This window comes from Edaphosphingomonas haloaromaticamans (assembly GCF_001853345.1).
Taxonomy (GTDB): Bacteria; Pseudomonadota; Alphaproteobacteria; order Sphingomonadales; family Sphingomonadaceae; genus Sphingomonas_E; species Sphingomonas_E fennica.
The window spans coordinates 2,178,060-2,224,102 of record NZ_MIPT01000001.1 but is presented as its reverse complement, the minus strand read 5'-3'; the positions used below and the strand labels follow the sequence as shown (position 1 = coordinate 2,224,102).

Annotated in this window: 51 protein-coding genes; 37 read left to right on the top strand and 14 right to left on the bottom strand. The window is 63.4% G+C overall.

All coding sequences use genetic code 11. The features are described 5' to 3' along the window. Nucleotides 1-413 (top strand): hypothetical protein (locus BHE75_RS10320; RefSeq protein ID WP_191225181.1); only part of this gene is annotated, 413 nt, incomplete at its 5' end. Nucleotides 414-484: 71 nt separating this feature from the next. On the opposite strand, the gene BHE75_RS10315 is transcribed toward BHE75_RS10320, so the two are convergent. Continuing rightward, nucleotides 485-1,108: an exodeoxyribonuclease III gene (locus BHE75_RS10315; protein WP_081997458.1), complete on the bottom strand. Its 624-nt coding sequence runs from the start codon at nt 1,106-1,108 to the stop codon at nt 485-487. Nucleotides 1,109-1,241: 133 nt separating this feature from the next. Between BHE75_RS10315 and BHE75_RS10310 the strand changes: the two genes are divergently transcribed. The 4 genes from BHE75_RS10310 to BHE75_RS10295 all read left to right on the top strand — a co-directional run bounded on the left by BHE75_RS10310 (nt 1,242) and on the right by BHE75_RS10295 (nt 7,833). After that, the gene (locus BHE75_RS10310; protein WP_084653104.1) at nt 1,242-3,137 is read left to right on the top strand and encodes a metallophosphoesterase; all 1,896 of its coding nucleotides are present in this window, start codon (nt 1,242-1,244) and stop codon (nt 3,135-3,137) included. 135 nt (nt 3,138-3,272) lie between these two features. Continuing rightward, nucleotides 3,273-3,842 carry an HD domain-containing protein gene (locus tag BHE75_RS10305; RefSeq protein ID WP_070935734.1) on the top strand — a complete coding sequence of 190 codons (570 nt, stop codon included), beginning with the start codon at nt 3,273-3,275 and terminating at the stop codon, nt 3,840-3,842. Between the two features lie 316 nt (nt 3,843-4,158). Then, the gene (locus BHE75_RS10300; RefSeq protein WP_070933810.1) at nt 4,159-6,972 is read left to right on the top strand and encodes a TonB-dependent receptor; all 2,814 of its coding nucleotides are present in this window, start codon (nt 4,159-4,161) and stop codon (nt 6,970-6,972) included. A gap of 105 nt (nt 6,973-7,077) precedes the next feature. After that, the gene (locus BHE75_RS10295; RefSeq protein WP_254684417.1) at nt 7,078-7,833 is read left to right on the top strand and encodes a UTRA domain-containing protein; all 756 of its coding nucleotides are present in this window, start codon (nt 7,078-7,080) and stop codon (nt 7,831-7,833) included. On the opposite strand, the gene phnX is transcribed toward BHE75_RS10295, so the two are convergent. The 5 genes from phnX to BHE75_RS10270 all read right to left on the bottom strand — a co-directional run bounded on the left by phnX (nt 7,834) and on the right by BHE75_RS10270 (nt 12,520). Continuing rightward, nucleotides 7,834-8,664 carry a phosphonoacetaldehyde hydrolase gene (phnX, locus tag BHE75_RS10290; RefSeq protein ID WP_254684416.1) on the bottom strand — a complete coding sequence of 277 codons (831 nt, stop codon included), beginning with the start codon at nt 8,662-8,664 and terminating at the stop codon, nt 7,834-7,836. A 5-nt stretch (nt 8,665-8,669) separates the two neighbouring features. Continuing rightward, entirely contained in the window at nt 8,670-9,794 is a 1,125-nt protein-coding gene (locus tag BHE75_RS10285) for a TIGR03364 family FAD-dependent oxidoreductase (RefSeq protein WP_070933809.1), read from the bottom strand. Continuing rightward, on the bottom strand, nt 9,772-11,061 hold the full coding sequence (locus BHE75_RS10280) for a DUF5690 family protein (protein WP_254684415.1): 1,290 nt from the start codon (nt 11,059-11,061) through the stop codon (nt 9,772-9,774). Before BHE75_RS10280 ends, BHE75_RS10285 begins: the two co-directional genes overlap by 23 nt. A gap of 359 nt (nt 11,062-11,420) precedes the next feature. After that, nucleotides 11,421-11,879, bottom strand: coding sequence for a YbaK/EbsC family protein (locus tag BHE75_RS10275; RefSeq protein ID WP_070933808.1), 459 nt, complete (start codon nt 11,877-11,879; stop codon nt 11,421-11,423). Between the two features lie 83 nt (nt 11,880-11,962). Further along, nucleotides 11,963-12,520, bottom strand: a complete 558-nt coding sequence (locus BHE75_RS10270; protein WP_070933807.1) for an OB-fold nucleic acid binding domain-containing protein — start codon at nt 12,518-12,520, stop codon at nt 11,963-11,965. A gap of 323 nt (nt 12,521-12,843) precedes the next feature. Here BHE75_RS10270 and BHE75_RS10265 point away from each other — a divergent pair, with 323 nt between their 5' ends. Then, a complete protein-coding gene (locus BHE75_RS10265) occupies nt 12,844-13,284 on the top strand; it encodes a hypothetical protein (RefSeq protein ID WP_139181701.1) in 441 nt (146 codons plus the stop codon). Nucleotides 13,285-13,300: 16 nt separating this feature from the next. Here the strand turns inward: BHE75_RS10265 and BHE75_RS10260 are convergent, their stop codons facing one another. Beyond that, on the bottom strand, nt 13,301-14,104 hold the full coding sequence (locus BHE75_RS10260) for a hypothetical protein (protein WP_070933805.1): 804 nt from the start codon (nt 14,102-14,104) through the stop codon (nt 13,301-13,303). Further along, on the bottom strand, nt 14,101-14,778 hold the full coding sequence (locus BHE75_RS10255) for an SOS response-associated peptidase (RefSeq protein WP_254684414.1): 678 nt from the start codon (nt 14,776-14,778) through the stop codon (nt 14,101-14,103). The genes BHE75_RS10260 and BHE75_RS10255 overlap by 4 nt, the downstream gene beginning before the upstream one ends. A 233-nt stretch (nt 14,779-15,011) precedes the next feature. Between BHE75_RS10255 and BHE75_RS10250 the strand changes: the two genes are divergently transcribed. The 9 genes from BHE75_RS10250 (at nt 15,012) to BHE75_RS10210 (ending at nt 22,931) form a co-directional block, all read left to right on the top strand. Continuing rightward, on the top strand, nt 15,012-15,962 hold the full coding sequence (locus tag BHE75_RS10250) for an ArdC family protein (RefSeq protein WP_070933804.1): 951 nt from the start codon (nt 15,012-15,014) through the stop codon (nt 15,960-15,962). Further along, on the top strand, nt 15,959-16,324 hold the full coding sequence (locus tag BHE75_RS10245; protein ID WP_070933803.1) for a DUF2958 domain-containing protein: 366 nt from the start codon (nt 15,959-15,961) through the stop codon (nt 16,322-16,324). The genes BHE75_RS10250 and BHE75_RS10245 overlap by 4 nt, the downstream gene beginning before the upstream one ends. Before the next feature lie 3 nt (nt 16,325-16,327). Continuing rightward, on the top strand, nt 16,328-17,569 hold the full coding sequence (locus BHE75_RS10240; protein ID WP_070933802.1) for a hypothetical protein: 1,242 nt from the start codon (nt 16,328-16,330) through the stop codon (nt 17,567-17,569). Continuing rightward, complete coding sequence (locus BHE75_RS10235) at nt 17,566-17,952, top strand: hypothetical protein (RefSeq protein WP_070933801.1); 387 nt, start codon at nt 17,566-17,568, stop codon at nt 17,950-17,952. Before BHE75_RS10240 ends, BHE75_RS10235 begins: the two co-directional genes overlap by 4 nt. A 223-nt stretch (nt 17,953-18,175) precedes the next feature. Next, a complete protein-coding gene (locus BHE75_RS10230; protein ID WP_070933800.1) occupies nt 18,176-20,326 on the top strand; it encodes a ParB/RepB/Spo0J family partition protein in 2,151 nt (716 codons plus the stop codon). 114 nt (nt 20,327-20,440) lie between these two features. After that, entirely contained in the window at nt 20,441-21,196 is a 756-nt protein-coding gene (locus tag BHE75_RS10225) for a hypothetical protein (protein ID WP_070933799.1), read from the top strand. 87 nt (nt 21,197-21,283) lie between these two features. Then, nucleotides 21,284-21,478: a hypothetical protein gene (locus tag BHE75_RS10220; protein ID WP_070933798.1), complete on the top strand. Its 195-nt coding sequence runs from the start codon at nt 21,284-21,286 to the stop codon at nt 21,476-21,478. Between the two features lie 131 nt (nt 21,479-21,609). Continuing rightward, a complete protein-coding gene (locus BHE75_RS10215; protein WP_084653101.1) occupies nt 21,610-22,128 on the top strand; it encodes a hypothetical protein in 519 nt (172 codons plus the stop codon). A gap of 140 nt (nt 22,129-22,268) precedes the next feature. Then, nucleotides 22,269-22,931, top strand: coding sequence for a DUF7007 domain-containing protein (locus BHE75_RS10210; protein ID WP_254684413.1), 663 nt, complete (start codon nt 22,269-22,271; stop codon nt 22,929-22,931). A gap of 83 nt (nt 22,932-23,014) precedes the next feature. Here the strand turns inward: BHE75_RS10210 and arsH are convergent, their stop codons facing one another. The 4 genes from arsH to BHE75_RS10190 are packed head-to-tail and all read right to left on the bottom strand — an operon-like array spanning nt 23,015 to nt 25,599. Continuing rightward, on the bottom strand, nt 23,015-23,755 hold the full coding sequence (gene arsH, locus BHE75_RS10205; RefSeq protein WP_070933796.1) for an arsenical resistance protein ArsH: 741 nt from the start codon (nt 23,753-23,755) through the stop codon (nt 23,015-23,017). Then, the gene (arsB, locus tag BHE75_RS10200; protein ID WP_070933795.1) at nt 23,752-24,825 is read right to left on the bottom strand and encodes an ACR3 family arsenite efflux transporter; all 1,074 of its coding nucleotides are present in this window, start codon (nt 24,823-24,825) and stop codon (nt 23,752-23,754) included. The genes arsH and arsB overlap by 4 nt, the downstream gene beginning before the upstream one ends. A 1-nt stretch (nt 24,826) precedes the next feature. Then, entirely contained in the window at nt 24,827-25,243 is a 417-nt protein-coding gene (arsC, locus tag BHE75_RS10195) for an arsenate reductase (glutaredoxin) (protein WP_070935724.1), read from the bottom strand. 23 nt (nt 25,244-25,266) lie between these two features. Further along, on the bottom strand, nt 25,267-25,599 hold the full coding sequence (locus tag BHE75_RS10190) for an ArsR/SmtB family transcription factor (protein ID WP_070933794.1): 333 nt from the start codon (nt 25,597-25,599) through the stop codon (nt 25,267-25,269). A gap of 179 nt (nt 25,600-25,778) precedes the next feature. On the opposite strand from BHE75_RS10190, the gene BHE75_RS10185 reads away from it, so the two are divergent. The 20 genes from BHE75_RS10185 to BHE75_RS10105 all read left to right on the top strand — a co-directional run bounded on the left by BHE75_RS10185 (nt 25,779) and on the right by BHE75_RS10105 (nt 43,137). Then, the gene (locus tag BHE75_RS10185) at nt 25,779-30,113 is read left to right on the top strand and encodes a bifunctional class I SAM-dependent methyltransferase/DEAD/DEAH box helicase (protein WP_070933793.1); all 4,335 of its coding nucleotides are present in this window, start codon (nt 25,779-25,781) and stop codon (nt 30,111-30,113) included. A 12-nt stretch (nt 30,114-30,125) separates the two neighbouring features. Continuing rightward, nucleotides 30,126-31,175, top strand: a complete 1,050-nt coding sequence (locus BHE75_RS10180; protein WP_070933792.1) for a DUF7146 domain-containing protein — start codon at nt 30,126-30,128, stop codon at nt 31,173-31,175. A 361-nt stretch (nt 31,176-31,536) separates the two neighbouring features. Then, nucleotides 31,537-32,475, top strand: coding sequence for a DUF2493 domain-containing protein (locus BHE75_RS10175; protein ID WP_070933791.1), 939 nt, complete (start codon nt 31,537-31,539; stop codon nt 32,473-32,475). A gap of 84 nt (nt 32,476-32,559) precedes the next feature. After that, complete coding sequence (locus BHE75_RS24055; RefSeq protein ID WP_070933790.1) at nt 32,560-32,787, top strand: CopG family transcriptional regulator; 228 nt, start codon at nt 32,560-32,562, stop codon at nt 32,785-32,787. Then, on the top strand, nt 32,784-33,218 hold the full coding sequence (locus tag BHE75_RS24050) for a TA system VapC family ribonuclease toxin (RefSeq protein ID WP_070933789.1): 435 nt from the start codon (nt 32,784-32,786) through the stop codon (nt 33,216-33,218). Before BHE75_RS24055 ends, BHE75_RS24050 begins: the two co-directional genes overlap by 4 nt. Before the next feature lie 703 nt (nt 33,219-33,921). After that, nucleotides 33,922-34,335: a single-stranded DNA-binding protein gene (locus BHE75_RS10160; RefSeq protein ID WP_070933788.1), complete on the top strand. Its 414-nt coding sequence runs from the start codon at nt 33,922-33,924 to the stop codon at nt 34,333-34,335. A gap of 441 nt (nt 34,336-34,776) precedes the next feature. Then, nucleotides 34,777-34,950, top strand: a complete 174-nt coding sequence (locus BHE75_RS24450) for a hypothetical protein (RefSeq protein ID WP_191225180.1) — start codon at nt 34,777-34,779, stop codon at nt 34,948-34,950. Between the two features lie 139 nt (nt 34,951-35,089). Then, nucleotides 35,090-35,302 carry a helix-turn-helix domain-containing protein gene (locus BHE75_RS10155; RefSeq protein ID WP_070933787.1) on the top strand — a complete coding sequence of 71 codons (213 nt, stop codon included), beginning with the start codon at nt 35,090-35,092 and terminating at the stop codon, nt 35,300-35,302. A 186-nt stretch (nt 35,303-35,488) separates the two neighbouring features. After that, nucleotides 35,489-35,752, top strand: coding sequence for a DNA -binding domain-containing protein (locus BHE75_RS10150; protein ID WP_070933786.1), 264 nt, complete (start codon nt 35,489-35,491; stop codon nt 35,750-35,752). A gap of 131 nt (nt 35,753-35,883) precedes the next feature. Then, complete coding sequence (locus BHE75_RS24950) at nt 35,884-36,231, top strand: transcriptional regulator domain-containing protein (RefSeq protein ID WP_368073064.1); 348 nt, start codon at nt 35,884-35,886, stop codon at nt 36,229-36,231. Further along, nucleotides 36,128-36,694, top strand: coding sequence for a DNA -binding domain-containing protein (locus BHE75_RS10145; RefSeq protein WP_070933785.1), 567 nt, complete (start codon nt 36,128-36,130; stop codon nt 36,692-36,694). The genes BHE75_RS24950 and BHE75_RS10145 overlap by 104 nt, the downstream gene beginning before the upstream one ends. A 131-nt stretch (nt 36,695-36,825) precedes the next feature. Further along, nucleotides 36,826-37,089, top strand: a complete 264-nt coding sequence (locus BHE75_RS23255; RefSeq protein WP_084653099.1) for a helix-turn-helix transcriptional regulator — start codon at nt 36,826-36,828, stop codon at nt 37,087-37,089. Nucleotides 37,090-37,092: 3 nt separating this feature from the next. Then, entirely contained in the window at nt 37,093-37,965 is an 873-nt protein-coding gene (locus BHE75_RS10140) for a replication initiator protein A (protein WP_070933784.1), read from the top strand. Between the two features lie 178 nt (nt 37,966-38,143). Continuing rightward, the gene (parA, locus tag BHE75_RS10135) at nt 38,144-38,782 is read left to right on the top strand and encodes a ParA family partition ATPase (RefSeq protein WP_070933783.1); all 639 of its coding nucleotides are present in this window, start codon (nt 38,144-38,146) and stop codon (nt 38,780-38,782) included. Continuing rightward, on the top strand, nt 38,779-39,036 hold the full coding sequence (locus BHE75_RS10130) for a ribbon-helix-helix protein (protein ID WP_070933782.1): 258 nt from the start codon (nt 38,779-38,781) through the stop codon (nt 39,034-39,036). Before parA ends, BHE75_RS10130 begins: the two co-directional genes overlap by 4 nt. Continuing rightward, on the top strand, nt 39,033-39,512 hold the full coding sequence (locus BHE75_RS10125; protein WP_070933781.1) for a DUF2840 domain-containing protein: 480 nt from the start codon (nt 39,033-39,035) through the stop codon (nt 39,510-39,512). The genes BHE75_RS10130 and BHE75_RS10125 overlap by 4 nt, the downstream gene beginning before the upstream one ends. Then, nucleotides 39,509-40,006 carry a S26 family signal peptidase gene (locus tag BHE75_RS10120; protein ID WP_070933780.1) on the top strand — a complete coding sequence of 166 codons (498 nt, stop codon included), beginning with the start codon at nt 39,509-39,511 and terminating at the stop codon, nt 40,004-40,006. Before BHE75_RS10125 ends, BHE75_RS10120 begins: the two co-directional genes overlap by 4 nt. A gap of 55 nt (nt 40,007-40,061) precedes the next feature. Further along, nucleotides 40,062-40,397 (top strand): DUF736 domain-containing protein, encoded by a 336-nt coding sequence (locus tag BHE75_RS10115; RefSeq protein WP_070933779.1) that lies wholly within the window; start codon nt 40,062-40,064, stop codon nt 40,395-40,397. A 4-nt stretch (nt 40,398-40,401) separates the two neighbouring features. After that, nucleotides 40,402-41,130, top strand: coding sequence for a lytic transglycosylase domain-containing protein (locus BHE75_RS10110; protein WP_070933778.1), 729 nt, complete (start codon nt 40,402-40,404; stop codon nt 41,128-41,130). A 252-nt stretch (nt 41,131-41,382) separates the two neighbouring features. Then, nucleotides 41,383-43,137: a relaxase/mobilization nuclease domain-containing protein gene (locus tag BHE75_RS10105; RefSeq protein WP_070933777.1), complete on the top strand. Its 1,755-nt coding sequence runs from the start codon at nt 41,383-41,385 to the stop codon at nt 43,135-43,137. Between the two features lie 213 nt (nt 43,138-43,350). On the opposite strand, the gene BHE75_RS24040 is transcribed toward BHE75_RS10105, so the two are convergent. Next, complete coding sequence (locus BHE75_RS24040) at nt 43,351-43,941, bottom strand: hypothetical protein (RefSeq protein ID WP_139181699.1); 591 nt, start codon at nt 43,939-43,941, stop codon at nt 43,351-43,353. Nucleotides 43,942-44,145: 204 nt separating this feature from the next. Beyond that, entirely contained in the window at nt 44,146-44,292 is a 147-nt protein-coding gene (locus BHE75_RS24445) for a hypothetical protein (RefSeq protein WP_191225179.1), read from the bottom strand. A 115-nt stretch (nt 44,293-44,407) separates the two neighbouring features. On the opposite strand from BHE75_RS24445, the gene BHE75_RS23250 reads away from it, so the two are divergent. Together BHE75_RS23250 and BHE75_RS23245 are read left to right on the top strand one after the other, a co-directional pair. Next, nucleotides 44,408-44,812 (top strand): DUF5710 domain-containing protein, encoded by a 405-nt coding sequence (locus tag BHE75_RS23250; RefSeq protein WP_139181698.1) that lies wholly within the window; start codon nt 44,408-44,410, stop codon nt 44,810-44,812. Between the two features lie 286 nt (nt 44,813-45,098). Further along, entirely contained in the window at nt 45,099-45,953 is an 855-nt protein-coding gene (locus BHE75_RS23245; RefSeq protein WP_084653094.1) for a hypothetical protein, read from the top strand. The last annotated feature ends 90 nt before the right edge of the window (nt 45,954-46,043 follow it).

The window sequence follows — 46,043 nt, the reverse complement described above, 5'->3', positions numbered from 1 at the left end:
GGCGCCACGCCCGCGATAATCGCCAGTCGGTCCAACCGGCTCTCTATCGCGTTCTCGACACCTGTCATTGCGGCATCCTCGCGCCTGTCATCGACAGCGTGCTGGGGCTCTACGAAGCCTGTTCGGGACGCCGCTTCCGTGTCCGTGATGGCAGTTCGGCGCGTAACGGCCTGTCGGTCGACGAGCACCGCCTGCTCAATCTTCTGCACGAATCGAACAGCTGCGACGCGGCGCTGCTCGACGTCAGCCGTAATCCCGGACTTGCGTCCGCCATGCGCGTCGCGCTCCGCTCCACCCGGATCATGCTGCGCCTCACGTTCGGCCCCGCCGCGCCGTCGCAGCATCGCGGTGCAATGGCGCCGGCGCGGGTCGCCACCAACGACAGCGCGACGCTTGGATGTTGCGTGGGTTGAGGGGCCGATGGCGCCTGACGCTCCCGACCGTCCGGGCGATCCCGCAGCAATCTCCATCCTTCACAAAACTCTCAATCGCCGAACTCAATCCACACCGGTGCATGGTCGCTGGTCTTATCCCAACCGCGCGGGCGGGTGTCGACCTCCCCCGCGAGAAGCCGATCCAGCGCTGGAGGGTTGAACAGGAAATGGCCGATCCGGAGGCCAGCGTTGCGCTCGAATGAGCGGCGCCAATATTTCCAGAAGGTGTAGATTGTTTCGGTCGGATGCAGGAGGCGGATCGCATCTGTCCAGCCCTGATCCAGCAGCCGCTGCCAGGCTTTCCTGACCTCGGATGCGAAGAGCGCATCCTCTCGCCATCGTTCCGGGGCATAGACATCGATATCCGTGGGCATCACGTTGAAGTCTCCCGCCACGATCACCGGGGCTTCGAGATCGATCAGCGACGCCAGATGCGCCTGCAGCCGGTCAAACCAGCGCAGCTTGTAGTCGAACTTCGGGCCGGGACGCGGGTTGCCGTTCGGCAGATAGAGGCCGGCGATGAGGACGCCGTTCACCGCAGCCTCGATGTACCGGCTCTGCATGTCACCCGGATCGCCAGGAAGGCCACGCTCAGGCCTGTTACTGGCAAACATCGACCCATTGCGCGCCGGTGATCTCCACCATCCGACCGGGCTCTGTACGCAAGGCTGCATTTTTTGCGCCGGCTGCCAGTAAGCACAGGAAAGGCCGCAGGCTCTCGTCGCAATAGATGGGCAGCGCACGATGTCATGAAATTGTCCCCGATCCCGGATACTGGTCTAGTCCAGAATTGATTGGAGATTGACTATGGCGGATGCTGCCACATTCGGAACGGATCGGGAGAGCAGAAGCAAAGCCCGGTTTTCCAGAACGATCGCCGCAACTGTGGCGCTCCTCGGGTCAGTGCTGCCCGCCAGCCATGCCGAAGCCAGTGACCAGCCTGCGCCAGTTGCTGCCGCGCTTCAACCTTTGGCCGAATGGACCTTCGAACTGGATAACGCCTTGCCGCGGCGGGCTGACCCGGCGCCGAAGCGAGAAACACCGCCCTTACCCTTGATCTCGACGGAACTCGCAAGGCCAACTCTTTCAGGCATGAGGGCGACCGAGCGCAGAATGCTGGACGCCGAACAGCACGGAGAAGCCTTCACGGTGGAACTCTGGCTGCTCGACCACGTCAATCAGCGCATCGGCGCGCTGATTGACAGCGGCCAGCCGCGTCCCGACTGGGCCCTTGGCTATATCTCGGGCGAGGCGTTGTTTGGCCCGGTACGTGCGGATGGTATGCCGCTGCTGAAGGCGGAGACCGGCGAGGGATACAAGCGCCGCTGGCATCACGTCGTGGGCGTGCGAGACGGCGCGCGCTGGACGCTCTATGTGGACGGAGTCGTCAAGGGGCAGGCGGAGCTTCCCGCCAACGCTGTTTCCGACGCCTCGTTGCAACTGAGCGGCTTCTTCGAGGCGGAGCGCTTCATGCGCCTGGACGATCTGGTCAGGGCTGCGGCCATTTACGGTCGCGCGCTTAGTGCGGCGGAGGTCAAGGACGCGTTCGATCGCCGCACACGGCTCGTCGAGGAAGGCTGGCTGACCGACAAGGGGCTCCATTTCACTCAGCCCCCTTATCTCAATACGCCGACGACCACGTCTATCGAGCTTTCCTGGGAAACCAACCGTCCGGTCGCAACCACCGTTGAGTGGGGGGAGACGGCCGATGCACTGCAATCGCGCCAGATCCCGCGCGATGGCAAGCGGATCGGCGGACTACGCCTTGACGGGTTAAAGGTCGATACGCCGTATTTCTACCGTGTGACAGGGGTGGACACGCAAGGCAACGAAGTGCGATCCGGTCTTCTGTCATTCCGGACCGCGCCGCCGCCGGGAGTCCCCTTCACCATGGCGATCAGCGCCGACACCGAAGCACGCACCCATATCAACCGACGGATGAGCGCGCTCATCTGGGAAGAGCGCCCCAATGTCCTGCTACTTGCCGGCGATCTCACCGATGGCGGTTCGCTCGAGCGCCGCTTTGAATGGACGCATGAGTATTTCGCCGGCATGGGGCCGCTGTTCGGCCGGGTTCCGGTGATAGCGGCACCCGGAAACGGTGAGAGCGAACTGCACTGGTTCCGCCACTATCACCGCCAGCCCGGCGACGAGGCGTTCTTCAATATCCGCTACGGTGACGCCGAAATTTTCGTCATCGACAGCAATCTCGAAGATCGCGAAAAGCGCGAGCCTGGCTTCCGCGCGCGGCAGAGGGCCTGGCTGGATCAGGCGCTCGCTTCGTCGACCGCGAAATGGAAGATCGCCATGCATCATCATGCGCTGAGGTCCACCGACGAGGACGATTACGGCGATAGCTGGACAGGCGTGTCGCACGGCGGCGATCCGGTGGTGACGGCGGAACTGGAGCCGATCTACGAGAAGCACTCAGTCAACCTCGTCATTGTCGGTCACCTCCATACCTACGAGCGCAGCTGGCCAATCAGGGGCGGCAAGATCGATATGGCGAACGGCATCACTTATGTGCAGGTCGGAGGCATGGGCGGAAATCTGGAGGATTTCCAGCCGACCAAGCCGGGCTTCAACCGCAAGACCTTTCGTGACCATCATTATCTGATGCTGCGCGGCGCGGGGGACCGGCTTGAGGCCGAAGCCATCGATGCCGATGGCCATCTGCGCGACGCGTTCACCATTACCAAGTAGCGCATCTGTTCCGAAGTTCGCGCGTGGCTTCCGGTTGATATAATTGGTATAGTCCAGTAAATCATCCGCTTGCGCCAGGGCAATCCCCCTTGCGTCGGCCAGCGCTTCCACATCTTCCAGATTGGGCTCGACCAAATGATCGACAAACTATTCCATATAATCAATAAATTCGGACGTCTTACCTATGGCGAGGATATCACGCAGATCGAGCACGCGCTGCAATGCGCCCAACTCGCGCGTGAGGACCGGGCGGCCGATACGCTGATCGCTGCGGCATTGTTACACGATATTGGGCAGTTCATCGACGATGCCGGAAATGCCGCAGAGCAGCGCGGCATCGATGCCCGACACGAGGTCATCGGCGCGGCCTTTCTCGCCACCGCTTTCCCGGACAGCGTGACCGAACCTGTCAGGATGCATGTCGAGGCGAAGCGCTATCTCTGTGCGTCGGAGCCCGGCTACCGTTCAGCGCTGAGCCGCGCATCGGAACTCAGCCTCCAGCTTCAGGGTGGCCCGATGACTACAGCGGAGGCGAGCGCTTTTGCGCAAGCACGTTTCTTTGAAGAAGCAATCAGGTTGCGGCGCTACGATGACACCGGAAAACGCAAGAACTGGGCGGTTTCCGAACTCGAATCCTACCGCCCCCTTCTTGAGCGGCTGATCGGCGATCGCGCCGCGCGCGAAACATCGGACGGGCGCAACTAGCGCGTTCGGACGCGCCGCATACTCCTCCATCCCGCATAGTGAACGGAGCGCTCCAGCCAGGGAACGCCAGGCTGCCGATTCACGAGGCGCCCGCCGAGACCAGCAACCTGTCAGATGCTGGTCGCGCAGCTGTGCGAACTAAGGCCGGCATCCTGTCTGACACCCTTCAGCATTTCTCTCGCAAGCGCAGTATATGTAATCACCGTGTCATGACATTCTGGCCTATACCAGTTGACCGCTTGAAGGTGATTCGGATTTTAGCCGGCGATCCTGAACCGATCGGTCAGTTCGAGGGATTTATTCAAGGGAACCGATCATGCAATCGACCAGGCCGTCGGCCGTGCGCTCAGCCTTTCACCTATCCGCGTCCTGCGCCGCGCTTGCGGCAGCCTGCGTCCCTGCAATCGGCCATGCCGAAGATGCAGCGCCGGGCGAGACAATCGTCGTTACCGGTCAGCGGCTCAGTACCGAAACCGCGATCGGCGCCAAACGAACCGCGGATAATGTCGTGGACGTCATATCGGCGGACGATCTGGGCAAGTTGCCCGATGCCAATGTGGCAGACTCGCTCGCACGCGTCCCAGGGCTCTCGGTGATCGTCAACCAGGACACCGGTGAGGGCGAATATGTCACGGTACGCGGGCTCGCGGGCACCTATAATGCGGTGTCGATCAATGGCGTGCGCGTCGCGCAAACCAACCCCGACAGCCGTGACGTATCCCTGACCGTTCTCCCCCCCAACGGCCTTGCCGAGGTCCGCGTGACCAAGACGCTCACACCCGACCTGGATGGCGATGCGATTGGCGGCACCATCAATTTCCGGACGCCGACCGCCTTCGATTTCAAGGATTCCACGATCATCCGCCTCTACGGTGCCGCAGGCATCAACCAGCAGGCGGACAAGGCCGGTGAGAAGGCCGGTAGCTACCAGATCCAGGGCGACTTTGGCACCCGTTTTGCCGACGACCGCTTCGGCATTTTTGTTTCCGCCAATTATGGCGTGTCGCATGGCAATGGCCAGGAGACCGAGAATGATGGGGAGTGGGAGCCTTATAACTGGCGCAAGGACGCCGAAGAGATCATCGACGAAAGCAATATGCACCTTCCCGGCATCGACCTTGACTATCGGCGCCTCAAGCAGACCCGTTATGGCGGGAACATCTCCCTCGACTATCGCGGCGACGCGACCCAGCTTTACCTGCGGGGCCAGTATTCACGGCAGGAGCAACGCGGGACGAACGACCTCACCGATTATCGCAACCGTCCGACAGCGCGGCTGACCCAGGTCGACATCGAGGATCGCAACCTTGCGCAGCCCGATGCGATGATCGTCGGCGAAGATCCAGTTAAGGGCAAGATCTACGGCTATACCACCGCGCAGATCGTCGATCGCGACGGCGATGGGAGGATCACCGATGCCGACACAGGGACCAATGGATACTGGTCGCTGAACGGCCGCTCGGGCGTATGGAATCCGAAACAGTTCCAGTTCGCCCGCAATTTCGAAACGATCAATCTCGACCAGACCCTGTATACGGTCAACGCCGGTGGCAGCAGCCAGTTGGGCAAGCTGTCACTGGAGTATGATCTCAGCTATTCGGGCGGAGAACGCAGCAATCCCGACAGCTATTCGGTCAGCTATGGCTGCGACCAATGCGCCTGGCCGCTTAATGCGACGGGCATTGACTGGGTGTCGAGCAATCCCCGCTTTCCCAAGGCCGGGCTGCCCGCTTTCGCCCGCTTCGTCGAAACGGATTCTTCGCTTCTCCTCTTCGACGGCGCCTCGCACGAGCGCAGCAAGCAGACCGATAACCGCATCGCCTTCCGGCTGGACGGACGATATGATGTCGGCGGTGTGCTCGACCATGTGAAGGTGGGCGCCAAGTTCATGCGGTCGAAACGGAAATATGACAGCACCCGGCTATATGACGGCGACTTCGCCGGAACCCCGCTCGACGGGCTCAACCTCGATCAGTCGGGGCTGGTCGAGAAGGAAGTCACCAGTATGCTGGGCGGGCAATATTATTATGGCGACGTCTTCAGCCGGGAGGCCGTGATCGCGGCGATCAGGGCGGCCGAACAGGTCAATCCTTTCGCTCCCGACGACACGGATCAACTGGCGGACGACAAGCGGTCGACCGAGAAGGTCTACGCTGCCTATGCGCTGGCCAATTTCGATTTCGATACGCTAAGAGTGATCGCCGGCACCCGCATGGAACGCCGCGAGACACATAATGTGTTCTGGTCGGACGATGGCGCCAACAGCGGTTTCGACACGACCGATCGCGGGTATACTGTCCTGCTTCCCAGCGTGAACGCCATCTGGCGCCCCTCGCCGAAAGCCACTGTGCGTGCCGCGATCTGGACGGGCTATTCCCCGCCTGAATATGGATATATTTCCGCCGGCCAAAGCGTCACCCGCGAACCTGGCACTGGCGAGATCATCGCGATCAGCCGCGGCAATCCTGACCTCAAGGCGGCAAGGGCGCTGAACCTCGATTTGTCGGCGGAATATTATCCCGATTCCTCAAGCATCATCTCAGCAACCGCCTACTACAAGCGCATCCGCAATTTCATCTTCACCAACGGCAGCGAGGTTCCGGCAACAACGCCGAACGGCTCGATCGAGATCACCCAGCCACAGAATGGCGAGACGGCCAAGGTCTATGGCATGGAGTTCAATTTCATAAAGTCGCTGCAAGGACTACCCGAGCCGTTCGACGGTTTCGGGATCGAGGCCAATCTGACTGTGCAGCACAGCGAGGCCGAAACCGGTCTGCCCTATCGAAAGGGGCGCCCGATCCGCCTCATCAACACACCGCACCTGATGTACAATGCGGCGCTGACGTTCCAGAAATATGGAATCGAGGCGAAGCTGTCCTACAATTATCGCGGCAAGTTCATCGAGGATATGCGCGATAATGCGGTCGACAAATGGGTCCGTCCCAACAAGAGCCTCGATTTCCACTCGCGCTTCCATCTGACCGATCAGTTTGCGGTCGATTTCGATGTCGCCAATATCCTTGGCGGCTGGAAATACTGGACCACCAAGGGCGACAATCCTTCCTATATGAAGGACTATATGGAGCCGGGCCGCACCTTCCTGATGCGCGCCAGCTACGTGTTCTGACATGAGCCGGCCGCCATCCGCTATCTGGCGGGTGGCGGCCCGGCATTGCGCCTTGACCGCCCCGGACCCGGACGGCAAAGCTTCGCCATGCGACAAAGCGCTGACATGATCCCCATGGAGGGCAAGCCGGGCGAAGCGGCCGGGCCGCAATATCTGGCGCTGCGGGATCAGATCGCGTTCAATATCGAGATAGGCAAGCTGCCGGCGGGTTCCCGGCTTCCGTCGGAGCGGCAGTTCCAAACCAGTGCCGGCTTCGCGCGGGGCACCATCCGGCAGGCGCTGGCGCAGCTCGAAGCCGAAGGGCTGATCTACCGTCGCGACAGATCAGGCTGGTATGTCTCCCCGCCCGCCATCACTTATGATCCCACGCGCTGGGCGGGCTTCATGGCCTATGTCACCGAACAGGGCCGCACGCCGGCCACGATAACGCTGGCCAAATCAAGCATCAACGCGAACGCCGCGCTGGCCGACATATTCCGCGTCGCGCCCGGTTCGCCGCTCCACGTGATCGAGCGGATGCGGACGATCGACGGAAGGCCCGTGCTCGTTGAACGGATCACCGTCGATCCCGCGCTCGCTCCCGGCCTGCTCGATCACGATCTCGATGGCTCGCTGACGCAGATCCTCAAGCACAAATATGGCGTCGTCGTCGCGCGCAATCGTGTCGACATGCGGCCCTGCGCGCTGGCAAAGGAGGCCGCTGAAACGCTGGGCACTAAGCCGGGCGCGCCCAGCCTGACGGTGGTGCGGACGAGTTTCGACGAAAAGGGGCGCGTGGTCGAGTATGATCAGGAATATTGGCGCCACGACGCCATCCGTATCCACGTCGACCTGTCGGTACGTGGCGAACCGGACGCCTGATCACGGAACCCGCACATCCGGCGGAGAACCTATCGGCAAATGGCCCAGCGCCTCGGGCAGGTCGGCCACGGTGGCGATGACCAGATGGGCCCCCGCCGTCATCAGCCGATCGGTCGCGCGTGCGATCAGCCTTTGCCGTTCGTCTGGCGGCAGCATGGCGAGCGCCTGAGCGGTCAGGCCGATCTCGTTGCCGCTGGCGGCCACCCCGACCGTCCACATGCCCGCCGCCCGGCCTTCGGCGATGCCAACCTCGGTGTCATCGACCTTGACACAGGCGTAGGCGGGCCAGGCACCCAGTTCGACAAGGTTCTTCCAGGCCATGAGCGGAGAAGGACGCCCCTCAGGCGTTTCCCCGGCGCATACGACATGGTCGGGCCGGTAGCCCTGCTCCGCCGCGTAAGGCAGGATCGCCTCCATCATTGCGCGTGTATAACCGGTGCAGGAGCCGACCTTCACGCCGGCACGTTGCAGGCCGCACGCCACTTCCGCCGCGCCGGGGACCAGGATGGCGCATTCGCGTGCGGCCTCGATCATAGCGGGACCGATCGCTTCGAACAGCATTCGGGCGTCCTGGGGTGTCGCCTCGCTCCTCTTAGTCTCCGACCAGGCCTGGGCGATGCGCGGCTTGGCGAGCAGGCGGGCGATATGATCCCACTTCGCCCGGCCCATGTCCTCGTGCGCTTCCGCCTCGGTGATCGGCACGCCATGTTCGGCGAAGGTCTGGCATAGTGCGATCACCGGCGCCCGGCTGCCGAAATCGATCATCGTGCCGGCCCAGTCAAAGATCACCGCCCGGAGGGCGTCGGGAAAGGGAAAACGGGATTCCATCATATCGGTCAGTCCTCGAAGATTGAAGAAACCACATCCTCCGCCAGCGCGAACCCGGTCGAAGCGCCCGTGCCACTCGTCACCACCACCAGCCGCACGCCGGGCAACGGCTCGTGTATGATGCTGTGGTCGGGACCGCTGGCATAAGTGCCCGTCCACCGCTCGACGACGGGCGGCGCGCCGCCGAACAGGGCGGCGAACTGGCGCAGGATCATCGTTTCGGTAGCGGCGGACGAGAAGGGTTCCGGGGTCGGCGCATAGATGTGGCTGTCCCCGACGACGAGCGATCCATCCGCGCCTTGCACCACGATCAGATGGATGCCGTGATCCAGTTCATCGCGCGCCTCGCGCCGGAGGCGTTCTCTAAGCGGAGCGGCTTCCGGCAGATCGGCGTAACCCAGATAGCGCGCCATCGAGAGGTCGCTCATCACCGGGTTGGGCAACTGCCATCCAGGCGGGGCCAGGCGGAGCATCTGCAACTGGCAGCGTGTAATGCCCGCCTCCGCAAAGGAAGCAGGGAAGAGGCTAGACCAGTCGTCGCCGGGGCAGGCGATGATGCGAGGCGCGGCGATGCGCTCGCCGTTGCTCAAAATAATCGCGCCCGGCTCGATCCGGCTGGCGGCAACGCCCCGGACGAAGCGCACATTCCAAGCGTTTTGCAGCCATTTTGCCAACAGGGGGATGGCGCTGCGCGATTCTACCCGCAGGTCCGCGCTGGACAGCAGCGCCGCGGTGATTTCGCCGCTCAGTTCAGGACAGTGGCGGCGTGCCTGTGCGGCTGTCAGGCGTTCGCAGCTCTCGCCCATCTCGGTGGCGGCAAAGGCGTCGATCACGATGGCGGCCTCGGCGCGCTGTGCAACCATCAGCAATCCCTGCTGCTCGATCGAGATTCCGGCGCGCGGGGCGATGTCGCGCCAGATCGCTGCGCTGCGGCGCGCGAGATCCCATACCCGACCCCGCTGCTGTCCGGTCACGGTGACAAAGCCGAAATTGCGGATCGAAGCCCCGTTTGCCTGCGCGTCGCGATCGACGACAAGGACCCGCTTTCCCTTCTTTACTGCCGCAAGCGCATGAGCTAGGCCGACGATCCCGGCCCCGACAATGGCAAGGTCAGGCGACGGATGGGCGAACATGGTGTTTCCCGACATGGAAATGGAACCAGGCAGCCGAACAGACGGTCAGCACTGCTACCGCGATGGCCGCGAAATAGGCGCAAGAGATATAGAAGGAGAGCCAGTCCATCGATGGGGCTGCCATGCTTCGATACAGAAGCAACGCAACGCTGCCGACATAGCCCGAACTGTCCGCGATATAGATCAGAAAACCAGCATTGCCCACATGGCCGAGTGCGGCGATCATGCGGTCAAACAGCATCGCGTTGAACGGCGTATAAGCGAGGTAGAGTCCGGCGCCAGTCAGGATCATATAGGGGAATGGCGCAAGCCATCCGTACTGGAACGCCAGCGTTGAGAGGCCCAGCAGTAGCGCGCCGATCAGGATGATTCCGTGCATGGCCAACAGAGCCCGCATATTGTCGCGGATGAGCGTCAGCGCACCCAACGCGGTCAGAGCGACGATCATAACTGGCAGTTCGGAGGCGGAGAATACTGAAGCGATGCCACCCTGGCCCATGGCCATCCAGAGCTCGGCCGCGAAGTTGTCGCGGAAGTCCCGGATCGCGGTCAACAGGACATAGCCCGATACGAGCAGGAGCATGGCGACGCCATGATTGCGGAGGAAACTTGCACGCTCCCGCGCACGCATCGGGACGCGTGCTGTGCGCTCGGCGATGTCGCGGTCATCGGGGGGCGGCATCCGCTCGAGCAACCACAGCGACAACAGGAGAAGCGGAAAGAAGAGAGCCCCCGTAACCGCCGGCATCCAGAATTCTCCCACGCCCCAGTCCATGACCAGGATCGCAACCGATTTGACGACACCCGACGAGAGGATGAAGCTCGCGCAGAGCAGCGCGCCCATCGCCTCGGATGCGCGGCGCCCTTCGACATAGCTGAACACCAGGCCCCAGATCATGCCGAGTGGCAGTCCGTTCAGGAACAGAAAGCCGATGTTCCATGGCGCGGGCACGGCCCCGAACAGGATGAGCGCGAGCCAGGAGATGCCAATCAGCGTCAGAATAGCGCCCGCCCGCCCGGTCCGCCCGAACTCGGCGATCATACGGATGCCGATCAGCTTCGATAGTGCGTAGCCCAGAACCTGGGCGATCAGCAGTGTCGTCTTGTAATCGAGATCGAAGAACAGAGCGGGCTGGTCAGCGAATGTCGCCGCCGCGAATGGCTTGCGAAAGGCATACATCGAAAAATAGGCGCAGAATGCCGCCGCGGCTCCCGCGCCGAGCGAAACGATTGTCGTTCGCGTAGCTTTTTCGATTCGTTCAAACACGTCATATCCAGATTATCGAAGTCAATCTGGTATGGACCAGTTTTGGGTCAGAATGGTGACATGGTCATCGTCATCTGATCGGCGCGCAGATCTCGCCTATATAGCCTCACATCCGGTCGCCACTCGGGACGGCCACACCATAATGCCTCGTTCGGGAAGGCTCGGATGGAGCGGGACCATTTGTGTTTCGGCTGTTCAGGCAATGGGCATCCTCGGTCCGTTCGCCTGAACCCGTCGGGGCCGATCAGGCCTCGGGGTTTGATTGCGGTGTATAGGGGTCAGGCTTTGGCCATGACGGCTCCCTCGGTCACGACACCGCTGGTGGCATATTCTAATAGATCGGTCCGCGTTCAGGCCGGTCACCGGCAAACATTGACCCATTGGGCTTCGGTGATCTCGGCCATCCGATCAGGCTCGATCCGCAATGCTGCATTCGTGGCGCCCGCCGCCGGAATGACGACGGCAAACGGGCGCAGGCTTTCATCGCAATAGATCGGCAGGGCCGATGCAAGGCCAAACGGGCAGACGCCGCCGACGGGGTGGCCGGTGATCGTCTCGACCTCTTCCCGGCCCAGCATTTTGACCTTGCCGCCGAACACCGCCTTTGCCTTGCCGTTGTCGAGGCGCGCGTCTCCCGCGGTGACCAACAGGACAACGCGCTCGCCGATCCGCAAGGAGAGCGTCTTGGCAATCTGCGCGGGTTCCACCCCATGGGCGGCGGCCGCTTCAGCGACCGTCGCGGTGCTGGCCTGCGTTTCCAGGATTTCGATATCCGGGGCATGGACCGCCATAAACGCCTTCACCGTCTCCAAACTCATTCTCTTTGCGGCCCTTCTTCACTGGAATTCTGTCTCCGATTGGCATTGACCGAGCATCGCTCCAGCCGCAACCAGCATGACGCTCAATGGAAGTTACGCGACTTCACTCTGAGCGCACCCCCATACCGGTCCGCCCCGCGCAGCCCGGCCATCGGAGGCGGCCGATCGCGGGGGTCATCCGTCGCGCCGAAGCGAGCACCGTCACCCCGACCGCCGGATTTCGGGAACGCATCCCCCAGTTCGCTCAAGGAGGAGAGCAAGGGCGTGAGATCGAACAACTTCGCGCAGATCAGATGGATCACATCGCCTTCGCGCTGGATGCGGCCCTGTATGCCGAGCATCGCGGAGGTCAGCACAATGCGCCGCTGTTTTTCATAGAGGTCGGGCCAGACCACGAGATTGGCGATGCCGGTTTCGTCCTCGATGGTGATGAAGGTGACGTTCTTCGCGCTGCCGGGGCGCTGGCGGACCAGCACCAGCCCGGCGGTGCGGACCGGGCGGCCGTCCTTCAGCGCATGGGCATCGGCGCAGGGCAGAAAACGCTGCCGTTCCAGCTCGCCGCGCAGGAACGCGAGCGGGTGCCGGCGCAGCGTCAGGCCGGTATGGCGATAATCCTCCACCACCTCGCGGCCGGCGGTCATGGCCTTCAGCCGGACGGTTTCTTCAGAGATTTCCGGCGGCGGTCGACCATCTTCGCCAGCGGTCGCCGCGAACAGCGGCAGCGGCTCATGGCAGCTACGCCACGACAGAGGCGATGATGGCCGTCACCTCTACTCCCTGCATTTCAATCGCGGACTGTTTCCGCAGCTGAAGCCGATTGCCTGCGAAGCCGCGAACGCTATGTTCCAGTCGCTCGACAACGTCATCGCCACGGCCGCCCGGCAGGCTGGCGTGCCACGTTCCCCCCCACATCGCCTGGCCCTGGGCGCTTCAAGCCGATACCGATTCCAACTTGGCGGGCGCCGTGAAACCCGCGATCACTGGCCGCCTGCAGGACATGCGCAAACGCGGGATGCCCGAAGCCTGGCTGGATCTGGTCGCCGCAACCTTCGCCGAGCACGCAGGGGGCCTTGTCCACATTGACGTGGTCAAGGAAGTCTCTCTCAGCGGCAAGCATTGGGAACTGGTGCCAACGAAGGCGAACGCGGTCGCAATCGGTTGGCATCTACCGGGAAGCGCCGCCCAGAACTTCGCGGACATCCCCGCAGGCCATTTCGAGACCGAAGATATTTTCGTCTTCCACGAGGGTGAGCCGATCGAGGTGAGCCATTTTCAGATCGTTGCCGGTACGAAGCTCATCGCGCCGGGCAAGGCGCACCAGCCGGAGCCGATTTCTGCCTTCGGGCACACGTCGCGCTTTGTTGAAACGGCGCTCGGTAATGCAAGGGCGCTTCTTGCGACGTGACCTTCGCTCCCATGGTTCACGCCGATGCTCGCTCATCCGGCGTAATCAGAAAACTGGCCATCCATAGCCGTTCTTCCGGCGACGGATCGAATGCCACGCCTTCCCCCATCGGCTTCCAGTAGCGGCAATTCCCGATTTCATCGTGAAACACCAACTCGGCCGTCAGGAACAGCATCCACACATTTCCGCGCATCGAACTCACAATGAAGCTGAGGGCTTCATCATCCGGCGTGTAGCGCCGGATCGGTTCGAACGCGGCATGGACCGGCCCGATATGAACGAACTGATTGCTCAACATGCCATAATACATGCCGAGCGGCTCCAGCACCTCTTTTGCCCATCCGACGCATTTTGTGGATTGCAGCGTGCCGGCGTGGAACTGTTCCAGAGCCGTGGGCCGGATCGCGATCGCGATCACCGTGGCGATCGTCTCGATCAATGACCGGGCAAGCATCCCGTATTGTCGCCGATAGCCATGCCGAGCGACCTCGATGCTCGCCAGATAGGTGCTCATCGCACTCGACAGCAGCCGGGACACCGTCGCCTTGTATCCATTGTCGTCCAAGCGTGGCAGATGCCGAACGCACAGCCCGGCTGCCAGTCCGAATACCGCGCTGCTCGCCGCGATATCGTCCTTAGCCACTAGATCGAACGATCGCCGGATCTTGGGGCCGTCCCGCCTCAATTGATTCTGGATCATGTCTTTGGTGGTGAACACGAACCGCTCGTTATCGGTGTCGATGTGGAGCGTAGCCAGCTTATCGGGACGCGGGAATTTCGATCTTGCGCCTTGGGTGTCGCGCTTGGATCGCTTGCTCATAGAAGCTCACCGCCTCCGTCTGACTTGTCGCCCCTCCCTGTGATAGTCAGCGCGTGATCGGGCAATGAGCGCTGGAGCGCAGCAATTTCATCCCAGGGCGCGTTGAGCCAGCGATCCCATTCGTCCTTCTGGGTCAGGATCACAGGCATGGCCTTGGGGTGATAGCGCCCCACCTCGGCATTCGCCTCCGTGGTCAGGAAACCGAACAGGTCGCAGCTTATCTCGCCTTCGGCCTTTTTCCGTACACAGGTCCAACGGGTCCAGATGCCCGCGAAGAATGCGAGCGGCCGATCCTCGTTCAGCGCGAACCAGACCGGCTTTCGATCGCCGCCGGGTGACTGATCCGGCTCGCTGAAGGAGGTGAACGGCACCAGACAGCGTGATTGAGGTCCGAGCCAGCGGCGCCAATGCGGACTTTTCGTATTACGGATATTGGTCACGCCCTTGTCGACCGATTTGCCTTCGAGTGCGAAGGCCGGAGATGGCATACCCCAACGCGCAATCGCCATTTCCCGGCCACCTTCCTGGTTGCGGACTATGGGCGCCGGGTAATCAGGATAGATCCCGGCCATCTCTGGCAGGTTGCCCGTGTGGTCGGCCATGACCTCGGCGAGTTCGCGAATCGCCGCCTGACCTTTGATCAGAGAGTAGAGGTTGCACATCTCCGGCATCATGCCGCCGTTTCCGTACAGGGCAATCGATACTCTTGGCGTGGTTTGACCGGAAAGGATTTGGGGGGAAAGGCTTCCCCTGACCGCAAGCCCGACAGGCGGTCTTGCGCTACCCCTTCGAGCGGGGGCCAGCCGCCCCCGCAACGCCCCCGCGAGAGTGAGAGGAGAGCCGGATTTTCATGACGGGTTGAGCGTCCCGAGAGAGGCTTGGGGCCAATCCGTCGCGGAGATACGCGATGGCACGCAAGTTCAAAGCCCGGCGCGCAAGCAGCGACCGGCCGAACCTTTATCAGGACATCACAGAGAAGATCATTGCCGAGCTGGAAGCCGGCCGCGTCCCCTGGGTGCAGCCCTGGGCATCGGCCAAGGCCCCGCTCCAGATGCCGCACAACGCGTCGAGCAACCGCGGCTATTCCGGGATCAATATTCTCATCCTGTGGCACGCGGTGGTCTCGCGGGGCTTTTCGAGCAACGCCTTCCTGACCTTCCGCCAGGCGCTCGAACTCGGCGGCAATGTCTGCAAGGGCGCGACCGGCACCACCGTCGTTTACGCCCATCGCTTCACCCCCGGCGACGAACGGCGCCAGGCTGCCGAGGAAGGCCGTACTCCAGGCACAATACCGTTCCTGAAACGCTTCACGTTGTTTAATCTGGACCAGTGTGAAGGTCTGCCTGATGCCTATACCGCCGAGATCCCGCGACCCGATCCCGGTCGGATCCTTCCCGAAGCGGAAGCCCTGATCACAGCGACAGGTGCGGATTTCCGTATTGGCGGAGATCAGGCATATTATGACGTGGCGAACGACCGGGTCTGTGTCCCGCCTCCCTCGCGCTATTTCGATCCAATCAATTGGAATCGAACGGCTTTTCACGAACTCAGTCACTGGACGGGCAGCCAGGGTCGCCTCGGCCGGGATCAGAGCGGCCGCTTCGGTTCGGAGACATATGGACGCGAGGAACTGGTCGCGGAGATGGCTGGCGCCTTCGTCTGCGCAGCCCTCGGCATCGAGCCGACGGTCCGCCATTCCGACTATATCGGCGCGTGGCTCGACATCATGCGCGCAGATGATCGCGCGATCGTTCGCGCCGCCAGCGCCGCGTCAAAGGCGGCCGACTATCTGCTCGCCTTCCGCGATGCCACCGGAGCGGAAGCCCCGGGCGCGCTGATCGAACGGAGGGCGGCATGATGCTCCTGACTCCCGCGCTGCGCGCGCAGCTCATCGCCAATGCGGCCGACCCGAGCGGTGACCATCTTCCGGTCGCGAAATTCTTCAACCCCGTGGGCGCGGGCGTGTGGCTCGCCACCATGCTCGATCCCGATGGCGATACGCTGCACGGCATCGCCGATCTCGACATGGATTGCGTCGACTATGGTGTGTTCAGCCTGGCTGAACTGCAAGGCCTCGACGTCGGGCTCAAGCTCGGCGTCGAGCGCGACATCCTGTTCGCGACGACCGCGCCGATCTCGGTGTGGATCGATATCGCCGACATCGCCGGTGGCATCCGGGCAGCCGAGCGCATCATCGCGCGGCTAGAGCGGGAGGGCTGACCCATGCGTTTTCGCAAATGGCCTAGGCCCACGCAATATGAACAAACGTCGCGCAAACGCGCGGCGTTTCTCACCAGGCAGCGACGCGAGCGCGAGTCGCTGCCGCTGTTCGCCGACATGGTCGCGGCGGGACAGCACAGCATCGATGAGGAAATGGCCCGCCGCGCCGAATGGTGGCCGCGCCAGCAGCAGGAGGGCCGCGATGAGCGGGCCGCCGTCTGGCGAAAGGCGCGCGCGCGCCTGTTCGCCCTTCCGGCCGATCGCCGCCGCACGATCCGTGCGCTCTGGCGGGAATGCCCCTATCCGGCCGATCCATACAGCTTCGCCGACTTCCTGCACCAGATCGAGCTGGGCAAGCTCGATATCGCGCGGCCGGGCTGGCGCTTCCACGCCCGTGTCCAGCCCCGGGCCACGATGACCCCCACCACCTTCGCCGAAGCGTTCCGCCAGATCGGACGAAGAAAGATCAATCCGAACGGCGTGCCCGGCGATACCGATACGCTGCTGTTCTGCGGCAACCTCGGCAAGGGCATCCTGTTCGTCGATCGCATGGTCGAACCGGACGGCCAGCCCGGCATCGCCTTCGACGTGCGCGGGGTCTGCTCCGGCGACGATCTCGCGCTGATCGAGCGGCTCGCTGAGGCCGCCGAGGAAGGGCCGGTCACGGTTCGCTCGGTCGAGCGGACCATTCCCCGGACCGAGGACGGGGCGCCGCTCGAACCGCATCGGCTGCTGATCCTGTCGTGCTCGGCGACCAAACGCCGGGATGCGGGCTGGATCGATGCGATTGATCGCTATGCCGGGCCGCTCTGGCAGACCGTGCGCGCGGTCAATCCCGACCGGATGCGGGTCAAGGTCGCGGTGCTCTCGGCACGCTACGGCTTTCTCGATTCCCGCTCGCCCATCGAGGATTATGACGCCCGGCTAACCCCAGACCTTGCCCAGCGCATGATCGCGGGCGGAATGAACCGGCGTTGGCCGCGTCCGCCATCGGCCCGCAAGCCTGACATCTATGGCGACTCGCCCGGTTGTCAGATCGCCTCGCTTTCCAACCACGGCACGCGGCCATTCACCGACGTCGCGCTCGCGGGCGGGCATCTCTACATCGGGGTGATGCGGGCCTTCCTGGACGGCTTCCGCGATCTGCGCTGCGTCGCGCCCGACGCGCGGATCACCGAGATCAATGGCCCGATCGGCATCATGCGCCAGCAGGTCCGGGGCTGGCTCGAAGAGAGCTGGCCGTGAGCGGACGGTCGCCCGGCGCCGGGCATAACAACGGGCCGCCGCTCGATGACGACGATCCCGCAGCTACCATTCGGACCTGCCGCTGGTGCCGCCATTGGTCCCCGCCGACCGAGCGGGAGGAGCGCGAATATGAGCATTTCCGGCTCGGCCTCTCGCGCCGCCGCGTGAAGCGGCCGAGCGGCGCCTGCGACCGGGTGCTCATGGCGCCGGGCAAGCCGCTCGCCTTTTCGGCCACGGTCGCGGAGTTCTCCTGCCTCAACTTCGCGGCGAGGCCGTTGCTGCCCGTGGAGAAACCCCGGCGCAGCGGCTTCGTGACGATCTACGAGGGCGATAAGATCGTCTGGCGCGGCAATGCGGAAGATCTGCCCGAGGAATATCGCTGACTAATCTCGACGGCATTCCGGTCGGAGGGTTCACCGACCTCTCCATAGTTCCGTAAATACGGCGATACACATCTCAGTGGATCATCAAATCCGTATGGGCATTTACGGGCGCGCGCGTCATCTCCCCATGGGCCGAACCATAGAGTGAGAGGGAGGCTCTGATTTTCGTGACGGGTTGGAGGCTGGGAGAGAGTCTTCCGGCCGCCCGTCATGGAGACGTGTCATGGCGAAAGCCCAACCGAAGATCACCCTCAACCAGTCCCGGAACATTCCGTTCGATAAGCTGGTCCTGTCACAATCGAACATCCGCCGCGTGAAGCATGGCGTGACCATCGAGCATCTGGCCAATGATATCGAACGCCGCGGCCTGCTCACCGGCCTCAACGTCAGGCCCGTACTCGACGAGGCTGGCGAAGAAACCGGCATGTTCGAGATTCCCGCCGGCGGCCGTCGCTACAGCGCGCTGGCCATCTTGGTGAAGCGCAAGCGGCTCGCCAAGGACGCGCCGGTTCCGTGCGTGGTCAAGGCCGCGAACGATCCCGTCCTGGCCGAAGAGGATTCGCTCGCCGAGAACAGCGAGCGCGAACCGCTTCACCCGCTCGACGAGTTCCGGGCGATGAAGACCCTGTTCGATAAGGGTGAACAGGAAGAAGCGATCGCCGCCCACTTCCGGGTCACGCCCGCCGTCGTTCGTCAGCGCCTCAAGCTCGCGTCGGTCTCGCCCAAACTCCATGATGTTTATGCCGAAGGGGAAATGACCCTCGACCAGCTCATGGCCTTCACCGTGAGCGATGATCATCAACGCCAGGAGGATCTCTGGGAGCAGCTCGCGCATAGCAGCAACAAGTCGTCCTGGTTCATCAAGTCCAGGCTGCTTGAGGACAAGGTCGAAGTTTCGGACAAGCGCGTCCGCTTCGTCGGGCTGGATGCCTATATCGCCGCTGGCGGGGCCTGCCCGATCCGCGACCTGTTCGAACCCGACGATGGTGGCTGGCTCTCCGATCCCGCACTGCTCGATCGACTGGTCGACGAGAAGCTGCGCGCGGAAGGTGACGCTGTCATGGCCGAAGGCTGGAAATGGGTCGAGGCGCTGGTCGATCTGCCCTACGGCTATGACGAGGACTGCCGCGCCATCGCCAGCCAGGTGCAGCCGCTGACCGAGGATCAGGAGGCGCGCATCGTCGCCCTGCGCGCCGAGGCTGATGCGCTGGAGGCGGAATGGGACGGCAAGCCCGATATTCCCGCTGACGTGGAGCTGCGTATCTCCGCCATCGACGCCGAACTGGGTATTCTCGCCCAGGGCAACCGGGTGTTCGATCCTGCCGAGATGGACAATGCCGGCGTGTTCATCGGCCTCGAGGACGACGGCACGCTCTATATCGACCGCGGCTATGTCCGCGCCGAGGATGAGCCGGAGGCCGACGATGCGGGCGAAGGCGACGATACGGCGCCCGATGCCGGATCGTATGAAGCGCCTGATGAGATCGGCGGGGAAGCAGCCGATACCGAGTCCCGCACGCCCCCGTCCGCGCCGACGCTGAATGATGACGATGAGGACGGCGAGGTCATCAAGCCGCTGCCGGACAGGCTCGTTGCGGAATTGACCGCGGCGCGCACGCTGGCGCTTCAGGATGCGTTCGCGCAGTCGCCCTCGGTGGCCTTCGCTGCCGTGTTGCATGCGATGGTGCTTTCGGTCTTCTACATGGGCCGTACCGAAAGCTGCATGGAGCTGGCTGTCCACCGCGTCACCATGCCGTTCCAGGGCGCGGACCTGCGCAGCAGCCCGTCGGCTGCGTCCATCCAGGAGCGTCACGCCCGCTGGAAGGAGCGCCTTCCCCAATCCGACAAGGATGTCTGGGACGCGCTCCAGCAGCTCGACGGCACCGAGCAGGCCAGCCTGTTCGCCCATTGCGCGGCCTATTCGGTGAACGCACAGTGGGAGCCGGTCGCCAAACATGGCGGCGGCCGCGTGTCGGCGCATGGCGTCGCGCGCCGCATCGACCATGCCAATGTGCTGGCGCGTGCCGTCGGTCTCGACATGATCGGCGCGGGCTGGCGTCCGACCTTCGACAACTATCTCAACCGGGTCGCGAAGCCGCGTATCCTTGAGGCTGTTGCCGAAGCGAAGGGGCCGCAGACCGCCGGCCTGATCGACCATCTGAAGAAGGGCGACATGGCGCGCGAGGCCGAGCGCCTGCTGGCCGACGCGGACTGGCTCCCCGAACCGCTGCGGACCCCGGTCATCGAGGAACCGCTGCCGCTGACGGATGAGGCTGATGTGCTGCCGGCCTTCCTCGACGAAGATGACACCTCCGCCGAGCAGGAAGCGGCCAACGACCAGAAGGGCGACGTCGAATACGATATCGCCGCCTGAATGCTGGTGCGGGACGGGTCGGCAGTCGCTGCCTCATTCCGCACCGACTTCTTCAACTCAACCCCATTCTCAGCCCGGCCACGCGCCGGGCTTTCGCGTTTTCGGAGATCCGATATGGCTGATTATTTCTGTTCCATGGTGGTCCAGCCCACCATTCCGCTGAGCGCCATGACCGCGCTCGAGCGGTTGATCCTCTCGCGCATCTTCAGCAGCGATGTTGATGGAGATGGCCTCTATTTCTATGCCGAACAGGGCGCCAATGACATGCCCGCATATCCCGTCGATGAGGTCCGCGCCGCGCTCGCCTTGTCCGGCGATGTTGAGAGCACGGCAGCAGACACGGTCCGGGCGCGCCTTGCCGAACTCGATGATGATGACGCCTACCTGCAACTGGACCTGTCGGTTTCCGGTTGGGAGGTGTTTTTCAAGAGCATCGTCCGGCGGTCCTCCACGCTCGCGTATGTCTCGGTCATGTCCGCCTGGACCTGCACGAAGATGCGGCCAGACGGTTTCGGCGGCATGGCCGTGCTGATCACAGCCGACGACATCATGGCGCGCAGCACCGAGTCCATGCTCGATGAAATGCTCGGCATCGCCGAATATGGGCCGCTCGGCGTTGAGCCAGGTCTCGGCTCGCATGTCCTGCTCCGCCTCTGCGAGGAGCATGTCCGCGCTACCGTGGAGGTGGTCTTCGAGGCGGAAGCGCCGGATGGTCTCCAGATCATAGATGTAAGCAACGCCGATATTCGTCAGGCATCCCTCGACGTGAAGGCGGCCAGCGATCTCTCCCATGAAGAGGGAGAAGCCGCCTTCAAGGCCGCAACGCGAGCGATTTCTCTCGCCGCCGATCGCAAACTCGCTGCCCACTGAACGGCGCAGGCCGGCGGATTACTGCCGGCGATCAACTCCCGGGCACTCTGCGCTCGGGCCTTTTCCCCAAATAATGGAGACTGATCCATGAAGATTTCCGAGTTCGAAAACGCCACTCCGGAGGCGCTTGCGCCCGTGTTGCTCGCTACTCTTCAGCGCCTCGGCCAATTGGGCCGAAACGGCGCTGTCGCGCTTGCGCGTCTTGTCGAAGAGGATGACGCAGACCTGGAAGAAGCTGTGGAGTGGCTGGCTGACATAGCCGCCGGGTCGCTTCGGGAGTGATCGGTCTGCTGTCGCCTCCGTCTCCGGGTCGGCCGCCAGAGTGAGAGGGTGGCGGGGAAGCGGGTGAGCCGGCCGGCTTGAGAGAGAGCGGTCGGCGGCTCGCTTCCTCACTGCTCTCCCGGAGATCTCACATGATCGAAAGAACTGGCAACGCCCCTGTTACGGGCGCGACGTCCATCATTCTCGATGGCGATGCGGTTCACGCCGTGGCGCCACTCGGGGCCGTTCTGCGTTACTTCGATGGCGCCCCGCAGCCGCCGGCCCGGCACACCCGCAAGCTACGGGACTGGCAGACGCGCAACAGCACTGGCCGGCTCGTAGAGAAGTCGCCTGCGGCGGCAATCGGCGGCAGGACCTACTCGGCAAGCTTCGTGCTCCATGAGGGCACCTTCATGTCCGGTTTCACGCCGGTCCTTGTCGTACGTCGTCACTATATGGTCACGACTGACCTTCGCTTCGAAGTCCTCGAATTGCCGCAGCCGGGCATGGTGCGGGTTCTCACCCGTTGGAACGGCAAGGACGAGCTACGGCATCTTGCTGTCAATATGGCGGATGCCGAAAGCTGGGCGGCCCAGAACCGCTACTCCAACCTCGTCCTTCAGCTTGTCGAGGATGAGCCCGTCGTCTCGACCATCAGGAGGGCGGCATGAACCCGGCGCCTTCTGTCGCGGCCACCTACGGCCGCACCGCCGATGGCGATCTCGCCGCGCTAGTCGACGATACCGCCTATGCGGCCATTCCCGGCCCGCGCGGACTGCGGATCGCGAACGCCTGGCGGCTCAGCAAGCCGATGAGCGAATGGCGGCGCGATGATTTCCATGGCGCAATCGCCATGGTCGCAGATGCTGTGGGGTTCCACGATCACATCGCCGAGTTGGTGCAGCATCGAGAGGAATTGCTCCGGCTCGATCGCAAACGCTGCGGCGGCCGGCGATCGACACCCTGGGGCCAATCCCAGTCGAACGAGATCTACGCCGACGGCGTGGTCTTCCACTCCACGGCCAGCCATGGCGGTTTCAAGCTGGACCGCGCGCGAAACGCAAAAATGCCCGCCGCCCTTCGCGTTGCCGGAGGCTGGTACGAGGAAGATGCGGAATGGTCGAAGGTCGCGGCAGGCTTTCCCCATCTCTTCACGGCCTATGAACGCCGTCATGCCGAGAAGACGCTGCGCGACTATTATCCAAACTGCTGGGAAGCGATCCACGGCCGGTTCCTCAAGCCCGGTGAATCCGTCGAGAATGATCGGCGGCTGTTTCATCAGAAGCATCGGCAGGATTGGGTCGTCGTGTCCGCCATCCACTCGAAAGACCATCCGGACATGACGGATTGCATCGCCCGGCTCGGAGGACGCCGCGATCATGGTCATGAACGGCGCTTCCTCGTGCCATCCCGAGAATATGTCGTCGGGCGCTTCGGCTTTGTGATCGACGAGGTCCGGCACAAGGAAGTCTGAACATCGGGGCGACCTCGGCATGGGGTCGCCCTTTTTTTGATCGCAGGGCAGAGTTTCCCTGGGTGATACTGCCGCGGAACGGGCTATCGGATCGCAATGGCGGACAAATCTTTTGCCGCATCGACGATAAGATTCGCGGATTTTCGTTCCGAATAGCGATCGACAAGCTGCGACACGTGCGGGCGCAGCAGCACCGTGAACCGGACCAGTTCCTCCATCACATCGACAATGCGGTCATAATAGCTCGACGGCTTCATCCGCCCGTCCTCGCCGAACTCCTTATAGGCCATAGCTACCGACGACTGGTTGGGGATCGTCACCATGCGCATCCAGCGCCCGAGCAGGCGCAGGGTGTTGACCGCGTTGAACGATTGCGAGCCGCCCGACACCTGCATGACCGCCAGCGTGCGGCCCTGCGTCGGGCGCATTCCACCGAATTCCAGCGGCAAATGGTCGATCTGCGTCTTCATGATGCCGCTGATCTGGCCGTGGCGTTCCGGGCTGCACCAGACATGCCCCTCCGACCACATCGACAGGTGGCGCAGTTCGTGGACGGCGGGATGATTGTCGCCGGCGTGCTGGTCAGGCAGCGGCAGATCCGATGGATCGAATATCCGCGTCTCGGCGCCGAACAGGCGCAGCAGCCGTGCCGCTTCCTCCACCGCGAGCCGGGAGAATGAGCGCTCGCGCAATGACCCGTAGAGCAGAAGGATACGCGGTGGCGGTTCATCGGCGCCAAGCGCCAGCGCGGGCCGTTCATGGATATAGCGGCGATCGAGCGCGGGCAGATGGTCCGGGTCGGATAGCGCGCGGATACGGGTCAAGCGATGCTTCCTTGTTCATACCAGCCGCGGGTACGCTTCACGATCGCCACGACCGACAGCATCACCGGCACCTCGACCAGCACGCCGACAACGGTGGCGAGCGCCGCGCCGGACTTGAGGCCGAACAGGCTGATGGCGGCGGCAACGGCCAGTTCGAAGAAATTGGATGCGCCGATCAGCGCCGAAGGCGCCGCCACGCACCACGCCACGCCGAACCGGCGGCTCAGCCAATAGGCCAGCCCCGCATTGAAATAGACCTGGATCAGGATCGGCACGGCGATGAGTGCGATCACCAGCGGCTGGGCGATGATCGCTTCCCCCTGGAAGCCGAACAGCAGCACCAGCGTCGCCAGCAGCGCTGTGAGCGAGATCGGTCCGAGCCTGACCAGCAACCGGTCTAACGCGGCTTGCCCGCCCGAGGCCAGCACCGCTCGGCGCAGAAGCTGCGCGGCAACTACCGGCACAACGATATAGAGGCCGACCGAGAGCAGCAGCGTGTCCCACGGCACCGTGACCGAGGCGACGCCGAGCAGCAGTCCGACCAGCGGCGCGAAAGCGAACACCATGATGAGGTCGTTGAGCGCCACCTGGCTCAGCGTGAAATTGGGTTCGCCGTCGCACAGGTTCGACCAGACGAATACCATCGCCGTGCAGGGCGCGGCGGCGAGCAGGATCAGTCCTGCGATGTAGGCGGAGGCCTCTCCCTTGGGCAGCAGCGGCGCGAACAGGTATCCCAGGAAGAAGGTGCCGAGCAGAGCCATAGAGAACGGCTTGACCGCCCAATTGATGAACAGGGTGACGCCGACGCCTTTCCAGTGCCGGCGCACGCTGCCCAGCGCGGCGAAGTCGATCTTCAGCAGCATCGGCACGATCATCAGCCAGATCAGTACCGCGACGACGAGGTTGACGTTGGCGACCTCTGCCGAGGCAATCGAACCAAACAGGCTGGGCAGCACATGGCCGAGGCCGAGGCCTACGACGATGCACAACGCGACCCACAGGCTCAGATAACGCTCGAAGAAGGAGATGCCGGGACGGGCCGACGCCGCATCGGCAGTGACGCTCGCCATGTCAGACCACACGCGCGCCGGTCGCATCGATGACCTGTTCGCCATCTTCCTTGGCGAAGGCGCCCTGCTGCGGTGCGGGGAGAATAGCCAGCACCGCCTCGGATGGACGGCACAGCTTCACGCCGAGCGGCGAGACGACCAGCGGCCGATTGATGAGGATGGGTTGTTCCATCATCGCGTCAATTAGCGCATCGTCGGTGAGTGCAAGATCGTCCAGGCCGAGTTCGGCATAGGGCGTGCCTTTCTCGCGCAGCAGACCGCGCGGGCTGATCCCGGCGCGCTTGATGAGCTGGACGAGCAAATCGCGAGACGGCGGCGTCTTCAGATATTCGATCACATGTGGCTCGATGCCGCTGTTGCGGATCAGACCCAGCGTGTTGCGCGAGGTGCCGCAATCGGGATTGTGGTAGATGATCATGTCGGTCACGCAGGGCAAATCCTTCAGCAGCAAGGAGCGAGTTCGGCGACGAGTGGCGCGCAAAGTTCGGGTTTCCCCGCACAGCAATCCTTCACCAGGAACAGGGTGAGTTCGCGCAATGCATCGAGGTCGGCGCGGTAGATGATTGAGCGGCTTTGCCGTTCGGATGTCACCAGCCCCGCGCGCGACAGGATGCCGAGATGCGTGGACAAAGTGTTCTGAGGCACGTCGAGCAGGCGCGCGATCTCGCCTGCGGGCAGGCCGCATGGCTCATGCCGCACCAACAGTCGGAAGGTATCCAGGCGCGTCGTCTGCGCGAGTGCGCCCAGGGCAAGAATGGTCGAATCATTATCCATATATCGAGAATAGCAGATATATTACGAGGGGCCAGCTCAAAAACGCAGCCCCGCCCGCGTCTGTGATCGGGGCATCGTGCCATGGAGAGCGAGAGGAAGGCCGGTACGGGGTGAGCCTGGCGGGTCGAGAGAGAGGGTCTGCCGACTCGCGACCCCTTGCCTCTCCCGGAGATTTCCCGATGAGTTTTCACCGATCCACGGCGCTCGCCGCCGTGCCGCCTGCCGCTGCGCGCCATTTCGCCGACACCGCTGGGAAGCTGCTCGCCGCTGCGCAGCTCATTCTGCCGCACCTGGAATCCGGTCGCGCCGTCGCTGCGCCAGCGCTGCGCGGCGCGATGGAAAGCGCGTTCGGCGGGTCCGACGCTGAAGGGCTGTGGGACTGGAAGGAGGCCTATGACGCCTGCGAGGCCGCGCAGATCCTGTTTCTGCGCAAATACGCCAATATGATCTTCCGCAAACACGCCGATCCGCAAGCACGCCTCGCGCTGATCGAGAAGATCGCGGGGCTGATGCCGACCCATACGCGCCGATCGGAAACCTCCCAGGCGCTGCAGCAATTCTCGACACCCGCCGGTCTCGCCTATGTTGCAGGCGTCGCCGCGAGCTTCCAGTCGGGCGAGCGGGTTCTCGAACCCTCGGCGGGCACCGGCCTGCTCGCTATCCAGGCCGAGATTGCAGGCAGCCGCCTCATACTCAACGAGCTTGCCGAAACCCGCGCCGCACTGCTCGACCTGCTGTTTCCGGGCGCCGGCGTCACGACACATGACGCCGCGACCATCCATGACCGGCTCGATCCGGCGATGGCGCCCGATGTGGTGGTGATGAACCCGCCATTCTCGGCCATTGCCCATGTCGACAAGCGCATGAAGGATGCTGCGCTGCGCCATGTCGGCTCGGCGCTCGATCGGCTCCGCCCTGGTGGCCGCCTTGTCGTCATCACCGGCGCGTCCTGCACGCCCGACAATCCCGCCTTCGCGCAAGCCTTCATCGCGCTTCAGGAACGTGGGCGCGTGCTGTTCTCGGCTGCAATCGACGGCTGCGTCTATCGCAAGCACGGCACCACGATCGACACACGCCTGACCGTGATCGACCGGGTGCCCGCCGACAATCCGCACCGCTTCCCCGATGCGCCGGGCGTTGCGCCCGATACGGGGACCCTGCTTGGCTGGGTGCTCGACCAGGTGCCGCCTCGCACGCCCACGCCCGATGCTCCGCCGCCGGTCACGCCGATCGCCATGCCCGCGATGACCGTCCGGCCAGCCCGCGGGACCGTCAAATCCCGGCCCGCTGTCGTTGCCGCGCCGGTCGAAGCGGTGGAGCTGGCCTATGAGCCGTGCAGTGAGGCGGTGCCCGACGCCGGGCGGCTGACCGACGCGATCTATGAACCCTATGCGCTCCAGACGATCACCATTCCCGGCGCGCAGCCGCATCCGACCCCGCTGGTGCAGTCGGCGTCGATGGCTTCGGTGCCGCCGCCGGTCCCGAGCTACCGTCCGTCGCTTCCGTCCCATCTCGTGCGCGATGGCATCCTCTCCGACGCCCAGCTTGAATCCATCATCCTCGCCGGCGAAGCGCATGGCGACCATCTCGCGGGCGGCTGGACCGTCGATGCGACCTGGGACATCGTTACCGCCGCGCCCGACGATGCGGAAAATGCCGTGCGTTTCCGGCGCGGCTGGATGCTCGGCGACGGCACTGGCGCGGGCAAGGGCCGTCAGGTCGCGGGGATCATTCTCGACAACTGGCTGAAGGGCCGCCGCCGCGCGGTCTGGGTGAGCCGCTCCGAAACGCTGCATCAGGACGCGATGCGGGACTGGGAAGCATTGAGTCAGGAACGCCTGCTGGTGACGCCGCTCTCGCGTTTCCGCCAGGGCACGCCGATCACGCTCGACGAGGGCGTGCTGTTCACGACCTATGCGACGCTGCGCTCGCAGGATCGCGGCGAGAAGGTGAGCCGCGTCAAGCAGATCGTCGACTGGCTCGGTGCCGATTTCGATGGCGTCATTGTGTTCGACGAGTCCCATGCGATGGCCAATGCCGCCGGCGGCAAATCCGATCGCGGCGATCAGGCGCCCTCGCAGCAGGGCCGCGCGGGCCTCAGGCTCCAGCACGCGCTCCCCGAGGCCCGCATCGTCTATGTCTCGGCGACCGGTGCGACCACGGTGCAGAACCTCGCTTATGCCCAGCGGCTTGGCCTGTGGGGCGGCGAGGATTTTCCGTTCGCCACGCGCGGCGAGTTCATCACGGCGGTCGAGAATGGCGGGGTCGCGGCAATGGAAGTGCTGGCCCGCGACTTGAAGGCGCTCGGCCTCTATTCGGCGCGCTCGCTGTCTTTCGACGGCGTCGAATATGAGATGCTCGAACATGCGCTGACGCCCGCGCAGATCGATATCTACGACGCCTATGCCGGGGCGTTCCAGGTGATCCATAATAATCTCGACGCCGCGATGCGGGCGGCGGGCAGCAATCTCAATGCCCAGGCAAAATCGGCCGCGCGCAGCGCCTTTGAGTCAGCAAAACAGAGGTTCTTCAATCACCTGATCACAGCGATGCAGACGCCGAGCATGATCGCCAGTATCGAGCGCGACCTCGACGCCGGGCACGCGGCGATCATTCAGATCGTCTCGACCGGCGAAGCCCTTCAGGAACGCCGCCTCGCCGAGATTCCCACGGAGGAATGGGATGATGTTCGGGTGGACGTCACGCCCCGCGAGTATGTCCTCTCCTATCTCGAACACAGCTTCCCGGTGCAGCTCTACGAAATGTTCACCGACAGCGAGGGCAATCTCTCCTCGCGGCCCGTCACCGACGAGGACGGCAATCCGGTCATCTCGCGAGCAGCACTTGAACGCCGCGATGCGATGATCGAGCGCCTTGCCTCGCTGACGCCGGTGCCGGCCGCCCTTGACCAGATCATCCATCACTTCGGCACTGACATGGTCGCTGAGGTGACCGGCCGCTCGCGGCGCATCGTCAAGCGGCGTGGATCGGACGGGATCGACCGTTTCGTTGTCGAAAACCGGCCGGGATCGGCCAATATCGCCGAGACAGACGCCTTTCAGGCCGATGCAAAGCGCGTGCTGATCTTCTCGGACGCGGGCGGCACGGGTCGCAGCTATCATGCCGATCTCGGTGCGCGGAACCAGCGTCTGCGCGTCCATTATCTGCTCGAAGCGGGCTGGAAGGCCGACAACGCCATCCAGGGCTTCGGCCGATCGAACCGCACCAACCAGAAGCAGCCGCCGCTGTTCCGGCCGGTGACCACAGATGTCAAAGCGCAGAAGCGCTTCGTCTCGACCATCGCCCGGCGGCTGGACTCGCTGGGCGCAATCACGCGCGGCCAGCGCCAGACCGGCGGTCAGGGACTGTTCCGGCCCGAGGACAATCTGGAAAGCTGGTATGCGACCGACGCGCTGCGCCAGCTCTACCGCCTGATCTTCGCGGGCAAGATCGATGGCTGTTCGCTCGAGCAGTTCGAGAGCGCGACGGGCCTGCGGCTCGGCGATGAAACCGGGCTGCGCGACGATCTCCCGCCGATCACCACCTTCCTTAACCGGATGCTGGCGCTCACTATCGCACTCCAGAACATCCTGTTCACCGCTTTCGAGGATCTGCTGTCCGCCCGCATCGAGGGGGCCATCGCGTCCGGAACCTATGAACTGGGGTTGGAGACGCTTCAGGCCGAGAGCTTCACGATCGTCGAGCGCGCCACCATCTATACCCATCCGGGCACGAGAGCGGAGACACGATTGCTGACGATCGAGCGCAAGGACCGCAACCGGCCGCTGACGCTGGACGAAGCGTTCGATCATCTGCGCGACCGACGCGCGAAGCTGCTGGTCAACGCCCAGTCAGGCCGCGCCGCCGTGCAGATCCCGACGCGAGGGGTCCAGCTTGATGACGGGAGCATCGAACCGCGCGTGCGCCTCGTGCGGCCTATGGAATCGACGCCGATGCCGCTCGCCGCGATGGCCGAGACCCAATGGCGCGAGGCGGAGCGCGACGCCTTCGCCCGCGCCTGGGAGAAGGAGCTCGCCGATGTGCCGGAGTTCGCCGTCAGCAGGATGCACGTCGTCACCGGGCTGCTGCTGCCGATCTGGAAGCGGCTGCCGCAGGAATCGACCCGCGTCTATCGCCTCCAGACCGATGACGGCGAGCGCATCGTCGGCCGCCGGGTAACGCCGGCCTGGGCCGCGACCGCCACGGCCAATGACAATGGCCCGGTCCTGGCGCCCGACGCCGCGTTCACCGCGCTGATGGAAGGCCAGACCATCCTCGATCTCGCCGACGGGCTTCAGCTTCGCCGCGCGCGCGTCATGGGTGCGGACCGCATCGAACTGTCCGGGTTCACCGACACGATGCGCGACCGGCTGAAGGCGATCGGCCTGATGTCCGAGATCATCTCATGGAAGCTGCGCCTGTTCGTGCCTGTATCGGCCGAAGGCATTTCCGTGCTTGCCCGCTTGCTTGATCGTCACCCGCTGCGGCGGGTCGGCGAGCGCCATGCTGCGTGACGGGAGGCGCATATGAAAAGCTCCGCTACCGAAATCGCGCGGCGTCTTGCCGACAACGCCGAGACGGTCTGCCGCCGCTATCTGTCGAAAGGACATCGGGAAGGCCGATACTGGCTGGTCGGCGACGCCCGAAACACGCCCGGTCGTAGTCTTTATGTCCGCCTGGCCGCCTCTCCTGACGGAGGGGCGGCCGGCAAATGGACCGATGCCGCGACCGGCGATCATGGCGATCTGCTCGACATTATCGCAATTGCGGGCGGTCATGCGCGGCTCAGCGAGACGCTGGAGGAGGCCCGACGTTTCCTCAGCCTGCCGCAACCGCCACGCCGGCGAGACGAACCCGGACCACGGCGGGAACCCAGGACACCGTCCGGCACGCCCGAAGCCGCCCGGCGGCTGGCCGCAGCGTCGCAATCGGTTCACGGCACCCTTGTCGCGGACTATCTCGCAGGGCGGAGCATCGGGCCGCTGCAAGCCGGCGACCCGCTGCGTTTCCATCCGCGCTGCTATTATCGCCCATCCCGGAAGGATTCCCCCGGCACACGCCGGGCCTGGCCGGCGATGATCGCGCTCGTCACTGATCTGTCCGGCGCGATTACGGGTGTCCATCGCACCTGGCTCGATCCGGCGACGATCGGCAAAGCGCCAGTCGCCTGTCCACGCCGCGCGATGGGTCATCTTCTCGGTCACGGTGTCCGCTTCGGGCGCGCCGGTTCGGTGATGGTGGCCGGCGAAGGCATCGAGACGATCCTGTCCCTCCGCACGATCATGCCGGATTTGCCCGCGATCGCGGGTCTTTCGGGCGCCCACCTGGCAGCCATCCGGTTCCCGCCCGATCTTCGGCGCCTCTATATCGCCCGCGACGAGGATTCCACCGGAGCCGCAGCCGAAAGCATGTTGACCCGCAGGGCTGTCGAGGCCGGGATCGAAACGCTCCCGCTTGCGCCGATGCTGGATGATTTCAATTCGGACCTGCATGGCCTGGGGGCTGATCGGTTGCGGTCCCATCTGGCGTCCCAACTGAGGGACGAAGACGCCGAGCGCCATCTCCTTTCCGGGTGAAGGCCGGGAAGCGGAATTTCGGCTTTCCGGTCAGCGGCGAAGCTGCGTCGTAGCATAGGGCGCCATTTCCGCTGAAAAGGCCGCGCCCACGCCTTCATAGAGGGCGACAGGAGCAACAGGCGTCCGGCGAGCACAACGGACAGGCGAGGCTATTTTCCGCCGCGGCCGCGAGCGGCCGCTTTGCATCGCGAAGCAAAATAGCCCCGTCTGTCCGTCCTCCGCTTTGCTTCGGCCGCCAGCGCGCGCCCGAAAAGGGCGCGCGCACGCTTGGCGCTTGGCGGTGTGCGCGCCGTCCGGCCCGCTGCCTTCCGTCGCCATGAAGGCCGCGAGGGTCGCGGCTCCCAGACGAAGGCGACACCCCATGAACGACAGCAACGACATTCCCGCTGACGAACCCGAACACGCCGAATCCCAGACGGCCTATCTGCTCCAGGAGATGCAGCTCTATGGCTACCGCCCCTTTGAGGATGAGCCGGATCAGCGGCCGCTACCCGAATCCCGCCTCGTCGACGGCGCAGTGGCCGATATGTTCGATGGCATGGTATCGGCCCTGATCGACACGCGGATCGAACCCGATCTCGAAGACATCCTGTGGGGACTGGTCAACGTCTTTCACAACGGCATCCAGCGGGTCGAGCGTGAACTGGACGATAATGAAGTCGCGCAGAAACGGATGCAGCGCGAACAGGATGGCTCCGAGGTCAAGTCGGTCGAGCTCGAACGCACGATCGCCGAGGGCGTGACCATGATCGAGCGCCGCGACACATTCGAATATCTGCGCGATGCCGCCGCCGACCAGTACCGCGCCTTCATCAGGAAGCCCTGGCTTCCCCGGTCCGGCTCGAAGGTCAACCGCAAGGCGCTGACCTCGGCGGTCATTGCCAGCAAGGATTTCATCAACGACCGCAAATGGTCCGACAAGCAGGTGCTTATGCCGAAAGGCGTCCGTATCGCGGTGTCATCGGGCCCGGCGTTCAACGACACCCGCCTCATCTGGTCGACCCTCGACAAGATCCGGGCCAGGTTCCCAGACATGGTGCTGATCCATGGTGCGACCGAAAGCGGCGGCGAGCATATCGCGGTCCTCTGGGCCGACAATCGCGGCGTCCCCAGCGTGCCCATCAGGCCCGACTGGAAACTCGGCAAGGCCGCGCCGTTCAAGCGCAATGACGAGATGCTCGCCACCATGCCCAAGGGGCTGGTGGTGTTCCCGGGCACCGGCATCCAGTCGAACATCCGCGACAAGGCCAGGACGCTCGGCATCAAGGTCTGGGATTTCCGTCATCTGGGCGGCGCGTAAGCGCCGCCTTTCCCTCGATTGAGATTCGAAGCCAGTTCGCCTATATGATGCGTGATGTTTGATGCTTACTGAGGACTATGTGCGATGCGTACGACACTTGCCATTGATGACGACGTGCTCATGGCTGCGAAGGCGATCGCCCATCAGCAGCGTAAGAGCATCGGCGAGGTCGTATCGGATCTCGCCCGCCGCTCTTTGCGACGTCCCCGTGCGTCGGGTTCTCGCAACGGCGTTCCGCTCCTGCCGGTGAGCGACCCACAAGCGATCGTCACCCTGGAGCAGGTCAACGCCCTGCGTGACGAATTGCCGTGACATATCTGCTGGACGTCAATGTCCTGATCGCCCTTATCGACCCGGCGCATGTCGGCCACGATGCCGCACATCGCTGGTTCGACGCTGAAGGACGCGCATCCTGGGCGACCTGTCCGCTGACCGAGAACGGGGTAATCCGCATCGTCGGTCATCCCAAATATCCGAATACGCCTGGATCGACGGCAAGTGTCGCCACGATCGTGTCCCAGCTCCGCGCGCTTTCCGGCCACAGCTTCTGGGCGGACAACATCAGTCTGGTCGATGCCGACCACGTCGATCCCGATCAGGTGCTCACCTCGGCACAGGTGACCGACACCTACCTGCTCGCTCTCGCCGTGGCCCATGGCGGCAAGCTCGCGACATTTGACCGTCGACTTTCGACCAAGGCCGTTAAAGGCGGCAAGAACGCTCTGCATGTGATCCGCGATTAATTCAGGTGCAGGCCGTCTCATCGGCTGAGATTTCCTGAATGATGCGCGGCCAAATTGTTGCGAGGTGGGTCGTTGGCTCCGCCGGGCCGCTCCGGCGCACCAGAGTGCGGCGTCATCAGTGGCGATCGTTCCCGGACCTCATTCTTACCGAGCGATTTGACCGCGAGGGCGTCAATGACGGGCGAAGATATCCTAGCCGCGTTTGTCATCCTGCTGACCGGTATCCTGGGTTCCGGGACGACTTCGTTCAGGTCGCTACCACCGGCGATCCTGTAGATTTCCGTCAGCCCGTCGTTGAATTCGGAGACGTGGCCTGCCGCCTGGCACAGCCCCCCGGTTCGGCCGCTGTTCGCCACCATCTTCATTCTGGGGCGGCGGGAGCAGCGCAGGTTACTGTTTGGCCGGTGCAGTGAGTTTCCAGGTTTGCGCTGACGCAGGCGAGCATGTTGATGGCAGATAGCTCCGCCATGCCTGTCCAAGGGAAGCGTCCCTCCCGACTTGCGAATCCCTAAGTCCGTTCCGTTTCCGCCAGCAACCCCGGCGGCGCCGGACCGTGTTGCCGCTGCGCGGCTGCCCGCACCACTCCCGCGCCTATGGGGTCAAGCCGCCGCCAGAAGGCGGCGATGCGGACGGCACCGGACGGCCTTTGACCGGGCTTCGTCGGAGGGACGGTCCCTCGGACTTGAAGCAACGGAGCAATATCATGCAGAACATCGTCATTCTCGCCGGCAACCTCGGCGCAGACCCGGAAAGCCGCACCACCCAGGGCGGCACCAACATCACCAGCATTCGCCTCGCCACCTCGCGTCCCCGCTACAAAGACGGAAAGATCGTCCGCGATGAACAGGGTCGCCGGGTCCAGGACACTGAGTGGCACCGCATCACCTGCTTCAACGGCCTCGGCAAGACGGTACAGGAGCATTGCACGTCGGGGATGAAGCTTCTGGTCCGGGGCCGCATCCACTACACCAAGTGGACCGACCAGCAGGGCAACGACCGCTATGGCTGCGAGATCATCGCCGAAACGGTTGACTTCCTCAGCCGCGGCAAGCCCGCGCAGAAGGACGAAGGTTACACCGGGAACTACAACGACCTCGATGACGACATTCCGTTCTGATCGGGACGGAGCGGCCCGGCGGAGCAATCCGCCGGGCCTCTTTTTTTGCCGACGCCCGGAACCAACTGCCCCGGACTACCCCCACACAAAACCGGCCTTGCGTTCTGATTTGCCTCCAGACGCACGGCACACGTCCGCCATGCCCTGACCATTGCTGCTTGAACGGCAAACGGGACCGGGAAGGATGAGGAAGTGTCCACACAGCCGGACCCGGTCTGAACGAACCTCCATCGGTTCCGCTTCCTTGCAGGCGCCACCGCCGCTCTCATTGGCTCTGATCCTTGGTCAGACCCATGGCTTCGCCATCAACCCATAAAGGGTCCGCTACGCGCAGCGTGCGGCCTTCGGGCTGCGCCCGTGCGGTGATTGCAGCCATGCGCCCGACACTTCGGGAGCCTGTCGAGCGGGGATGGTCCCCGCGACGAAAGACAGGAGCCCGCAATGTCTAAGTCGCTCAACACCGTATCCGCCTATGCCTGGAGCCTCGCGCGCAGCCTCATGGTCAACATCATCGTATTCCGAACCGAAGGCGGCCTGTTCAGCGCGATGCCGGCCAGCGAATGGGACGGCGATTCGGCAAGCATCGTTCGCGAGTTTGATCCCTTTGCCCGGTGAGACGGACGCGGGGCCGCTCGCCGGCCCCGCGTTCCTTGGATGCGTATTGGCTGATTTCCGCAGATACGCCGTTACGTAGATACGATTCCCTAGTATATTAGGTGGCCATGGGTTAGGCAGAGCGGCGACGTCCCCCCGCATGAGCTTGCGGGAGATCGTCGCCACCAACTTGCGTCACATGCGTCATGCCAAAGGCTTGTCGCAGGAGGAACTTGCGGACCGTGCCGGGATCAACCGCAATTATGTTGGAATGCTGGAGCGCGAAGAGCACGCCGCGACGGTCGACATGCTCGAACGGATCGCTGCGATCCTCGACATTGACCCGATGGAATTCTTCCGCAAGTCGAGCTGATCTTCACCCGTTGTTGCCGGGGCGTCCGACGCGCAGCATGTTTTACGACTCGAAACCCCATTTCGGAAGGATCTGGCAGAGGGTGGAGTTCGCGCGCTGCGTGCGTGGGCCTTATCCCATCGATCGCATAACCGGGCCTCGATTTCGGGACAATCGCAACGCCTCCTGGGCGCCAGGTGTCGCGCAATGACCATTCCTGCATTTGACGACGTGCCTCCGCAGACAAGACGGGTGAACCCCTATGACGAACGCCATTTCGTTACCTATCTGCGCCTGCTCGAAGCGGATGCCGAGGGCGCGCACTGGCATGAGATTGTCCGCGTGATATTTGGCCTTGATCCGGCAACAGATCCCCAGCGCGCCTGGAGCATTTACGAAAGCCATCTCGCTCGCGCCAGGTGGATGACCGAAGTCGGATATCGCCATTTGCTCGAAGGACGCCCCCAGTAGAACCGTCGCCGCCGCCCACAGGGGATCACTGCGCCGTGCGCGCAGGTTCGCCCGCAAGGCGTTGAATTCATGCGCTCGGGCGGTTCTTCTGGCCTGGCTGAGAGCAGGCAAGCTCACTCTCCTGACCCCGAATGCGGGATACAGGGAGAGGTGCGATGCCAACTGCCAGCGATTGGCGGTCGCAAGCGATCGCCGGGGCAACCGCCAATTTCGATTATGCGGACTTTGCGCAGGAGTTCCTGCGGCACAACAAGAATTACCGCCGTGACTATGATCGGCTGACATCGACGATCGCGGACGGTTCACATCGGGAGAAGACCCTCAGCGCGGACTTCGTCCGGCGCTGGGGGTTGGTGTTTCCCCATCGACCCTTATGTGTCGGCCGCCGCCGCGCCCGCGCTATGGCGCCCCGACGTCGCGCCAGGCACAGTCGTGCTGGCGCCTCCGCCCCAAGGTTATGCCGCCGCGCCTGCGTTTGATCCGGCTGATCTCGGCCCGATCGTCGCCGATCACACCGACCAGAGCGGTCGCCACCTCGTTATCGACGATCCCGGTGGACGCCTGCGCCTGTGGCTGTCTGATCCAGCGATGCGCGCTGGCACGATCATCGCACTCTCACCCGACGGGGACTATCCCTTGCGCCGGGCCGCCGCCGACCGCTTCCTGCGCCGACTTCAGGGAGCGCCGCGCGGCAGACAATCCGCCGCTTTCCGGCCAACGGAATTTCAGCGCCTGCGCCTGAGTCTCCTGCTGCACCTGTTGAGTCTCCTCGCGGCGGGTCTGAGCACGCGCGAGCTGGCCGACACCGCTGTCTATCCCGGCCTGGAGCTTCACGGTTCCGACTGGCGCGCGGCAAATGAACGCCGGCAGGTTCAACGTCTGCGCGATGAGGCCATTCGGCTCAGCGAGACCGGATATCTCGATCTGCTCCGGAGCCGGTGACGCTCTACGCCGGTGCGACATTTCCCGCAGGCTGATTTTGCCCTCTCTCCCGGCATGGGCGGCATACGCCAGCCTTGTCTCCAGCACCACGCGCCTTGCCCTTATGGCCCGCGCTTCGACGGAGACCGATCATGCAGCCTGATGTCCCAGACACTGCGCCCCGCTTTCTGCGAACACCCGATGCTGCGAAGCGTCTCGGGCTTTCGCCGCGCACCCTGGAGAAGCATCGCTGCTTCGGAACCGGCCCCATCTACCACAAACTCGGCGGACGCATCGTCTACACGGTTGCTGACATAGACGATTGGGCGGCGGCCGGGATGCGGCGCTCGACATCCGATCCGGGGCCCGGCCTGGCCACGACGAGGCGGCGCGCTGCCAGCGATCGCGGGCGGTAATCCATGTCGCTACGCAAAGCTTCCACCCGGCAGCTCGACCTGTTCCGCCCGACCGGTGGGGATGTCGCTCCGCGCGATGCTCAGGATCTGATGAGCTGGCCCTTCTTCTCGCTGGCCAAGAGCAAGCGGGTCGCACCGATCGAATTCCGCATGGGCGAGGTCTCGATTCAGGTCGAAGCGACCCCGGAACATGGCATGGCGACCATCTGGGATGCTGATATTCTGATCTGGGCCGCGAGCCAGATCGTCGAGGCGCATGACGCCGGCCTGCCGACCTCGCGCCTGATCGCCGCCACGCCCTACGACATCCTGACCTTCACACGGCGCGGCACCGGTAAGGCCAGCTACGAGCGGCTGCGTGCAGGACTGGACCGGCTCCAGTCGACGACCGTCGCCACGAGTATCCGTCAACCCGCGCAGCGCCGCCGCCATCGTTTTTCCTGGATCAACGAATGGCGCGAACGCCTCGATGGCGATGGCCGGGCGCTCGGTATCGAGATGATCGTGCCGGACTGGTTCTATGCCGGTGTTCTCGATCATGCGCTCGTGCTTACCATCGACCGGGCCTATTTCGCCCTGACCGGCGGCCTTGAGCGGTGGCTCTACCGAATCTGCCGCAAGCATGGTGGGCGCCAGCAATATGGCTGGAGCTTCGATGTCGCCCATCTGCATCTGAAGTCCGGCGTTCTGTCTCCGCTCAAGCGCTTCAGCTTCGAGTTGCGCGATATCGTCCGCCGACAGCCGCTCCCCGGATACCGGCTGACGCTCACCCTCGAGCTTGGCCGACAGCGGCTCACCTTCGTCCCGATTCCCCTCGACCCGCTCGACGCCGCCATGCGGCGAATGGGCTACCCGCCTGTGGATAAGTTGCCATGAGACACGGACTATCAGGAACCGCGACTATCGGACGATCGGGAACCCGATCCTCGGACTATCAGGAACCGAAATCGTATATAACACAATGGAATCATTGGGCGATTTCACCCCTTAACATTGCTAACCTAGAATCCTTCGGATTCTTGCTAACGGGCCGCGCGCCTGTGGACGACGCGCGATGATAGTCGCGCTTCTGAACCAAAAAGGCGGCGTCGGGAAAACCACGCTCGCGCTCCACCTTGCCGGCCAATGGGCGCAGTCGGGTAGACGCGTCATGCTGATCGACGCAGACCCCCAGGGCTCTGCGCTCGACTGGGCGGAGCAACGCGCGGCCGAGGGCCTGCCGAGGCAGTTCAGCGTCATCGGCCTGGCTCGCGACACGCTGCATCAGGAAGCGCCTGCGCTGGCCCGTGACGTCGATCATGTCATCATCGACGGTCCCCCAAGGGTCGCAGGGCTGCTGCGTTCGGCGCTGCTCGCCGCGGATCTCATCCTCATACCGGTTCAGCCATCCCCGCTCGACGGCTGGGCCTCCGCTGAAATGCTGGCGTTGCTCGACCAGGCGCGGATTTTCAAACCCGCCATCACCGCGCGCTTCCTGCTCAATCGCTACCCGGCGCGCACGATCATCGCCCGCGCCACCGCCGAGAGCCTCGAAGCCCATGATCCGCCTTTGCTGCCAGAGCATGTCGGCCAGCGCGTCATTTTCGCGGAGGCCATGCGGACCGGCCGTCTGGCAAGCGAACTGGACGAGGATGGCATCGCCGCGCGCGAGGTCGCTGCGCTCGCCGATGCGATCGAAAGGCTTGCGCCATGAGCGGCGGCGGACGGTCGCGGCGCGGTTTTGCGGCGCGCCCTCGCTCCGCCGACGCCTGGATCGCCGCGCCAGAGGCCAGCGAACCATCGCCTCGCCGCAACGCCAATAGCGCCCGGCTGACGATCGACGTGACGCCGGACCTGCGCCGGCGCCTCAAGCTGGCGGCGCTGCAACGCGGCATCACGCTCGCCGATCTCGTGCGCGCCATGCTCGCCGAAGCCTTCCCTGAAGATGATCAGGGGAGAGCGCCATGAGCTTCGCCGCCCGTGATGATCGCACGCGCGTTGACCTGCTCTGGATCGAGAAGAAGATCGAGCGCNGGATACGCTTTGGCCGTGCAATCGAAGACCAGATTCTGGATCGCCGCCGGCGTCGCCTCGGATTCGCGCCGGACAGCGTGTTCGCGTTCGTGCGCTGGGCATCCAACGACTTCGGCACCGTGGTGTCCCGCATCGACATCGTGCGCGCCGTCATTCCAGGCGAGCCCTACCAGACGGTTCCCGGCATCGACCCCGGCGGCGAGATACTGCTGCGCGTCTCCGGTTGGCCCAAGGTCCAGCGGGTGTTCGAAGCAATCGACGTGGTCGACGCGCTCGGCGTCGATCCTGCCGACGCCGCGCCGGATTACTGGCGCCATGTCCATAACCGTCTGGCCGCGCGCGAGACGCCGCTTCCCTATACGCTGGAGCGCCATCGCGCCTGGCTCAACCGCAAAGGCGCCCTGCAATGAATGTCCGCTCGATACCCCTCGCGGTGATGACCGTGTCCATCATTCTCATCGGCATTTCGGTGGTCATCGACCCGCAGCCCCGGCTGATCTGGAACGCCAGCCCGAGCGTCCCCATCGGCTTCTATCGGGTGCATACCGGCGAGATGCCGGGGCGCGGCGATCTCGCCGTCGTGGCGCCCCCGCATCGCATCGCCCGCTATCTCGACGACGGCGGCTATCTGCCGTTCGGCCTGCCCCTCATCAAACCTGTCGCGGCGCTTGCCGGACAGCGTGTTTGCCGGGTCGGCGACACGATCAGCATCGACGGGACTGTCACGGGTGCTGCGAAGGCAAGCGATCGTTTCGGGCGGCCGCTGCCCGTTTGGCACGGCTGCCGCACGATCAGCGACAACCAGCTCTTCTTCATGAATCCGAACCGCGAGGACAGCCTCGACGGTCGCTACTTCGGCCCGCTTCCCGTCTCGACCGTGATCGGCGTCGCGACGCCGCTGTGAGCGTGGCGCCAGCAGTTTTTTTCCCTTCCACCCCGCAAAGCAAAGGAGACTGGCAATGCAACCCAACATCTTCAAACCCACGGCCGACGGCTATTCAGGCCGCATCAGGCTGCTCGGCATCGATGAGGCGCTTGTCCTCGTCCCGGCCGACCAGAGTGACGCGGAAAATGCCCCCGACTATCGTGTCCTGCTCGACGACGCGAACGGTCCAAGGATCGGCGCGGGCTGGAAGGAGGTCGGCGAGAAGGCGGGCGAATATGTCTCGATGGAGATCGAGAGTCCGCTGTTCGCGCAGCAATCGTTGCGCGCCCATCTGTTCCGTGTCGACGATGAAGGGACTGCGTTCCGGCTGTCGATCAGCCGCCCGCGATCCCGCGACGAACGGAACTGATACGATGCGTCCGCGCTGCCGGAAAACGCATCGTCGGGCGCTGTCGCTGGCGCTGCTCGCATGTCTCGCGAGCGCGCCGGCGACGGTTTGCGCGCGTGCCGATCACGAACAGCCTGCCGCCCGGACCGATGTCTCGCCTATCGCAGCACATGTCGCGGAGGCGTCGCGCCGGTTCCGTATTCCAGAGCGCTGGATATGGGCGGTCATGCGCGTCGAAAGCGCAGGTGATGTATCCGCCATCTCGCACGCAGGCGCCATGGGGCTGATGCAAATCATGCCCGGCACCTGGGCGGAACTGCGCGCGCGCTACCGCCTTGGCCGCAATCCCTATCAACCGCGCGATAACATTATCGCAGGCACGGCGTACTTGCGCGAACTGCACGATCGCTACGGCAATCCCGCCGCCATGCTCGCTGCCTATAATGCCGGTCCCGGACGCTATGATGAGCATCTGGCGACGGGCCGGCCGCTCCCACGAGAGACGCGCGCTTACCTCGCAATGCTCGCCCCGATGGTCGGCGGCGCGCAACAAGGCGGTCTGGCGAGCGCGCCCGCCGATGCGCTTGCCTGGACGCAGGCGCCGCTGTTTCCGCGTCACACTGCCGGTCCATCGGGGGCTGTCACGGTGCATGAAGATGACGTGGCCGACGACGCGCCGGCCGCGAGTAATGCGCCTCAGCCCGAGCCCCGCGATCGCCTGTTCATTCCCCTTTCCGGTCAGCAGCCGTCATGAACAGCGGGGTCGCAAACAAGCGTAGCGCGGGAGCCATTTGCGTGGGTTTTGTGGGAAGCTGCGGGGTGCCAGGAAGGGAAAGGGAGCACCGCAAGATAAAAGGACCGCCAGCAGGCTCGGTCCAGATGGTTGGTTGGATTGGGCTTTTTCGTATGGCTTCTCGAACGTCCTGCCAGCAGGTTTTCGTGAAACTGCCGAAATTCTCGTCAATCCGCGTCTGGCAGGCTTTTGCGCCGATGGTTCCAGCCTCCGATGAGCGGCCCCGACGACGAGTTCCAGGTCAGGCCTGGACGGCCCCGCGACGGAGGGACAAAAGGCCGGCAAGCGAAGTCCTTCGTCGGCCAGGTGCTGCGGGCTGCGAACAAAGGCGGCCGCGGCGGTCGCACATACAGTCCTCGCCGGAAAGGGGGCGGCGCTTCCCGCTTCGGGCGCGGCCGGGTGACAGCCCCTCGTCGCGCGCGCAGGTCATCGGATCGGCGCGTCGTCGTCAAGATGCGGATTGTCCGGCACCAAGGGGTCAAATATCGTGCAGCGCCGCTTGCCCGGCACGCCAGCTATCTCGAACGCGAAGGCGTCACGCGCGACGATGCGCCAGGCCGACTGTTCGACGCGACTGGCGATCAGGCGGACGGAAACGCCTTCGCTGATCGCTGCGAGGACGATCGCCACCATTTTCGGATCATCATCTCACCGGAGGACGCCAGGGAGATGGAGGACCTGCGGCCCTTTACCCGCGAGCTGATGGCGGACGCACAGCGCGATCTCGGCACCTCGCTCGACTGGGTGGCGGTCGATCACTGGAATACCGATGACCCGCATATCCATGTGCTGGTTCGTGGCCGCGGCGACGATGGCCGCGACCTCGTCATAAGTCGGGACTATATCCGCGAGGGCTTCCGTCATCGCGCCGAAGATCGCGTGACCCTCGAGATGGGGCCGCGCACCCAGCGCGAGATCCAGGCCGCACTCGGCCGCGAGGTTCAGGCCGATCGCTGGACGAGCCTTGATCGCGCCCTGAGGGATATCTCCGATCGCCATGGCGGCATTGTTGATCTGCGCCCGGATGCCAATGGACGTGGACCTGAAAACCGGCACCTTCTGGTCGGCCGCGCGCAGAAGCTGGAGGCCATGGGCCTGGTCGATCCGCTCGGTCCCGCAGCCTGGACCATCAAGCCGGGTCTGGAAGACACGCTGCGCGATCTCGGTGTTCGCGGCGATATCATCAAGACGATGCACAAGGCGATGGCCAGGGACACACCGAACCCCGACGTGTCCCGCTTCGCGATCCACCAAGCGCCGCCGATCGATCCGATCGTGGGTCGTCTGGTTGATCGCGGGCTTTATGATGAACTCAAAGGCAGCGCCTATGCCGTTGTCGATGGCATCGATGGTCGCACCCACCATCTCCGGTTCGACGATATCGACATGACTGGCGACGCGAAGCCCGGCGCCATCGTCGAGCTGCGCTCCTGGGACGATGCCAGGGGACAGCGGCGCCATTCGCTCGCGACACGCTCCGATCTTTCGCTTGGCGAGCAGATCAGCGCCGATGGCGCGACCTGGCTCGATCGTAATCTCGTCGCACGCGAGCAGCCTGTTCTGGGAGGCGGTTTCGGCGCGGAAGTCGCCGCCGCCATGGAGTCGCGCGCCGACCAGCTGGTCAATGAGGGATTGGCGGAACGACGGGGTGGCCGCGTCATATTCGCCCGCGCGTTGATCCAGACGCTCAAAGACCGGGAGATGCTGCACATCAAGACCGACCTTGTGAACCGCACTGGCCTCGCGCCTCTGCCATCGAAGCCCGGCGATCATGTCGCGGGTATCTATCGACAGCGGGTGACGCTGGCCTCAGGCCGGTTCGCCATGATCGACAATGGGCTGGGCTTCCAGCTCGTTCCCTGGCGGCCGGCGCTCGAACAGCATCTCGGCCGCCACGTCTCCGGCACGATGACGCCGGGCGGCGGTGTGGACTGGTCCTTTGGACGGCAACGTGGACTGGGATTGTGATCGGTACTCGTCGAAGACAGAATCCGCCGCCTTAGCCGTCATTCGCTGGCTCAGCTCGTCTCGCCGAAAGCCGTCGCACATTCATGGACAGCATATGAGGGGCGGGTCGGAGACTTGAATGGTAACGGGGGCCTCCGCTCCGGCGATGCCAAGACGGAGGACCGCGATTTTAAGGCTCACGGCGAGAAGCGATGTAATGCGCTGCCACCGGCGTCAGCGCATTACATCGCTGATGTCATTGTCGCGATATTCGGGTGACATGCTCGATTGGGCGCAATAGCGAGCGCTGCTCTCGTAGCCGCCTTCATATGTCACCTTGTAGCTGGTTTCGTTCGGAATCTCGTATGTGTCCGTGGACGTCTCGGTCCCATCCCCCCGGCCCCATGCAGCGCCTTCGTCCGCACATTCTTGCGTTACCCGGAACGTCGTCGCTCCCGTCTTTTCGATCTTCTTGAACGTGCAGTTCAGGTTCATGCCCGTTCGCGTCACCAGCGAAAACACGTCCGCCCTTGATGCCTGATTGCAGGGCGTCTCTGACCTGACATAATAACCGCGCCTCAAGGGAAGGGTCGCGACCGTCGTAGTGGCTGGCGCAGGAACGCTGGCCGCAGCCGTTTCCAAGGCGGCAACGGGTCCGGTGTTTCCTGCATCTTCGGCGACGGTGGACGCGACGGCGTTCTGCACAAGGACCTGTGCTCCCGCCGCATTCTCCGTTTCGGCCTCGGCCGTCGCTGCGTTCTGGCCGCAAGCAGCCAGACCCGCCAGCAGAGTTGCGGACACTATAAGCGGACTGGTTCTGATCATACGCGCCCCCATGCGAGAATCTCCGAAAACACCTCAAAAGATAGAAATGTGAGAAGCGACCGCGCCATTTCTCATAAGCCTGTCGATACCAAAATATCGGCCTGAATGCCATGCCCCGCAAGGGTGTCTTGATGACTACACTGGAGGACTGCACCTGCTTTCCCGCGTTGTTCCACGTGTTGAGATTCAAAATTCCGCAGACTGTCAGCCCAACACCGCCGAGCGCAGCGAGCAATCAAGCGCCCGAATTTCGCGAGCAATTCTGTCAATTGTACCTAAACCGACGAGCTGATACGTTTTTGCCTCCCTGCAAGTCGTAGAAACTACCCAGCGAAAAAGTTCGATCTTCATCATGGATATCCCACAGGACCAACCGAACATATTTCAGATGTATGTGGCGCATGGCGGCCCAGGTTTTTGGCTGCGGCGAACGACCTGGGGAAGTACCTGTGCAAGGGTGGTCGGCATGGGCGAGCCGAACGGGCCGGCGCCGTATTTCGGCAATCCGCCGGTGTTAGCTGACATTTACACGCTCGATGGCAGACTGCAGGAAGAACTGGCGAGGCTGTCGGCAGCAGGTACCTACAAGACCTGGCGGCAGATCGACCCGCCGACTTGGGCTTCAAATGCCCCTCTGCGTTCGCCGGATGACGCGGCAGTAGCGGCAACCCTTGCGCGGCATGATCGCAGGCAGATTGGCGCGAATGTCGATCAAGCAACACGCGTCGAGCTGAGCGTTCCGTACGCGCGCAAAGACGAAGCGAAGGCTCTCGGTGCTCGTTGGGATGCAGCGAGAAAGGTCTGGTGGATCGCGGCGGACAATAGGGTGGCCCTGACCAAGGCCATCGACGGCGGTTTACTCAACGAATAGCACCGCCGACGACGCTGCCGTTCGCCGCCGCCTCAAAGCCGCTCCTTGAAACCGGCCTTTCGTTCACAAGCCATAGTGACGGGACGAGCGACCACCTTGTTCGACAAACCGGCCGTTCGCCCGGTGTGCCTCGACAACCGCAGTTGGCATGCCTTGAGCGTCTCAGAGTTAAGCCAGAACCGGTATTCACTGCCGTGAAGGTCTATCATGTGGATCGACGTTCACGTTCATGTAAAAAAGATGATCTCCGACCACCTAATTTAATGAGCTCCTGTAAGGAACGCCGATGTTCGATATCCCGATGAATCACTTCAAGTCAGTCTTTGCGTACAAGTTTTTTGTGGTGCCGTCCGATCTGAATTACTTTCTTGCGAGATTTACAAATACCTACGGGATCAGTGAAGAATTTTGGTGGCAAGCGCTCCAAACAATCGAAAAGCTTCTCAAGGCTGGCCTTATCCTAAATGGGGTATCGGTAAAGAGCGGATACAACCACGATATTGAAAAGCTCTGGTGTAAACATAAGGAGGTATTCGGAGACTTAGCAGTAACCAACCTAAGAAGGCCGGACAAACTCTCTCAAAAGTTATGGAATGATCGCCCTCTTGAAAGCCTTATCGCTAGAGTGAACCAAATGGGACATCCCGATAGTCGTTACGGGCTTCTCTCCTACGCCAACGAAAATGATGATCTGTTCAAATTCGATCAGCTTGTTTTTGAACTCCGTCGGAGGACGGTTGGCTTAGACTGGATCGTCGGCAACGACTTCTCGGATGATGGGCTGACAGAATTCTATGGGCAGCCCTACCGTGATGTAATCGTGCAACGCCCGGAACGTCAAATTCGATCCATGAAGATACCGGATGGTTCACTCGGACTGATCGGCGAAAACTTGGAAGACGTTATTTATTCGTGGAATTTCCCATTTTTCCGAAATGGTTCCGATCTGGAGCGGCCAGCACCTCCCGCCGTTGCACCCGTCATAGCCGGATTTGGTAATTCCTACCTTTATCTCCTCCTAGAAAAATTAAAGGACTCTGAGATAACTGAGCTCGTAAGTGAACGTGTTGATTGGCTTCTGGGAAGTGTCAAAATTCCACTAGACGCCGAAGAAGAATTGAGGAGAATACTTGTAACGTAAGCGTGGTCAGGAAACCGCCATCGCTTAGCTGTCGCGGGATTTAGCGTCGGTGTAGGCGGCTCTTCCCTGTGCCCGTCGCTTGGCGAGCTT

What these genes read in the sequence shown, in the direction of transcription:
- parA (WP_070933783.1), top strand. Translation starts at nt 38,144, where the DNA reads ATGATAGTCGCGCTTCTGAACCAAAAAGGCGGCGTCGGGAAAACCACG.
- BHE75_RS10295 (WP_254684417.1), top strand. Translation starts at nt 7,078, where the DNA reads ATGATCCCCATGGAGGGCAAGCCGGGCGAAGCGGCCGGGCCGCAATAT.
- BHE75_RS23245 (WP_084653094.1), top strand. Translation starts at nt 45,099, where the DNA reads ATGTTCGATATCCCGATGAATCACTTCAAGTCAGTCTTTGCGTACAAG.
- BHE75_RS10250 (WP_070933804.1), top strand. Translation starts at nt 15,012, where the DNA reads ATGGCACGCAAGTTCAAAGCCCGGCGCGCAAGCAGCGACCGGCCGAAC.
- BHE75_RS10185 (WP_070933793.1), top strand. Translation starts at nt 25,779, where the DNA reads ATGAGTTTTCACCGATCCACGGCGCTCGCCGCCGTGCCGCCTGCCGCT.
- BHE75_RS10115 (WP_070933779.1), top strand. Translation starts at nt 40,062, where the DNA reads ATGCAACCCAACATCTTCAAACCCACGGCCGACGGCTATTCAGGCCGC.
- BHE75_RS10150 (WP_070933786.1), top strand. Translation starts at nt 35,489, where the DNA reads ATGACCATTCCTGCATTTGACGACGTGCCTCCGCAGACAAGACGGGTG.
- BHE75_RS10260 (WP_070933805.1), bottom strand. Translation starts at nt 14,104, where the DNA reads ATGAGCAAGCGATCCAAGCGCGACACCCAAGGCGCAAGATCGAAATTC.
- BHE75_RS10285 (WP_070933809.1), bottom strand. Translation starts at nt 9,794, where the DNA reads ATGTTCGCCCATCCGTCGCCTGACCTTGCCATTGTCGGGGCCGGGATC.
- BHE75_RS10225 (WP_070933799.1), top strand. Translation starts at nt 20,441, where the DNA reads ATGGCTGATTATTTCTGTTCCATGGTGGTCCAGCCCACCATTCCGCTG.
- BHE75_RS10240 (WP_070933802.1), top strand. Translation starts at nt 16,328, where the DNA reads ATGCGTTTTCGCAAATGGCCTAGGCCCACGCAATATGAACAAACGTCG.
- BHE75_RS23250 (WP_139181698.1), top strand. Translation starts at nt 44,408, where the DNA reads ATGGGCGAGCCGAACGGGCCGGCGCCGTATTTCGGCAATCCGCCGGTG.
- arsB (WP_070933795.1), bottom strand. Translation starts at nt 24,825, where the DNA reads ATGGCGAGCGTCACTGCCGATGCGGCGTCGGCCCGTCCCGGCATCTCC.
- BHE75_RS10215 (WP_084653101.1), top strand. Translation starts at nt 21,610, where the DNA reads ATGATCGAAAGAACTGGCAACGCCCCTGTTACGGGCGCGACGTCCATC.
- BHE75_RS10310 (WP_084653104.1), top strand. Translation starts at nt 1,242, where the DNA reads ATGGCGGATGCTGCCACATTCGGAACGGATCGGGAGAGCAGAAGCAAA.
- BHE75_RS10315 (WP_081997458.1), bottom strand. Translation starts at nt 1,108, where the DNA reads ATGCAGCCTTGCGTACAGAGCCCGGTCGGATGGTGGAGATCACCGGCG.
- BHE75_RS24445 (WP_191225179.1), bottom strand. Translation starts at nt 44,292, where the DNA reads ATGAAGATCGAACTTTTTCGCTGGGTAGTTTCTACGACTTGCAGGGAG.
- BHE75_RS10270 (WP_070933807.1), bottom strand. Translation starts at nt 12,520, where the DNA reads ATGACCGCCGGCCGCGAGGTGGTGGAGGATTATCGCCATACCGGCCTG.
- BHE75_RS10105 (WP_070933777.1), top strand. Translation starts at nt 41,383, where the DNA reads ATGAGCGGCCCCGACGACGAGTTCCAGGTCAGGCCTGGACGGCCCCGC.
- BHE75_RS10155 (WP_070933787.1), top strand. Translation starts at nt 35,090, where the DNA reads ATGAGCTTGCGGGAGATCGTCGCCACCAACTTGCGTCACATGCGTCAT.
- BHE75_RS10175 (WP_070933791.1), top strand. Translation starts at nt 31,537, where the DNA reads ATGAACGACAGCAACGACATTCCCGCTGACGAACCCGAACACGCCGAA.
- BHE75_RS10210 (WP_254684413.1), top strand. Translation starts at nt 22,269, where the DNA reads ATGAGCGAATGGCGGCGCGATGATTTCCATGGCGCAATCGCCATGGTC.
- BHE75_RS10230 (WP_070933800.1), top strand. Translation starts at nt 18,176, where the DNA reads ATGGCGAAAGCCCAACCGAAGATCACCCTCAACCAGTCCCGGAACATT.
- BHE75_RS24040 (WP_139181699.1), bottom strand. Translation starts at nt 43,941, where the DNA reads ATGATCAGAACCAGTCCGCTTATAGTGTCCGCAACTCTGCTGGCGGGT.
- BHE75_RS24055 (WP_070933790.1), top strand. Translation starts at nt 32,560, where the DNA reads ATGCGTACGACACTTGCCATTGATGACGACGTGCTCATGGCTGCGAAG.
- BHE75_RS24950 (WP_368073064.1), top strand. Translation starts at nt 35,884, where the DNA reads ATGCGGGATACAGGGAGAGGTGCGATGCCAACTGCCAGCGATTGGCGG.
- BHE75_RS23255 (WP_084653099.1), top strand. Translation starts at nt 36,826, where the DNA reads ATGCAGCCTGATGTCCCAGACACTGCGCCCCGCTTTCTGCGAACACCC.
- BHE75_RS10120 (WP_070933780.1), top strand. Translation starts at nt 39,509, where the DNA reads ATGAATGTCCGCTCGATACCCCTCGCGGTGATGACCGTGTCCATCATT.
- BHE75_RS10190 (WP_070933794.1), bottom strand. Translation starts at nt 25,599, where the DNA reads ATGGATAATGATTCGACCATTCTTGCCCTGGGCGCACTCGCGCAGACG.
- phnX (WP_254684416.1), bottom strand. Translation starts at nt 8,664, where the DNA reads ATGATGGAATCCCGTTTTCCCTTTCCCGACGCCCTCCGGGCGGTGATC.
- BHE75_RS10160 (WP_070933788.1), top strand. Translation starts at nt 33,922, where the DNA reads ATGCAGAACATCGTCATTCTCGCCGGCAACCTCGGCGCAGACCCGGAA.
- BHE75_RS10275 (WP_070933808.1), bottom strand. Translation starts at nt 11,879, where the DNA reads ATGAGTTTGGAGACGGTGAAGGCGTTTATGGCGGTCCATGCCCCGGAT.
- BHE75_RS10300 (WP_070933810.1), top strand. Translation starts at nt 4,159, where the DNA reads ATGCAATCGACCAGGCCGTCGGCCGTGCGCTCAGCCTTTCACCTATCC.
- BHE75_RS10255 (WP_254684414.1), bottom strand. Translation starts at nt 14,778, where the DNA reads ATGATGCCGGAGATGTGCAACCTCTACTCTCTGATCAAAGGTCAGGCG.
- arsC (WP_070935724.1), bottom strand. Translation starts at nt 25,243, where the DNA reads ATGATCATCTACCACAATCCCGATTGCGGCACCTCGCGCAACACGCTG.
- BHE75_RS10305 (WP_070935734.1), top strand. Translation starts at nt 3,273, where the DNA reads ATGATCGACAAACTATTCCATATAATCAATAAATTCGGACGTCTTACC.
- BHE75_RS10140 (WP_070933784.1), top strand. Translation starts at nt 37,093, where the DNA reads ATGTCGCTACGCAAAGCTTCCACCCGGCAGCTCGACCTGTTCCGCCCG.
- BHE75_RS10180 (WP_070933792.1), top strand. Translation starts at nt 30,126, where the DNA reads ATGAAAAGCTCCGCTACCGAAATCGCGCGGCGTCTTGCCGACAACGCC.
- BHE75_RS10110 (WP_070933778.1), top strand. Translation starts at nt 40,402, where the DNA reads ATGCGTCCGCGCTGCCGGAAAACGCATCGTCGGGCGCTGTCGCTGGCG.
- BHE75_RS10245 (WP_070933803.1), top strand. Translation starts at nt 15,959, where the DNA reads ATGATGCTCCTGACTCCCGCGCTGCGCGCGCAGCTCATCGCCAATGCG.
- BHE75_RS24450 (WP_191225180.1), top strand. Translation starts at nt 34,777, where the DNA reads ATGTCTAAGTCGCTCAACACCGTATCCGCCTATGCCTGGAGCCTCGCG.
- BHE75_RS10220 (WP_070933798.1), top strand. Translation starts at nt 21,284, where the DNA reads ATGAAGATTTCCGAGTTCGAAAACGCCACTCCGGAGGCGCTTGCGCCC.
- BHE75_RS10130 (WP_070933782.1), top strand. Translation starts at nt 38,779, where the DNA reads ATGAGCGGCGGCGGACGGTCGCGGCGCGGTTTTGCGGCGCGCCCTCGC.